51 protein-coding genes and 1 pseudogene (1 of these 52 running past the window's edge) are annotated in these 56,591 nt (G+C 63.0%); 20 read left to right on the top strand and 32 right to left on the bottom strand.

Features of this window, described 5'->3' with window-relative positions; all coding sequences use genetic code 11:
- From EDF71_RS10215 to EDF71_RS10205, 3 genes and pseudogenes are all read right to left on the bottom strand, one after another.
- Positions 1-837: the 5' portion of an SIR2 family protein gene (locus EDF71_RS10215; protein ID WP_133856481.1), read on the bottom strand. It extends 585 nt beyond the left edge of the window; the window shows 837 of its 1,422 coding nt (coding positions 1-837); its start codon is at positions 835-837; its stop codon lies beyond the left edge, outside the window.
- Positions 838-840: 3 nt separating this feature from the next.
- A complete protein-coding gene (locus EDF71_RS10210) occupies positions 841-1,344 on the bottom strand; it encodes a toll/interleukin-1 receptor domain-containing protein (protein ID WP_133856480.1) in 504 nt (167 codons plus the stop codon).
- A gap of 596 nt (positions 1,345-1,940) precedes the next feature.
- Positions 1,941-2,314 (bottom strand): annotated as a pseudogene (locus tag EDF71_RS10205) (transposase); the annotation flags it as partial.
- A 762-nt stretch (positions 2,315-3,076) separates the two neighbouring features.
- Here EDF71_RS10205 and EDF71_RS10200 point away from each other — a divergent pair.
- Positions 3,077-3,850: an enoyl-CoA hydratase/isomerase family protein gene (locus EDF71_RS10200; RefSeq protein WP_133856478.1), complete on the top strand. Its 774-nt coding sequence runs from the start codon at positions 3,077-3,079 to the stop codon at positions 3,848-3,850.
- 519 nt (positions 3,851-4,369) lie between these two features.
- Positions 4,370-5,017: a TetR/AcrR family transcriptional regulator gene (locus tag EDF71_RS10195; RefSeq protein ID WP_133856477.1), complete on the top strand. Its 648-nt coding sequence runs from the start codon at positions 4,370-4,372 to the stop codon at positions 5,015-5,017.
- 204 nt (positions 5,018-5,221) lie between these two features.
- On the opposite strand, the gene EDF71_RS10190 is transcribed toward EDF71_RS10195, so the two are convergent.
- The 12 genes from EDF71_RS10190 to EDF71_RS10135 all read right to left on the bottom strand — a co-directional run bounded on the left by EDF71_RS10190 (position 5,222) and on the right by EDF71_RS10135 (position 19,387).
- On the bottom strand, positions 5,222-6,415 hold the full coding sequence (locus tag EDF71_RS10190; protein ID WP_166656507.1) for a porin: 1,194 nt from the start codon (positions 6,413-6,415) through the stop codon (positions 5,222-5,224).
- 205 nt (positions 6,416-6,620) lie between these two features.
- Positions 6,621-7,196, bottom strand: a complete 576-nt coding sequence (locus tag EDF71_RS10185; protein WP_133856475.1) for a nuclear transport factor 2 family protein — start codon at positions 7,194-7,196, stop codon at positions 6,621-6,623.
- Positions 7,193-9,319, bottom strand: a complete 2,127-nt coding sequence (locus tag EDF71_RS10180; RefSeq protein ID WP_133856474.1) for an acetate--CoA ligase family protein — start codon at positions 9,317-9,319, stop codon at positions 7,193-7,195. The genes EDF71_RS10185 and EDF71_RS10180 overlap by 4 nt, the downstream gene beginning before the upstream one ends.
- Positions 9,320-9,330: 11 nt before the next feature.
- A complete protein-coding gene (locus EDF71_RS10175) occupies positions 9,331-10,482 on the bottom strand; it encodes an acyl-CoA dehydrogenase family protein (protein WP_133856473.1) in 1,152 nt (383 codons plus the stop codon).
- A gap of 3 nt (positions 10,483-10,485) precedes the next feature.
- Positions 10,486-11,664 carry an acyl-CoA dehydrogenase family protein gene (locus EDF71_RS10170; protein WP_133856472.1) on the bottom strand — a complete coding sequence of 393 codons (1,179 nt, stop codon included), beginning with the start codon at positions 11,662-11,664 and terminating at the stop codon, positions 10,486-10,488.
- Between the two features lie 63 nt (positions 11,665-11,727).
- A complete protein-coding gene (locus EDF71_RS10165) occupies positions 11,728-12,711 on the bottom strand; it encodes a tripartite tricarboxylate transporter substrate-binding protein (RefSeq protein ID WP_133856471.1) in 984 nt (327 codons plus the stop codon).
- A 52-nt stretch (positions 12,712-12,763) separates the two neighbouring features.
- Positions 12,764-13,594 (bottom strand): SDR family oxidoreductase, encoded by an 831-nt coding sequence (locus EDF71_RS10160; RefSeq protein ID WP_208301025.1) that lies wholly within the window; start codon positions 13,592-13,594, stop codon positions 12,764-12,766.
- Positions 13,594-14,817: an ABC transporter substrate-binding protein gene (locus EDF71_RS10155; protein WP_243854254.1), complete on the bottom strand. Its 1,224-nt coding sequence runs from the start codon at positions 14,815-14,817 to the stop codon at positions 13,594-13,596. Before EDF71_RS10155 ends, EDF71_RS10160 begins: the two co-directional genes overlap by 1 nt.
- 449 nt (positions 14,818-15,266) lie before the next feature.
- Positions 15,267-16,433 (bottom strand): mandelate racemase/muconate lactonizing enzyme family protein, encoded by a 1,167-nt coding sequence (locus EDF71_RS10150; RefSeq protein ID WP_133856469.1) that lies wholly within the window; start codon positions 16,431-16,433, stop codon positions 15,267-15,269.
- 36 nt (positions 16,434-16,469) lie between these two features.
- Positions 16,470-17,168 (bottom strand): SDR family oxidoreductase, encoded by a 699-nt coding sequence (locus tag EDF71_RS10145; RefSeq protein WP_133856468.1) that lies wholly within the window; start codon positions 17,166-17,168, stop codon positions 16,470-16,472.
- Entirely contained in the window at positions 17,158-18,132 is a 975-nt protein-coding gene (locus tag EDF71_RS10140; RefSeq protein WP_133856467.1) for a tripartite tricarboxylate transporter substrate binding protein, read from the bottom strand. Before EDF71_RS10140 ends, EDF71_RS10145 begins: the two co-directional genes overlap by 11 nt.
- A 316-nt stretch (positions 18,133-18,448) precedes the next feature.
- Complete coding sequence (locus tag EDF71_RS10135) at positions 18,449-19,387, bottom strand: dihydrodipicolinate synthase family protein (RefSeq protein ID WP_133856466.1); 939 nt, start codon at positions 19,385-19,387, stop codon at positions 18,449-18,451.
- A gap of 123 nt (positions 19,388-19,510) precedes the next feature.
- On the opposite strand from EDF71_RS10135, the gene EDF71_RS10130 reads away from it, so the two are divergent.
- Complete coding sequence (locus tag EDF71_RS10130) at positions 19,511-20,503, top strand: LysR family transcriptional regulator (RefSeq protein ID WP_133856465.1); 993 nt, start codon at positions 19,511-19,513, stop codon at positions 20,501-20,503.
- 115 nt (positions 20,504-20,618) lie between these two features.
- Positions 20,619-21,128 (top strand): GNAT family N-acetyltransferase, encoded by a 510-nt coding sequence (locus EDF71_RS10125; protein WP_166656506.1) that lies wholly within the window; start codon positions 20,619-20,621, stop codon positions 21,126-21,128.
- Positions 21,129-21,258: 130 nt separating this feature from the next.
- Here EDF71_RS10125 and EDF71_RS10120 read toward each other — a convergent pair whose 3' ends face one another.
- The 6 genes from EDF71_RS10120 to EDF71_RS10095 all read right to left on the bottom strand — a co-directional run bounded on the left by EDF71_RS10120 (position 21,259) and on the right by EDF71_RS10095 (position 27,434).
- On the bottom strand, positions 21,259-21,882 hold the full coding sequence (locus EDF71_RS10120; RefSeq protein WP_243854253.1) for an ANTAR domain-containing protein: 624 nt from the start codon (positions 21,880-21,882) through the stop codon (positions 21,259-21,261).
- 2 nt (positions 21,883-21,884) lie between these two features.
- The gene (locus EDF71_RS10115; protein ID WP_243854252.1) at positions 21,885-23,030 is read right to left on the bottom strand and encodes a transporter substrate-binding domain-containing protein; all 1,146 of its coding nucleotides are present in this window, start codon (positions 23,028-23,030) and stop codon (positions 21,885-21,887) included.
- 145 nt (positions 23,031-23,175) lie between these two features.
- A complete protein-coding gene (locus EDF71_RS10110; RefSeq protein ID WP_243854251.1) occupies positions 23,176-24,978 on the bottom strand; it encodes a VWA domain-containing protein in 1,803 nt (600 codons plus the stop codon).
- A gap of 13 nt (positions 24,979-24,991) precedes the next feature.
- On the bottom strand, positions 24,992-25,834 hold the full coding sequence (locus EDF71_RS10105; protein WP_279586286.1) for a CbbQ/NirQ/NorQ/GpvN family protein: 843 nt from the start codon (positions 25,832-25,834) through the stop codon (positions 24,992-24,994).
- 5 nt (positions 25,835-25,839) lie between these two features.
- The gene (locus tag EDF71_RS10100) at positions 25,840-26,322 is read right to left on the bottom strand and encodes an AmiS/UreI family transporter (protein ID WP_133856462.1); all 483 of its coding nucleotides are present in this window, start codon (positions 26,320-26,322) and stop codon (positions 25,840-25,842) included.
- Positions 26,323-26,396: 74 nt separating this feature from the next.
- Positions 26,397-27,434 carry an aliphatic amidase gene (locus EDF71_RS10095; RefSeq protein ID WP_133856461.1) on the bottom strand — a complete coding sequence of 346 codons (1,038 nt, stop codon included), beginning with the start codon at positions 27,432-27,434 and terminating at the stop codon, positions 26,397-26,399.
- A 529-nt stretch (positions 27,435-27,963) separates the two neighbouring features.
- Between EDF71_RS10095 and EDF71_RS10090 the strand changes: the two genes are divergently transcribed.
- The 5 genes from EDF71_RS10090 (at position 27,964) to EDF71_RS10070 (ending at position 33,725) form a co-directional block, all read left to right on the top strand.
- Positions 27,964-28,260, top strand: coding sequence for a hypothetical protein (locus EDF71_RS10090; RefSeq protein ID WP_133856460.1), 297 nt, complete (start codon positions 27,964-27,966; stop codon positions 28,258-28,260).
- Between the two features lie 199 nt (positions 28,261-28,459).
- Entirely contained in the window at positions 28,460-28,936 is a 477-nt protein-coding gene (locus EDF71_RS10085; protein ID WP_133856459.1) for a sigma-70 family RNA polymerase sigma factor, read from the top strand.
- A 21-nt stretch (positions 28,937-28,957) separates the two neighbouring features.
- Positions 28,958-29,953: a FecR domain-containing protein gene (locus EDF71_RS10080; protein ID WP_133856458.1), complete on the top strand. Its 996-nt coding sequence runs from the start codon at positions 28,958-28,960 to the stop codon at positions 29,951-29,953.
- A gap of 116 nt (positions 29,954-30,069) precedes the next feature.
- Positions 30,070-32,526: a TonB-dependent siderophore receptor gene (locus EDF71_RS10075; RefSeq protein ID WP_208301023.1), complete on the top strand. Its 2,457-nt coding sequence runs from the start codon at positions 30,070-30,072 to the stop codon at positions 32,524-32,526.
- The gene (locus EDF71_RS10070) at positions 32,526-33,725 is read left to right on the top strand and encodes a PepSY-associated TM helix domain-containing protein (RefSeq protein ID WP_133856457.1); all 1,200 of its coding nucleotides are present in this window, start codon (positions 32,526-32,528) and stop codon (positions 33,723-33,725) included. The genes EDF71_RS10075 and EDF71_RS10070 overlap by 1 nt, the downstream gene beginning before the upstream one ends.
- A gap of 31 nt (positions 33,726-33,756) precedes the next feature.
- Here EDF71_RS10070 and EDF71_RS10065 read toward each other — a convergent pair whose 3' ends face one another.
- Positions 33,757-34,674, bottom strand: a complete 918-nt coding sequence (locus EDF71_RS10065; RefSeq protein WP_133856456.1) for a LysR family transcriptional regulator — start codon at positions 34,672-34,674, stop codon at positions 33,757-33,759.
- Between the two features lie 135 nt (positions 34,675-34,809).
- On the opposite strand from EDF71_RS10065, the gene EDF71_RS10060 reads away from it, so the two are divergent.
- Positions 34,810-35,559, top strand: a complete 750-nt coding sequence (locus EDF71_RS10060; protein ID WP_133856455.1) for an SDR family oxidoreductase — start codon at positions 34,810-34,812, stop codon at positions 35,557-35,559.
- A 132-nt stretch (positions 35,560-35,691) separates the two neighbouring features.
- On the top strand, positions 35,692-36,183 hold the full coding sequence (locus tag EDF71_RS10055; protein ID WP_133856454.1) for a hypothetical protein: 492 nt from the start codon (positions 35,692-35,694) through the stop codon (positions 36,181-36,183).
- Positions 36,184-36,246: 63 nt separating this feature from the next.
- Here EDF71_RS10055 and EDF71_RS10050 read toward each other — a convergent pair whose 3' ends face one another.
- A complete protein-coding gene (locus EDF71_RS10050) occupies positions 36,247-36,732 on the bottom strand; it encodes an ASCH domain-containing protein (RefSeq protein WP_243854250.1) in 486 nt (161 codons plus the stop codon).
- Between the two features lie 401 nt (positions 36,733-37,133).
- Between EDF71_RS10050 and EDF71_RS10045 the strand changes: the two genes are divergently transcribed.
- Both EDF71_RS10045 and EDF71_RS10040 read left to right on the top strand, forming a co-directional pair.
- On the top strand, positions 37,134-37,574 hold the full coding sequence (locus tag EDF71_RS10045) for a hypothetical protein (protein ID WP_133856453.1): 441 nt from the start codon (positions 37,134-37,136) through the stop codon (positions 37,572-37,574).
- Between the two features lie 476 nt (positions 37,575-38,050).
- A complete protein-coding gene (locus EDF71_RS10040) occupies positions 38,051-38,545 on the top strand; it encodes a hypothetical protein (protein ID WP_133856452.1) in 495 nt (164 codons plus the stop codon).
- 240 nt (positions 38,546-38,785) lie between these two features.
- Here the strand turns inward: EDF71_RS10040 and EDF71_RS10035 are convergent, their stop codons facing one another.
- The 3 genes from EDF71_RS10035 to EDF71_RS10025 form a co-directional block, all read right to left on the bottom strand.
- Positions 38,786-40,378, bottom strand: coding sequence for an aldehyde dehydrogenase (NADP(+)) (locus EDF71_RS10035; protein ID WP_133856451.1), 1,593 nt, complete (start codon positions 40,376-40,378; stop codon positions 38,786-38,788).
- A gap of 132 nt (positions 40,379-40,510) precedes the next feature.
- On the bottom strand, positions 40,511-41,842 hold the full coding sequence (locus EDF71_RS10030) for an MFS transporter (protein ID WP_133856450.1): 1,332 nt from the start codon (positions 41,840-41,842) through the stop codon (positions 40,511-40,513).
- A gap of 112 nt (positions 41,843-41,954) precedes the next feature.
- Positions 41,955-43,091 carry an iron-containing alcohol dehydrogenase gene (locus EDF71_RS10025; protein WP_133856449.1) on the bottom strand — a complete coding sequence of 379 codons (1,137 nt, stop codon included), beginning with the start codon at positions 43,089-43,091 and terminating at the stop codon, positions 41,955-41,957.
- 137 nt (positions 43,092-43,228) lie between these two features.
- Between EDF71_RS10025 and EDF71_RS10020 the strand changes: the two genes are divergently transcribed.
- Positions 43,229-44,149, top strand: coding sequence for a LysR family transcriptional regulator (locus EDF71_RS10020; protein ID WP_133856631.1), 921 nt, complete (start codon positions 43,229-43,231; stop codon positions 44,147-44,149).
- 7 nt (positions 44,150-44,156) lie between these two features.
- Here EDF71_RS10020 and EDF71_RS10015 read toward each other — a convergent pair whose 3' ends face one another.
- The 5 genes from EDF71_RS10015 to EDF71_RS09995 all read right to left on the bottom strand — a co-directional run bounded on the left by EDF71_RS10015 (position 44,157) and on the right by EDF71_RS09995 (position 51,644).
- On the bottom strand, positions 44,157-44,567 hold the full coding sequence (locus EDF71_RS10015; protein WP_133856448.1) for a hypothetical protein: 411 nt from the start codon (positions 44,565-44,567) through the stop codon (positions 44,157-44,159).
- Between the two features lie 212 nt (positions 44,568-44,779).
- On the bottom strand, positions 44,780-45,703 hold the full coding sequence (locus EDF71_RS10010; RefSeq protein WP_133856447.1) for a LysR family transcriptional regulator: 924 nt from the start codon (positions 45,701-45,703) through the stop codon (positions 44,780-44,782).
- Positions 45,704-45,834: 131 nt separating this feature from the next.
- Positions 45,835-47,313 carry an efflux transporter outer membrane subunit gene (locus tag EDF71_RS10005; protein WP_279586285.1) on the bottom strand — a complete coding sequence of 493 codons (1,479 nt, stop codon included), beginning with the start codon at positions 47,311-47,313 and terminating at the stop codon, positions 45,835-45,837.
- Positions 47,310-50,456 carry an efflux RND transporter permease subunit gene (locus tag EDF71_RS10000; RefSeq protein WP_133856446.1) on the bottom strand — a complete coding sequence of 1,049 codons (3,147 nt, stop codon included), beginning with the start codon at positions 50,454-50,456 and terminating at the stop codon, positions 47,310-47,312. The genes EDF71_RS10005 and EDF71_RS10000 overlap by 4 nt, the downstream gene beginning before the upstream one ends.
- Before the next feature lie 9 nt (positions 50,457-50,465).
- Positions 50,466-51,644, bottom strand: a complete 1,179-nt coding sequence (locus tag EDF71_RS09995) for an efflux RND transporter periplasmic adaptor subunit (protein ID WP_133856445.1) — start codon at positions 51,642-51,644, stop codon at positions 50,466-50,468.
- 164 nt (positions 51,645-51,808) lie between these two features.
- Between EDF71_RS09995 and baeS the strand changes: the two genes are divergently transcribed.
- From baeS to EDF71_RS09965, 6 genes are all read left to right on the top strand, one after another.
- Positions 51,809-53,176: a sensor histidine kinase efflux regulator BaeS gene (baeS, locus tag EDF71_RS09990; protein ID WP_133856444.1), complete on the top strand. Its 1,368-nt coding sequence runs from the start codon at positions 51,809-51,811 to the stop codon at positions 53,174-53,176.
- Positions 53,173-53,874: a response regulator gene (locus EDF71_RS09985; protein WP_133856443.1), complete on the top strand. Its 702-nt coding sequence runs from the start codon at positions 53,173-53,175 to the stop codon at positions 53,872-53,874. The genes baeS and EDF71_RS09985 overlap by 4 nt, the downstream gene beginning before the upstream one ends.
- A 289-nt stretch (positions 53,875-54,163) precedes the next feature.
- Positions 54,164-54,481 carry a hypothetical protein gene (locus tag EDF71_RS25625; protein WP_133856442.1) on the top strand — a complete coding sequence of 106 codons (318 nt, stop codon included), beginning with the start codon at positions 54,164-54,166 and terminating at the stop codon, positions 54,479-54,481.
- A gap of 70 nt (positions 54,482-54,551) precedes the next feature.
- Entirely contained in the window at positions 54,552-54,917 is a 366-nt protein-coding gene (locus EDF71_RS09975; RefSeq protein WP_133856441.1) for a hypothetical protein, read from the top strand.
- Between the two features lie 192 nt (positions 54,918-55,109).
- Positions 55,110-55,592 carry a hypothetical protein gene (locus EDF71_RS09970; RefSeq protein WP_133856440.1) on the top strand — a complete coding sequence of 161 codons (483 nt, stop codon included), beginning with the start codon at positions 55,110-55,112 and terminating at the stop codon, positions 55,590-55,592.
- Positions 55,593-56,008: 416 nt separating this feature from the next.
- The gene (locus EDF71_RS09965; RefSeq protein WP_133856439.1) at positions 56,009-56,266 is read left to right on the top strand and encodes a hypothetical protein; all 258 of its coding nucleotides are present in this window, start codon (positions 56,009-56,011) and stop codon (positions 56,264-56,266) included.
- Positions 56,267-56,300: 34 nt separating this feature from the next.
- Here the strand turns inward: EDF71_RS09965 and EDF71_RS09960 are convergent.
- Positions 56,301-56,591: IS30 family transposase (locus EDF71_RS09960; protein WP_133856438.1), on the bottom strand; the 291-nt coding region annotated here is incomplete at its 5' end.

Raw genomic sequence — 56,591 nt, 5'->3', positions numbered from 1 at the left:
CTTCCGATACGAAGCTTCGATCTTCTTAAGGATGTCGTTGATATCGGAATAGTTGTCGATTAGCAGCGTCTGGATGCCAAAGCGCTTCAGATCTTCGATGCGCAGCTCCTGCTTGCGGACCTTGTATCTGAAGAGCTCGTCATCGTCGCCTGCCTCCCGCTGTGCCTCGCGCATGAAGCAGTAGTGAGTGCGTTTAGTGGCACCACCATGTAGTCGGCTTAGCACGTAATCCAGGTTGGGATCGGTAAAACTGAAGCCAATGAAGAGGAAAGTCTTGGACACCAGATCGCCGCTCAACGCCGTGATGAAGGGCGCGTGAGTGACGTAGTACTTCTCGTACTGCTCCTTGTAGATGATGGCATTCTGGGCCATCTGGACGTCACCATGCATCTTGTAAACGATAGCGTCGCGTTTAGGTCTGCTGAGCGTGAGTTGATCCACATGAGATTTCACATCCGGTACTCGATACGCCCTGCGCAGGGCGTCCTCGACTAGGGTGTCGTAGTTGGTAGTCCAGAAGCTGTAGATGGGCAACCGAGCGACGATGTCGTGTATCTCAGACGGTTCGGCCTGCTCTGAAAACTCCCTGAGGATCTTCTTTGCCAGCCCATCGGCAGTCCGCTTATTGTTCACATGGAACTGCGCTAGCGAGATGAGGTCATGCTCCTTGGTAACGTCCAGTCCAAGTTCATTGGCGATGTCTAGCAGTAGTTCGGGCCAGTCCACATAGCCGTTCCCTTTGGACATTCCAGCGCCGGCGAAGATTGCCGCACTGCCATTATGTAGATCCTGGACGAAGTCCTTGATGAAGCCATTGATGACGTGTTGTGGCGACATGACTCAGAAGCTCGACATGTAATGAGGGGACTGAGATCCCTTGGGATACCAGTACAGCGCGTTGCTTAGTGTGGTTTGGTCGATCCGGCGATAGAGTTGAAGATATTCATTGCCGTAGTATTTCCCTGAGGCGTCGCGCGTCGCGATCACAGCAATTTGTTCGTTGCGCTTGATGCCGTCCGCAAAACCAAGTTCCCAAGGACACCAACGAGACGCCATCGAGTCATTAGTGGCTAGAAAGAGGAATACATCTGCCCCCTTGATCACTGTCCGAATACGATCTGCGGTCGCACCATCGGGAGTCTCGGGCATGTATGCGTCCTGCCAGTCAATATAGAGCTCCATCCCTTGCTCTTTAAGCCACTGTTGCAGGCCGAGTGCCAAGTCGCGATCTTTGTGGCTGTGACAAAGGAACCCGGTCTTCTGCCCATGGGCTCGATTCCGCTGATTCTTTAAGGAAAAATTGCGTGCAGCAGCACTTCGCAAATCGTTTTGAGAAATCGACATTATTATGTTCCTACTGCTTTAAAATGCTTCCCTCACTGCTGCAAAACGACAGCTTTGTGACATAGCTTACAATCCATCAGATGTTGGAAATTCGTAATCAAGGTATCTAAATATTTTATTCTAGCAGGTCTTTGCTGAAAACGTCGCTCAGATCACGACGCTAATTCCTAGGGATCCTCTGCAAAACCATTGAATTCAGAATCGCAGACTGGCTCACCGATGGTTTAACCACATCTGTGCGACTTTGCAGCCAAGTTTCAAGCCGAATCTGCCGCTTTTAGACTTTTTGGGGCGGGTCCAGGCGCATCACGCCTGCGCTCTCATCAATTGCCCTCGCACCAGTCACAGGTTGGCCAGAGCAAACATCGTTTGGAGTTTTTTATCGTTCTTGGCAACGCCCCGGTAGAGCACCTTGTTAAACCAAAATTGCTGCTTGACGATACGAAACGGGAACTCCACCTTGGCCCGCATACTGGCTATGTTTTGCTCGTATTTCTCTTTGAGTGTCTCCTACCCAAGTCCAGCTTCTTGCGCAGCCATTTGCGCATAGCAATGTGCGATGTCACGGGGCTGCTTTGCGCTTGGGCGCGATTGTCCATGCCTCGGTAGCCGCTGCGCCCAGCGCATGGCTCTCTTGCCCGAGCGAGAGCATGTGCGAATGCGATACATGTGCCTTGTTGCATGATGTTGAGACGATGGTGTGGATCAAGCGAGAGTTGCTATCGACACCGATATGGCACTTCATGCCAAAGTGCCACTGGTTTCCCTTCTTGCTCTGGTGCAGCTCTGGGTCACGCTCACCGCTTGCGTTATTGGTGGAGCTGGGCGCTGCAATTAAGGTAGCATCGACTACGATGCCATGGCGCAAAAGCAAGTTCTTGTGCCAGGGAACGACTAAATTCATCTCACCCAAGAACTCAAGCTTGCGCGTGCGTTTGGACTTCTTCTCAAATTCGGTAGCCAGACTCATTTTATGTGCGGATCATCCCATGCGGTGGGGCAGGCTGGGACTATTGCAGAGCTTCCCTAGCGTCCAAAAAGAGATGCAATGATCAGGGCAAACTGATGACTCCGACGTCCCAGCATCAACTACGTGGAATGAGGGTGTTGGTCTTGGGGATGAACTTCGATTACAGAGATATAAGGTGAGTTTGAGGTCGTATTGCTGCCGACGTTGAGACAGTGTATGGCGAAGTCGGTCAGCTAAGCCAATGCTGACTAACGCTGAGGACCAAGATCGGTCTTGTCAGCAGCTGTAGTTAAGCCCCCCGAACCGCGAGCAATTCAGATCAGCCTGCACCAGCCCAAGCAACTGACCTCTGTGGGCAGCTACTGCCCTTCAGGCGCTAAACCGTGAATGACTCAGATCAGCCTGAAGCTGCCTCTAGCAGCCACGACTTACAGGACTGCGTACGGCGCTGCGACGGTACTCAGAACACCACAAACTAGCTGCCGACACTAGTGTGCCAACAAGGAATGCGAATTTCTTGAGGCCTCAAATCGAGCATGCCAAAAATTCAAGCTCTATCGCGAGGAAATTAACTCTCTCCGGGCTCTGACACCCGAGGACCCAGGCTGCGCCCCGACTCGAGCACCCCAGCTCGGCTCCCCCAATCACCTGAGCGACACCCCCACCCCTCCCCCGTAGCAACCCGCTTGAGCCCTCCGCCGTTATTCGCTAATATTTACTTGCCGACCGGTAAATTACTAGTATTCAACCAGGAGACCCTGCATGGCCTACAACACGCTCATCGTCGATATCAAGGACAAGATTGCCGTTGTCACCCTCAACCGCCCGCCCGTCAATGCGCAGAACAAGGAGTTCCGCAACGAGATCATGGAGCTGTTTGACGAGCTGTCTGACCGCGACGATGTGGCCTGCATCGTGCTCACGGGCACGGGCAAGGTGTTCTCGGCCGGTGCCGACATTCGCGAGCGCCCCAACCTGGCGGGTGAGCCCGGTGCCTATGGCCGCCACAACCGCTTGGTGCGTGAGTCGAACAACGCGATCATGGAATGCTCCAAGCCCATCATTGCTGCGATCAACGGCCCAGCGCTGGGGGCTGGCTTTGGGCTGGTGATGGCCTCAGACATCTGGGTGGCCTCGGAAGACGCCTATTTCTCGATGCCTGAAATCAATGTGGGCCTGGCTGGTGGTGTCACCTTCTTGCAGCGCTATTTCAGCCAATCGCGTGCGCGCCGCATGTTCTTTACCGGCATGAAGGTGTCGGCGCAAGAGATGTACCGCCTGGGCCTGATCGAGGCCTGCCTGCCCGCCGACCAGCTGATGCCCTATGCGATGGAACTGGCGCGGGAGATTGCCTCCAAGAGCCCTATCGCCTTGCGCCTGGCCAAGGAAGCCGCCCGCATGACCTTGCTGATGCCCACGCGTGACGCCTACCGCTACGAACAGGGCAACACCGTGGCGCTCTCCAAGACGGAAGACACACGCGAGGCGCAGCAGGCATTTCTGGAAAAGCGCGAACCGGTCTACAAGGGCCGCTGAGACTAGCTGGGTACCGCTAAGAGCCGCTTGCACAGGCTTTGATACGTTGTTGCCTCGCCGGCTGCGCCCTGTCTTGTGCGGGGCGGCGAGCCTTCATCGCAAACCTTGAGTTTGCCGGGGCCTGTTAGCGGCTCCCAGTCCCACGTGCCGAGAATCATCGATGGCTGCCGCTGGCCCAGGGCTATAAAACCCGGTCAGTGCAGCCTTAAGGATCCTCTGCAAAACTCCCTGCCGTGGTCTGAACGCGGTCTCGGGCGATCCGCTGCGTTGTCTTCCTTGTGAATAGCTACGGCTATTCACTGCAAAAGACGCCTTGCGTCTCATCCCGATCCGCGTCCATCCCGCTTGGCGAGGGTTTTGCAGAGGATCCTCAACGGCCGCCAAACAGCGTCGGGCTGGGCCCGATGGATGGATGATTTTCGTTGAACTATGATGGTGCCACCGCCCAGAAGCCACAAGCTGCCGGGTGCGGATCGACCGTCTCCCGGGCGATATCAGGGCAAATAAATTTTGGTGACTATGCAAAAAAACACGACGAAACCCTCCGACGCCCCCGAAGAAGGCAGCAGCACGCGCATGCGTGTGGAAGACCGGAAAGAGCAACTGATAGAAATAGCGATGCGGCTGTTTGCCACCAAGGGCTTTGATGGCACCTCGCTGCGCGACATTGCCGAAGAGGCCCAGATCACCAAGGCCGCGCTGTACTACCACTTCCCCAACAAGGATGCGCTCTACGAAAGCATCCTGGTCGATGGCATGCGCACCCTCGTCAACTACGTGTCTGCCGCCATGGGCAAGGTGGCCACCCCCGAGGGCAAGGTACGCGAGTTCATGCTGTCCTCGGCCGACTATATGGAGCGCAACCGCGACTCCTGGATTGCTGGCTCCAACATGTTCTGGTTTGGCGACAATGCCAAGCCCCGCCCCGAGAACCTGGCCCTGCGTGACGAGTATGAAAAACTGCTGCGCGACGCGGTCAAACAGGCCATTGACAGCCAGGTGTTCCAGAAGGTGGACCCCACGATTGCCAGCCGCATGCTGCTGGCTGTGCTGAACCAGCTGCCCCGCTGGCACTCGCCCACCGGGCGGCTCAGCACCCGCCAGGTGGTGCAGCAGTACATTGACATGATTTTCCAGGGGCTGCTGGCCAGCAACCCTGCTCGCTAAAGCTACTCCCCATCAAGAGCCGCTAACACGGCCCAGCAAACCGAAGGTTTGCGGTTGAGACTAGGCGTCAAGCCGCAGGCAGTACAGTAGTACGACAAGACTTGGCGCGGCCGGCGAGGCAACGACGTATCAAGGGTTGTGTTAGCGGCTCTAAACAAGGCCCAGGCGCTGCAAACGCCTGGGCCTTTCTGCTTTGGTCAGCCGTCAGAAGCTGTGGATGATGCCCACCCGGTAGGCATTGCTGTTGCCGTTATTGGTAAAGCCGGCTGCGGTCACCGCGCCGGTCAAGGTGTAGCCGGCGCCATTCTTGTTCTTCACATAGCCATAGTCCGTGTACAAGGTGGTGCGTTTGGACATGGGGTACAGATAGGCCACGCCGTATTGGCGCGCATCGCGGTTCAGCGGGCCGGTGTCGTTCAGGTCGATGGCATTGAGCAGCAAGGTGCCTGGGCCGAGCTTGACCGAGGCGCCGATCGAGAAGCTGCGGTCGTCCTGGCCTTCGTAGTAGCCCACGGAGGGGAAGCCGGCGAGCTGGCCGCTGTTGTCCAGGCCAGTGTTCACGGTGGGCGTGATGGCCGCGCCGGGGTTCTTGAAGGTGGCGAACGAGCCAAACAGCTTGAAGGCCTTGAAGTCATAGGCCAGCGCCGAGTTGAAATAGCGCGTCGCCGATCCATCCGTGGGGTTGGTCATGCGCGTGGCCGATACGGCGGCGCTCCAGGCGTCGTTCTTGTAGAACAGCGCCAGGGTGTACTGGTGGGCACGGTGCTCGATGTCGATGTTCTGGCGCGTGTACTCGCTGATGGTGTAGGCCGCCTTGCCGATAAAGCCGCCAAACGACGGGCTTTGGTAGAGGATGTTGTTGTTCTGCCGGCCGGGCGATGGCTGGATGCCCTGCAGGTTGCCACCGCCGCCCAGGCCAAAGGGGTCACCCACGGCCTGCACTTCGGTCGGCAGCGATGCCAGAGTACGGCCCATGCGCAGCTCGCCAAAGTTGCCGGTCAGGCTGATCAGCGAGCCCCGGCCAAAGGCCTTGGCGCCAAAGCCCTGGTTTTGCTGCTGCGCGCCGTTGGAGGTGTTGATACCCATCTCCAGTTGGAAGTTGGCGCGCAGGCCGCCGCCCAGGTCCTCGCTGCCCTTGAAGCCCAGGCGCGAGCCCATCATGTGGCCGCTCTCCAGCTTGGTGGCGCGCTGGCCTTGCATGGATACGCTGGCCACGCTGCTGTCGATCAGGCCATAGACCTGTACCGAGCTGCTGCCGCCTGAGGCCAGCCCCCCGGCTGGCGAGGTGATCTGCTTGAGTTCCTGGGTCTGCGCGGTTTGCGCCGCTACTCCCCCTGCCGCTGTCGTAGCGATGAGTGCTGCGAGCAGCGGATGAAGTCTGGGCTTGTTGGCTTTCATGGTTTGTCTCCTGTAGTACTTTTGGAAAGACGTGGTCGGGCCTGGCCCCATGCACGACCACGGTGAAAACGCTTTGCTGTTTTTTTAGACCGAGCAGATCCCCACCGCGCTAGACGGCGCAGTGAGAAAGTGAGTCCCTGCAGTCAGATGCAGGGGCAGAAGGGGCGGACGCGATCCGCCAGATGGAGCGCGGTTAGCGGCGCGGCTACGGGCTAGCAGGCATGGCCACCTCGCGCATCAACGCGTACCAGGGGTCGTCAGGCGCCCTGGCGCCAATCGGCAGGCGCCGGCCAAAGCGCGTGGCTTCGTCCTGCGTGGGCGCAGCCCAGATGTCCTGCCAGTCGTAAACCACCACGCGCTTGGCCACGCGCCATTCGCGCGCGGCCGTGGCCGTGGCGCGGCAGGTGAAGAGATCGACATAGCGGCCGCACAAGAAGGTGGCGCGCGGCGCACCGGCGGCATCGGTGTCTGTCTGGTAGGCCAAGAAATATGCCTCCACCGCAGCGGCATCGCCGTTCAGATGGATGGACAGGTTGGCGATGTTGTGGATGTAGCGCCCCTTGCTCAACTGGGGCAGCGCTGCCTGGATAAAGCCTTCCGCACTGCCCTGGTAGGCGCCATGGCGGTCGGTGGCATCGGGCCAGTAGGCGGTGCGCAGGGCCGCTTCGTCGCCCCGGTCAATGCCCCGGCAGTACGAATAGAGGGCTTCGCGGATCGCCTCGCGGTCGCTCAGGGCCTGGAGCCGCGCCTCCAGCTGGGCCAGCCTGGCTTCGCTGCTCATGGCTGTGCCTCCTGCTGCGTCTGCGCGCGCAACTCGATCACCGCATCCAGGCATATGGCGCCCTGGGTGCGCACCATCAGCGGGTTGATGTCCACGCTCTGCACCCGGTCGGCATGCTGCATCGCAAACTCCGACAGCCGGCACAGCGCCTGCACCAGCGCAGCCTCGTCATACTGCGGGCCACCGCGCCAGCCGCGCAGCAGCTGGCTGGAGCGCACGGCATCGACCAGCGCCTGGGCACGGGCTGCCGTGAGCGGTGCCGATGCCAGCGCCACATCCTGGAACAGCTCTACCGCCGTGCCGCCGCTGCCATACATCACCATCTGGCCAAAGGTCGGGTCGCGGTGCAGGCCCAGGATCACCTCCACGCCGCCACGCAGCATTGGAGCGATCAACACGCCCTCCAGGCGGGCATCGGACCGCGCTGTACGGGCGCGGTCCATCAAGGTACCAAAGGCGCGTTCGACGGCAGCGGCATCCTGCAGGTTGAGCATGACGCCGCCGACCTCGGTCTTGTGCGCAATGTCAGGCGAGACGATCTTGGCCACCACCGGGAAACCCACCTGCGCTGCGGCAGCAGCGGCCTGGGCAGCGGTGCTGCACAAGTGCTCGGGCGGTACCGGCAGGCCAGCGGCTGCCAGCGCGCGCTTGGCGCCGCTTTCGGTATGCACATCGTCCAGCGCCAAGGCGGGCGCGGCAGGTTGTGCACCATCGGGCAGCTGGTACAGCGTCTGCCAGCGCTGGCGGATCTTGGCCAGGCCCGCAACAGCGCGCACGGCGCGGGTCGGGTCTTCAAACACGGCCACGCCCTGCTTCTCCAGCGCGCTGCGCACCTGGGGCAAGGCCAGCATCACCAGGATGGTGAGGCGCTCGCGGTGCTGCGCGGCCAGTTCCGCAATCTCTTGCTGGGTGCTGGCAAAGCGCTCAGGCGACAGGCCCACATGGGCCAGGTAGCCCAGCACTGCGCCATAGCGCGTGTGCTCCAACATCACCCCCAGGGTGCGCGCGGTGCCACTGGCCACCGAGGTGACCTGGGCCGTCATGTCCAGCGGGTTGGCGGCCACCGCAAAAGGCAGCAGCGCCAAGGTAGCCTCGCGGGCGGGGGCGGGCAACGGTGGCAGCTCCATGCCCTGGGCACCCGCCTCGTCGGCCATCAGCACACCGATACCGCCCGAGCCGGTGAAGACACCCAGCTTGTCATTGGCCGGCAGCACGCCGCTGACGGTGTAGAGGTAGGCGATGTCCAGCATCTCCTCGATGGACTCGGGCCGCAGGGAGCCGCATTCGCGGAACACCGTGTCGTAGACCTTGTCATTGCCGGCCAGCGAGCCGGTATGGGTGGAGGCAGCGGCGGCACCCAGCTCGGTGCGCCCCACCTTCATGATCAGCACCGGCTTGCCGGCGCTGGCTGCCTTGAGCAAGGCGCGGCGCAGGCGGTTGCCGTCGCGGCAGGATTCGACCGCCGCGCAGATGATGCGCGTATCGGGGTCGTCGGCCAGGTAGTCAATGCTCTCGGCCACATCGACATCGGCCTCGTTGCCGGTGGCGATGATCTTGCTGAAACCCAGGCCGCGCAAGGTGGCCAGGCCATAGGCGGCTGAGCCAAAGGCGCCGCTTTGCGTGGCCAGCGAGATGGAGCCCGGCTGGGGCTGGGCGCCGTTGAGAAAGGTGGAGAAGGTCGAGAAAAAGCGCGCCGGCACATTCAGCAGGCCCAGCGAGTTGGGGCCCAGCATGCGCACACCGGCAGCGCGGCACAGGCCCACAATGCGGTCCTGCAGCGCGCGGCCCGCCGCATCAATCTCGGCAAAGCCGGCCGTCATCACCTGGATAGCCTTGACGCCCTTGGCAATGGCATCGCGCACAGCCTCTTCCACCCCAGCCACCGGCACGCAGATGATGGCTTGGTCGACCGGGAACGGGATATCCGACACCTTTTGGTAGGACTGCAGGCCCTGGATCAGCGCGCCGCTGCGGTTGACCGGGTAGATGGGTGCGGCAAAGCCGGCTTCGAGCATGAAGCGCAGCGGGCGGCCGCCAATGCGCTCGGGATCGGACGAGGCGCCCACCAGCGCCACCGAGCGGGGGTGGAACAAGGCGTCGAGGGACGAAGATGCGTGGCTCATGGCGGCTCCTCTCAGGCGCGGACGGCGGTGGGTGTCGATTCTGCAGCGACTTCAGCCGCAATCTCGGCGGCCATGTCGGCTGCCAGGCTGTCGAGCTGCTCGTAGCGGTCGCCCCACTGCAGGCTGCAACCAATCGCATGCATGGCCAGGCGGGCGGCAGGCAGCTCGCGCGACATGCCAATGCCGCCATGCAGCTGGATCGCCGACTCGCCCACCTGGCGGGCAGCGATCGACAGGTAGTGCTTGAGCAGCGCCACCGCATGCGCATCGCCATCCCCCAGGTCAAAGGCCACGACGCGCTCGCGCACCATGCCGCGTACGCTCTCATAGGCCACATACATCTCTACCGTGCGGTGGCGCAGCGCCTGGAAGGTGGACAGCTGCACGCCAAACTGCTGGCGCGTGTTCAGGTACTCGATGGTCTGCTCCACCATCGCGCCAATGGCGCCGACGATCTGCGCGCAGCAGACCAGCGCGCCCACGGTACCGGCGCGCTCGGCCGCAGCCACTGCCGCCCGGCCGCGTTGCAGCACGGCGCTGGCGGGCAGGCGCGTGGCCTTCAGCGCCAGGTCGGCCGTCAGCCGGCCGTCATGGCCCGCCCAGCTTTGCAGGTTGCCGCCTAATTGATCGCGGCTGGCCAGCAGCAGCAAGGCTTCGCCAGCAGTGCTGCGGGCCAGAAAGAGCAGATGGCTGGCGGGCTCGCTCAGGTCGATGCCGCGCAGGCTGCCCTGCAGTTGCACACCTTCGGCATCGACCATCGCCGTCAGGCTGCAGCTGCCGTCATGCGCAAACACGGGGGCGATCGAGACTTCGCCGGCGGCCAGCAGGCCCAGCATCTGGGCCACATCGTCGCGGCCGGGGATGGCGCCCAGCACCGCTGGCACCACGGCGCAGCGCGCAACCAGCGGCGTGGTCAGGCCATAGCGGCCAGCGGCCTCTGCGATCGAGGCCACATCGGCAAAGGTCGAGCCCGCGCCGCCACTGGCCTCGGGCACCAGCACGGCTTGCCAGCCGAGCTCCAGAAACTGCTGCCAGCTGTCACTGGCCTGGTCGGAGGCCTGGGCCTCGGTCAGCGTGGCATTCACCGCCGCAGCATCAGCGGCCACCCGCATCGTCGTGTCATACAGGTCGCCCGGAAACATGGGAGAGGCTTGAAAAGGCATGGGTCAGGCTCCAAAGATATCGCGTGCAATCACGTTTTTTTGTACTTCGCTGGTACCACCGGCCAGGGTGCGCGAGCGGTAGAAGAGATAGGTGTGGATCAGCTCGCGCTTGAGCTCCACATCGGCGGTGCTGTCCTCGGGCAGGCTCGGAATCAGGCGCGCCGCGTAGTCGGGGCTCATGTCAAAGGCGATGCCGATGATCTGCTGGGCCAGGTCGGAGCAGAACAGCTTGAGCGCCGAAGACTTGGACGAGGCCAGGGTGCCCTGCATCTCTTCATCAATGGCGCTGATCAGCATCTCCTTGGCGCCAGCCACGGCTGCCTGCGCCAGGAACAAGCGCTCCAGCAGCATGTGCTGGCTGGCACCTTGTTGTGTACGGCCGCGCTCGCGCAGCGGCTGCTCGATCTGCTCCAGCAGGCGCACCAGGCGCGGCACGGTGGCGGGCGACAGGCGCTCGCGGTCGAGCAGGAACTTGGCGCAGGCCCAGCCACCGCCCTCTTCGCCAATCAGGTTGGCAACGGGCACGCGCACATCGCGCAAGAACACCTCGTTGACATGGTGCCAGTGGTCAATCGTCGGGATGGGGCGCACCTCGATGCCGGGCGCGTCCATCGGCACCAGCAGCAGGGAGATGCCGGCCTGCTTCTTGCCCTCTTTGGAGGTGCGCACCAAGGTGTACATCATGTCCGCCTCCTGCGCATGGGAGGTCCAGATCTTCTGGCCGTTGATGACATAGTCATCGCCATCGCGCACCGCTGCCGTGCGCAGCGAGGCCAGGTCGGAGCCGGCGCCGGGCTCGGAGTAGCCCTGGCACCACCACTCGCTGCCGTCCACAATGCGCGGCAGGTAGCGTTCCTTTTGCGCGGGCGTGCCAAAGTGCATGATCACCGGGCCGATGTGGCCGATGCCATGGTGGTAGAGCGGCGGGCAGTCTTCCTGCGCCATCACTTCTTCAAACAGGTAGCGCTGCTGCATGTCCCAGCCGGTGCCGCCCCATTCGATCGGCCAGTTGGGGGCGCTCCAGCCCTTGCGCTGCAGGATCTTGGCCCACTCGCTCATCTCGGCGCGGCCCAGCTTCTCGTTGGCGCGGACCTTGGCTTTCAGCGCGGGCGGGCAGTGCTGCTGCGCAAAGTCGCGCAGGGTTTGTCGAAAGTCGGCATAGGGATCGGTGGTTGCTGTCATGTTTCCGGGTTCAAGGTCAAATCAAACGACAAGGGGCGGGCAGGGGCTGGGCGCCCCCTGCCCTCATTCCTGGGTAATGTGTTTTTCTCGGATCACGGCGGCCCAGCGCGGGCGCTGGGCATCCAGGTAGGCCGTGAAGTCTTCGGGGCCGAGCAGGTGCAGCTCGCCGCCGGGGCGGGTGACGCCCTCGGCCACGCTGGGCACTTCCACCACCGCACGCAGATCGCGGTAGATGCGCTGCTGCAGTGCGGCGGGCACCTTGGCGGGCATGAAGAAGCCAAAGAAGCTGCTGCAGCTGTAGGGCTTGAGCTCGGGCGCGGACGACTGGGAAAACGGTGTCAGCGGCAATGCGCTGCGCACGGGTTTGTCGCTGGCAACGCCCAGCACCTTCATGCGCCCGGCCTGCACATAGCTCACCGAGCTGGGGGCATCCAGCAAGGCCGCTACCTCGCCAGCCATCAAGGCATTCAAGGCCGGGGCATTGCCCCGGTACGGCGCGTGGATGATGTGTGCGCCGACGGCCGAGGCCAGCATCTCGGCACAGATATGCGGGCTGGAGCCCACGCCCGACGAGGCGAAGGCCACCTTGCCATCGTTGGCGCGCATATAGCTGGCGAACTCAGCCAGGTTGTTGGCGGGCACTTGCTTGCCGACATAGAGCACGCTGGGCGACTCGGACACCATCATCAGCGGCTTGAGGTCCTGTGGGTCATAGGGCAGGCGCGGCATCATCAGCGGGTTGGTCAAATAGCCCAGGCTGCTCAGCAGCAGGGTATGACCATCGGCCGGGGCCCGGGCGACCAGGGCCGTGCCAATGGTGGTGCCGCCGCCGGGGCGGTTGTCGATCACCACCGGCTTGCCCCATTTCTCGGCCAGCACCGGCGCAATGGCGCGGGCCACCTGGTCGGTAAAGCCGCCGGCCGCATACGGCACGACGATGGTGACCTGCTTGTCAGGGAACTCCGCCGCCTGCACCACGGCCCCGGCCCAGGCACCGATGAGCACGCCCCAGCTGGCGGCCCGCTTGAATTTTTGAGAGATAGACACGGCAGGTCTCCATCACAAAATACGTTGTTGCTAGGGGCTGGCCCGTTGCGGCCTAGCCTGCGGCAGCGGCCTGGGGCAAGCAGCGCTGCGCCGCCTGGTCCTGCCAGGCCTGTTGGGGCAGCGAGGCCATCAGGGTGTGGGCCAGCCCGCCATCGACCACCAGCTCGGCGCCGTTGATGTAGGCAGCCGCATCGCTCAGCAAAAAGCTGACGGCACCGGCTATATCACCCGGCTCACCAATGCGGCGCAGCGGCACGCGCTGCTCACGGTGGGCCTTGGCGGCCGGATCGGCATAGGCCAGCGCGGTACCGGGCGTGGCGATCAAACCGGGCGAGAGCGCATTGATGCGCACACCCAGCGGCCCCCACTCGGTCGCCAGCTGGCGCACCAGCATCAGCGCAGCCGCCTTGCTGGCGCTGTAGGCGCCCAGCGGTGGTGTGGCATGGCTGGCCGACACCGAGGTGATGACCACGATGCTGCCGCCACTGGCACGCAGCGGCGCCAGGGCCGCCTGGGCCAGCAACAGCGGCGCCCGTGCGTTGAGCGCAAAGGTTCGGTCCCAGTCGGCGACTGGGTAATCGCTCAAGGCACCGGGAAAGGCCGCGCCAGCATTGCTGACCAGGCCATCGAGCCCGCCCCAGTGCTGCACGGCAGCGGCCACCGCCTGGGCGGCAAAGTCCAGCCCCGACAGATCACCCGCCAGCACCTGGACCTGGGCGCCCAGCGCTTGCAGCTCGGCGGCCAGCGCATCCAGCTCGGCGGCATGCTGGTCCAGCAGGGTCAGCTGCGCCCTAGCGCCCTGGTCATGGGCGTCTTGGGCCAGGCGCAGCGCAATGGCGCGGCCAATGCCGCGTGCGGCACCGGTGACGAGTGTGCGGCCCATCACTGCCCCTTGAGCAGGTCGCAGGCGCTTTCGGAGGCGGGGCGCCAGGCCTCTTCAGGCGCGATGGTGCCGATGATCTTGTAGTAGTCGAACTTGGCCTTGGACTCTGCCGGCGTCTTGACCTGCACTGCATAGAGCGGACGCAACACCTGGCCATCGGCCCGCACCTTGATCTGCTTGGAGAAGAAATCGTTGACTGGCAGCTCGCGGATCTTGGCCGCCACGGCCTTGCCCTCGTCGGTGCCAGCGGCCTGCACCGCCTGCAGGTAGTGCATGGTGGCGCTGTAGGCACCGGCCATCAAATAAGTGGGCGCGCCATTGTTGTAGCGTGCCATGAAGCGCTTGGACCAGGCCCGGGTCTCGTCGTTCTGGTCCCAGTAAAAGGGCAGCGCCAGCTGCAGGCCCTGGGCCACATCCAGGCCCATGGCGGTGACGCTGTTGATCGTCATGCCAAACACGGCGACCTTCTGGCCGCCCCGCGCAATGCGGTACTCGGCCGCTTGCTTGAGGGCGTTGGACAGGTCCAACCCGGCGTTGATGATGACAATCGCCTCGGCACCGCTGGCCTGTGCCTGCAGCAGGTAAGACGAGAAATCGGCCGTGCCCAGCGGATGGCGCGTGACCCCGGTCACCTTGCCGCCGCCCTCTTTGATAAAGCGGGTGGCCTCGTCCAGGTAGGCCTGGCCAAAGGCATAGTCCACCGCGATGAAGTAGAAGCTCTTGACGCCCTGCTTCATCAGCGCCTTCACCCCTGCCTTGGGCATGGCGTAGGAGTCGGCGACAAAGTTGAAATTCATCGGCGAGCAAGCCTTGTTGGTCAGGTCGGCCGTCGTGGTGCCTGCGATCAGGTAGGGCTTGCTGCGCTCCTTCATCAGCTGGGCCACCGTCAGCGCGATCGACGAGGCCGAGTTGCCGACGATCGTGTCGAACTTCTCCACATCCAGCCAGCGGCGGGTGATGCTCAGGCCGATATCGGGCTTGTTCTGGTCATCCGCTACCACCACCTCGATGGGCTTGCCCAGCACCTTGCCACCAAAGTCCTCGACCGCCATCTTGACGGCCAGCGCATGGCCGGGACCGCCGTTGCCCGAATAAGGCCCCGTCTGGTCCCCCATCACACCAATGCGGACCACGTCATCACTGACCTGGGCCCAGGAAGCGGACGGTGCGGCCATGGCCGCGAGTAACGACAAAAGCAATGCATGCGGGCGAAAAGATTTCACGTTGTCTCCTTGATCAGCTCTTTTTTTGCGATGAACCGTGTCTTTGGCCGGCCGTCCAGATCTTGGTGTTGGACTACATACCTGCCGACAGGTAAATAGTACAAACAAAAGCCTGAATGGCTTTCAGTGCTAACCCTTGGTCGCTGGGCGCTGTGTGTTTTTGCCCCTGGTGGACGGGGCTTGGGAGGCCGATGCACGGGCGGTGCTGGCCGGCATCAAAGGCCTAAGAAACTGCCAAAGGCGCCCTGCTCCAGGCGACAGTTGTGCATGCCCCAGCAGGCATGGCCCAAAAAGAAAACGCCTCGGCTTTAGACAAGCAGAGGCGCAAAGGCGCATAGAAGGCGCCGCTGGGGAAGGCCGTGGCAAGCGTCGCCTGGCGCGACCACTTGCCGATTCTCAAAATAATGGCCGCAAGCGCCCTGTTCCCAAGCGCTTGTGGCCGGACACGATCAAGACGCCAGGGCCCGCATCTCCGCGATCAGATCGGACTTGCCTTCAAAGCCGATGCCCGGCAACGCTGGCAGGGTGACATAGCCGTTGTCCACCTTCACGCCATCGGGGAAGCCGCCATAGGGCTGGAACAGGTCCGGGTAGCTCTCGTTGCCACCCAGGCCCAGGCCTGCGGCAATGGCCAGCGACATCTGGTGCCCGCCGTGGGGAATGCAGCGGCTGGGCGACCAGCCGTATTCCTTGAGCATGTCCAGGGTGCGCAGGTATTCCACCAGGCCATAGCTCAGCGCGCAGTCAAACTGCAGCCAGTCGCGGTCCTTGTGCATGCCGCCGTGGCGGATCAGGTTGCGGGCATCCTGCATGGAGAACAGGTTCTCCCCGGTGGCCATGGGGCCCTTGTAGACCTCGCCCAGCTTGGCCTGCAGTTCAAAGTCCAGCGGGTCACCGGCCTCTTCGTACCAGAACAGCGGGTACTGCGACAGCGCCTTGCCGTAGTCGATGGCGGTCTGCAGGTCAAAGCGACCATTGGCATCCACCGCCAGTTGCTGGCCCGGGCCCAGGATCTTCAGCACCGATTCAATGCGCTCGCAGTCCTCGGCAAGAGTAGCGCCGCCGATCTTCATCTTGACCACCGAGTAGCCGCGCGCCAGGTAGCTTTCCATCTCCTTCTTCAAACCATCCAGGCCCTTGCCGGGGTAGTAGTAGCCGCCGGCGGCATAGACAAACACGCGCGGGTTGGGCGTGCCGTTGCCATAGCGCTCGGCCAGCAGCTGGAACAAGGGCTTGCCGGTGATCTTGGCCGTGGCATCCCACACAGCCATGTCGATGGTGCCGACAGCCACCGAGCGCTCGCCATGGCCGCCGGGCTTTTCATTGATCATCATGCGCGCCCAGACCTTGTGCGGGTCCAGGTTCTCACCGGTCTCGTCCAACAGGCTGCCGGGCTCGGCCTCCAGCACGCGGGGGATAAAGCGGTCGCGCATCAGCGCGCCCTGGCCGTAGCGGCCGTTGGAGTTGAAGCCGTAGCCGATGACAGGCTTGCCATCGCGGATCACATCGGTGACCACGGCGACCAGGCTCAAGGTCATCTTGGAGAAGTCGATGTAGGCGTTGCGGATGTCCGACTTGATGGGACGGGTGGATTCGAGGATGTTGACGATCTTCATGGTGGTCATCGGTTGTGAAAATGGGGGGATGAAATATCAGCGGGCCAGAGACGAGCCACCACAGATGGCGATGTCCTGCCCGGTAATGGCTGCCGCCGCCGGAGACAAAAGAAAGCCCACCAGGGCGGCGATCTCGGCCGGCTCGATCAGGCGGCCGATGGGTGGCAGGCGCGGCGCACTGCCGGCGCGGGCCGGGTCGTTCAACATGCCCGTTGCGGTGGCTGCGGGCGAGACCACATTCACGGTCACGCCCTGCGCAGCCACCTCGGCCGCCCAGCTGCGCGCCAGCGCGATCAAGGCCGCCTTGGTGGCCGCATACTGGCCGCGCCCGGCCATGCCCTGCGCCACCCGGCTACCAATAAACACGACCCGGCCCTGGCCGCGCTGCGCCATGGCTGGCACGATGGCATCGGCCAGGCGCGTGGCGGCATCCACATGCAGGCGCCACATCAGCGCGCCGCCGTCATGGTCAAGCTGGCCCAGCGCGCCCACTCGCAACACGCCCGCAGCATGCACCAGTGCATCGACGGCGGGCAGGTCTGCAGCGCTGCGTGCAATGGCGGCGCCGTCCGTCAGATCGACCGGCACATGCGCATAGCTGCCATGCACGATGGCGGCCGGCGCCAGGTCCAGCCCCGTGACGCGCCAGCCCGCCGCCAGCAGCCCCTGGGCAATGGCGCGGCCAATGCCACTGCTGGCACCGGTCACGACGACATGGCTGGCGTCATTCGGCACGGATGTTCCCCTCGCTCACGATCTTTTGTGCCCGCTCGATCTCGCTGCGCTGGAACTTGGCAAAGTCCTCCACGCTGCCGGGGGTGGACAGCAGGCCTTGCTCCTTGAGCTTGGGGCCCATCTCGGCCAGGGCCTTGTTGACCTCGGCGTTCAGGCGCTGCACCAGTGCGGGCGGCGTCTTGGCCGGCGCCCACAGGCCATACCAGCTGTAGAACTCATAGCCGGGAATGGTTTCGGCGACGGTGGGCACATCCGGGAGGCTGGGCACGCGCTGGGCCGAGGTGACGGCCACCACGCGCAGCATGCCGCCCTTGTGGTACTGGAGCGAGCCAAGGATGGGGTCGATAAAGCCGTCGATCTGCCCGCCGATCAAATCCTGGAACGCGGGCGCCGTGCCTTTGTAGGGAACGATCAGGTAATCCAGCCCGCCCGCGCGTTTGAGCAGCTCGGTCGACAAATGCCCGGCCGAGCCCAGCGAGCCCACGGCAAAGGTCATCTTGCCGGGGTTGGCCTTGCCGTAGGCGATGAGCGACTTGATATCGGTCACCGGCAGGTTCTTGTTGATGGCCACCGACAGCGGGGCCTTCGCCACCAGCGCGATCGGCGCAAAGTCCTGCGTCACGTTGTAGGGCACGGACTTGAGGGTCAGCGGCGCTGTGACATGCGTGGAGGCGCTGAACAGCAAGGTGTAGCCGTCAGCCGGGGCGCGGGCCACCGTCTCACCGCCGATCACGCCGCTGGCGCCGGGCTTGTTCTCGATCACAAAGGGCTGGCCCAGCTGGTCGGCCAGCTTCTGCCCCAGCATGCGGCCCACCGTATCGAGCGTGCCGCCCGGCGGGAAGGGAATGACCACGCGCACCGGCTTGGCCGGGTAGGTTTGCGCAAAGCCGCTGGCAGCCAGGGCCAGGGCGGCAGCGCCAATGGCGGTGCGTAGCGCAGTACGGATGAATGGTTGGCGTTGCATGGTGTCTTGTCTCCTGTCGATTTTTTTCTAGAACGTGTTGACGATCTCTACGCAGCCGCGTTGGCGTGCAATCGGGATGAGTTCGAAGCGGTGGTTCGCAGCTTGCACCGAGGTGCAAGCAAGAGCCAACGCGAAGAAATCGCCCGATTTCACGTCAACCCGTAGGGACAGTGACTTTGCGGACACCCCGTCTTGAGGTGCACGCATCACATCATTCCGCAAGGGCACTGTCGAGGCGCGAGGAGATCGTCAACACGTTCTTCGGGACCCCTGGGGGCAAAGGATCTGGCGTCCCCCGCCTCACTTCAACGGCGGCTTAGCGCTTGAGCAGCCCCGCTTGCTTGACTGCGGCGCGCAGTGCCTCCACTTCCTTGGCATTCGGCGCTTCGGTCGGTGGACGCACGGTGGCGTCGTCAATCACGCCGGCCAGGTACATGCCGCCCTTCATGCGGGCATGGGCCTCGCCGGTAGGTTCGCCACCGCCATACACGGCATCCTTGAGCGGGGTGATGATGGCCTGCACCTCCATCGCTTTCTTTAGGTCACCGGCCTTGACCGCATTCCACAGGTCGATGATCAGCTGCGGAATAAAGGTCGCAAAACCCACCAGCGCGCCGTCCACGCCCTGCACCATCGAGGCGAGCAGGTACTCGTCATGGCAGGTCAGGATGGCCTTGGAGGCATCGGCCTCGCGGATCGCCTGGATGTCGCGGGCATATTTGTTCATGTCGCGCTGGCCCACCTTGAAGGCCTGCAGGTACGGCAGCTTGGCCAGGTCGGCCAGCAGCTGCGACGAGTAGGAGGCACGCGTCCAGGCTGGGTACACATGGCAGACCAGGTCGGCATTCGGGGCAGCTTTGTGGATGGCTTCGAAATACTGCAGCGCGTGGCCGGAGGTGAAGCCAAAGCGCAGCCAGTGGTGCGGGGGCATCACATCCAGCGCCACGGCGCCAGCTTCCACCGCAGCGCGGGCATGTTCTGCCGCATCGGCCAGGCCTTCGCAGACGATGGACGAGATCACCGGCATGCGGCCCTTGAGCTCGTCAGCCACAATGCGCGTCACCTCAGCGCGCTCGGCCGGGGTCAGCGAGAACACCTCGCCGGTGTGGCCATTGGTCATGATTGCCACCACGCCGTCGTGGCCGGCTAGCCAGGATGCAAGCTTGCGCAGTGCGGGCTCATCAATGCGGTGGTCGGGGGTGAAAGGGCAAGAGATGGCAGGAATAATTCCACGATAATTCGCGATGGCAGGCATGTTTTTGTCTCCGTTAGGGGTGCTGGTGGTCAACGGTGTTCATCATTTCCTAGCGGGTCCCTGCTGTCCAATACCCGAAACGCATACATGTATCTATGAGCCAGGCAGGCTCCAAGGAAACCCATGGGACCCGGCAACCGCCCGCTCGATCTGGAGTGGCTCGAAGACTTCATGGCACTGGCCGATACTGGCAACTTCTCGCGCGCAGCCGAGGCCCGCGCCATCGCCCAGCCGGCCTTCAGCCGCCATATCCGTTCGCTGGAAGACTGGGTCGGCGTGGAGCTGTTTGACCGCAGCGCCCACCCTGCCGCGCTCACCCCCGCCGGCCAGCGCTTTCTGCCGCTGCTGCAAAACGTGCTGGCCAACCTGGAGGCCGCCCGCATCAAGGCCCGCGCCGCGCACGACACAGCGGCCGCCAGCCTGCGCTTTGCCGCCACCCATGTGCTGTCGCTCACCTTCTTTCCGCGCTGGCTGGTCGGCATGGAAGCGCAGCTGCGCATGGGCCCGATCCAGACGATGAGCGACAGCTCACTTGCCTGCGAAGACCTGATGCTGCAGCGGCGCGTGCAGTTTGTGCTGTGCCACGGCCACGCCGCCGTGCCCGGGCGCCTGGACGAAGGCCAGTACCCCGTCCTGCGCCTGTCCGATGACCTGCTGCGCCCGGTCAGCGCCGCTGCCCCCGATGCCCCCGGCCAGCCGCTGCACCGCATCGGCCAGCACAGCCCCGTCCCCGTCCTCGCCTACAGCGAAGCCTCCGGCCTGGGCCGCATCATGCGATCGCGCATGCGCGGCATGTTTGCCGATGGCACCGACGCCGTGCACGCCGCCCAGCCCGGCATGGAGCATGGCGTCGCCGTCGTGTTTACCGCCCACCACGCTGCCTTACTCAAAACTATGGCCCTGGAAGGCCGAGGCGTCGCCTGGCTGCCCCACAGCCTCATCACCGAAGAGCTGCGCAGCGGCAGCCTGGTGCCCGCTGGCGACGACAGCTGGAACGTACCGGTGGAGATCCGCCTGTACCGCCAACGGTCGGAAATGGCGCCGGCGGCGGAGGCTTTGTGGGCGCTGGTGCAGGGGCAGCAGGTGGGAAGTGCCGGCAATGTGCCAGATCAGTGAGCTAGGCTACGCGCGCGGACCATCGCAACCGCCTGGCCAAACTTTGAGCAATTCATAGCGAGCGCATATGTTTCCTGAGATTGTCGACAACCCCATCCAAACACCCCGCCTGAGCTTGCGCCTTGCCGGCCCCGGCGATGGCGAGGCCGTTTACGCTGCCGTCGTAGAAAGCCTGGACAGCCTGCGCGCCTGGCCCACTTCGCTCCCCTGGGCACTGTATGAGCCATCGGCATCCGCCTCCGAAGACTTTTGCCTGGCCAGCATGCGCGATCGCGAAAACGGCACTGGCCTGGCCTTTCTGGTCTGGGACCACGAGCAACGACTAATCGGCAGCGTGGGCCTGCACACGATCCGCTGGGATATTCCCAGCATGGAGATTGGTTTTTGGATGCGCAGTGGCGTGCACAAAAACGGATTTGCGAAAGAAACGGTCACGGCCGTCCTGCACTTGGCATTCACACAATTGAAAGCGCGACGGGTGTTTGCGCGCACCGACGAAGACAACGCTGGCAGCCGCGCGACCTGCGCCAGCGCGGGGATGCTGTTGGAGGGGGTGATGAAAAATGAGCGCATCACTCCGTCGGGGCAGTTGAAGAACGGCTGTGTCTATGCCTCAACACAGTAACCTGCGATGGCCGTGATGGGAGAGGCGTAGTTCCAGAGCGGACTTGCGGCTGCGGGCTCTCAACCTCGCCTTGATGCCATGCGCTCCAAAGCCATCTCTGCAGCAGCCCGGTGGTTCTCCGCGCCTGTCGTTAATCGGGCTTGCCCTTCATCCCCAACAACTCGCTCGCACCGATGATGGCCTGGGCGATGTCTTCGACGGATACGCGCTTTTTCATGGCCTGCTCACGCAGCATTTCGTAGGCGCGGTCTTCACTGACCTGGTGGGTGGCGATGAGGATGGCTTTGGCGTCGGTCACACGGCGTTGGCCCAGCAGCTTGTTTTGCAGTTTGTGGACATGTTGCTGCATCTGCCGGCATTCTTTGTGGATCTGGCGAGCGACAACCAAGGTCGAGAGCAGGCCAAAAGAGCGTATGGGGGAAGGCAGGACGGCCTGGACCTTGAGCTCCAGCACAGCAGACACAATGGTGGGGTTTTCATAGTTCACCACCGCGACCAGCGCAGGCGCCTGTTCGCCGCTCGCCCATGGCAGGAGCAGGTGTAAAAAATCTGGGCGTACCGCCAACAGGACGATATCCGCGTCGTCCGGCAATTGCTGCACCGGTGGCCAGACGCTGCGCACCTGGCAGCCGATACGCTGGAGCTGCTGGGCCAGCAGCAAGCCATCGGCATCCTCGGGGTGCATCAGGATGATTTTGAGTTGGCGCAGCTCTTTGAGGTGCTGCGAGGTGGCGCGGGGCTGCTGCTGGTTCACGCTCAGACCTCGATCTTCGCCGTCCAGTCGCCCAAGGAATGGGTGACCAGATAAGGATCAGGCGACACGGCGCGTTTGGCCTCGCGCAGTATGGTGAACGCTCCTTGCGCATTGGCCCGCCCAATGCGGGGGTAGACCCAGGTGTGGTGGTTGCCTGGATCGATGCGCACACGCCCCTGCGGGGCATCAAACTCGCTGCCCAGCAGATAAGGCAGCAACTCGCTGATGGTGTCGCTGCCCGAACGGCGAAAGGCATTGGCAAACATATGCATCTGAAAATAAGAGGCTTCCCAGCACAGATTGGGGCGGCAGTCGTCGCCGAACAGCCGTTTGAGGTGGGCCAGGCAGCGCTGGTTGGCGGCTGATTGGATCGACTGGAAATAAGGCGCTGAGGTGATGTGGCCTGCGGCGATGTCAAAGCCCATTTGCCCGATCTCGGCCTCCGACGTGGTGAGGCTGCAAATCGGCATTTCTTTCGTGTCGAAGCCCGCATCCGCATAGGCGCGGTAGAGCTTGGCGGTCGAGTCTCCGACCACCGTGGAGAAGATGAAGTCAGGGCGCTTCTGGCGTACATCCTCCATGACGATCTGGTAGTCCTGCTCGGTGGCCGCCAGGGGCAGGTAGCGCTCGCCGAGGATTTCGCCCTCGGGGTGCTGCAGCACCAACTCGCGCAGTATGCGGTTGGATTCATAGGGGTAGATGTAGTCCGAGCCGATGAGATAGACACGCGCACCAAAGCTGCTGGTCATGAAATCGGCCAACTGCACGCTGTTCTGGTTGGGGGCAGCGCCGGTGTAGATGATGTTCGCCGAGAACTCGAAGCCTTCGTAGAGCGTGGGATAGAACAAAAGCTTGTTCCATTTCTCGACCACGGGCAGCACGGCCTTGCGGCTGCTGGACATATAGCAGCCAAAGATGGTGTTGACGCGGTCGTGCATGATCAACTGCCCGGCCAAACGCGCGTACTCGGCAGGATTGGAAGCAGGGTCATAGCGCACGGCCACCAGCTCACGCCCGAGCACACCACCGGCGTTGTTGATTTCGTCGATGGCCAGCAAGCTGCCTTGCAGCTGCGATTGGCCAATGATGGACGTGGTGCCAGTTTCCGAAAAGAGAATGCCGACGCGCAAAGGATCGTTGTTTGCCAAAACCTGTCTCCTGGTCTGTCCCCCTGCCATGCTTTGGGCCATGGAGCGGGCACGGTGAAATGGCTGCAAGCCTGGCAGCCAGCTTAGCGCAACTGAGGTCGCTGGCATGCCGCATCGGCGCAAGACTGAATCACGCCCTGCGCATCTAACGCCCAGCGGCCAGCCGCGCACCCATCCTGGTCAAGCGCGGCACCAGTTGCACGGATTCATCCGCGATGTCGTAACCCCGCCAGCCAAAGATGTGGCGCACATAGGCATCGGCCTGCGCATCGACGGCCAGACAGCAAACGCGCACACCTGCACGCTTGGCCTCCTGAACGGCATGCCGCGCATCTTCGATCAGGTATCGCTTGTCGTGCACATCGATATCGTGCGGAGCGCCGTCGGTGACCACTAGCAAGCTGCGCTGCCCATCGGGTTCGTTGCGCAGCAGGCTGCAGGCATGGCGCAGGGCCGCGCCCATCCGCGTGGAATAGCGCCCGCGCACCGCCTGGATCATGGCTGCCGTGGCGCTGCTATGCACCTGGCCAAAATCCAGCAGGCGGTAGTAGTTGACTTCGGCACGGGTGTTGGACGAGAACGCATGGATGGCCAGGCGTTGCGCGCTGCGCAAGCACGCCTCGGCCAGCAACAACGCGGCCTGCTTCTCCAAAGCCAGCAGGCTCTGGCCCTGCGGGCCGATGTCGTTGACCGATTCGGAGATATCCAGCAGCACCAACATGCTGCCTGGGCGTGGGCCTTTGCCGCTGCGCATGAAAAGACGTGGGTCGGGACGTAGCCGCATACGCATGTCCACCTGCACCTCGATGGCCGCATTGAGGTCCAGCGCATCGCCCTCCCACTGGCGGCGAAGCCGATGGCGCCGGTCGAGCACGCGGGGATGGGGCAAAGCCAGACTGTCGACTCGGGTGGTGCTGCAGAGGCGCAAACTGCTGATCTCGCTCAGCCCCTGCCAGGCGGGGAGTTTTTCGATCACCTGGCACCAATCGGGCTTCATGTGCTCGCTCTTGCAGTCCCATTCCGGGTAATGAAAGCGGGCGAGCTCAAATTCCTCGGCCGCCAGAGGCGTTTGCGCCGGCTCGGGAGGCTCTTGCGCATTTCTTGTGTCCGCCGCTTGCCGTTGCGCGGCAGTCTGGGGCAGATGCCAGGCCTCGTCCTGGTTGTCTTCCGACTCAGGGTGTTCCCAGAGGTAGCTGTTGTCATCCCGGTAGAGCGTGGGCCCGGCGTAGTGCTGTGGATCCATCCGCACCCGCATCTGGCCAAGGTCATTGGCGAGGATGGAGGAAATGGCACGGAATGCCGCATAGTCTTCAAGCCCATGCCTTTGCACCGTGTCTTCAAAAAGCTGCTGCGCCTTGTTGACCCAGTGGTTAGCGCTGTGGCTGCCCGCCAGCAGCAAGATCCGGTCAAGCCGCGCCATGAACGCGACGAAACCCAGGTTCTCAGCCTCGGGTTCAGGCGCGATCTGCGCCTGGAACCAAGGGCGTATGCCGGGGTAGTCGCGCAGCAAAAGGCGCTCGACGCGGGCGTCCTCTATGGCCGAGACCAGCACTATGCCCACGGGCTTCAAGGCCTGGCTAGGCTGGCGCGCTGGCGAATGCAGCAGATGCGCTGCAGCATGCGCAACCATGGCGGTGTGCCGGCGGGCACGCTCGGCCTCGGGCAGATCGTGCAGCGGCGGCAGCATCAAGCGCATGGCGCTTGAAGAAGTTCCCTCGTCTGCAGCCAGCACAATGGCACGCTGCGCGGAGGCGGGTTGAGCCGCTGCGCCGCCCAGCAGTCCGCCCGCCTCCTGACGCTGGCTGGCAGCCAGCAAGGGATGGACTTGCACCCGCGTCAACGCCAGACAGGATGCCAGCCTGGCCAGGCGCTCAAAAGCCGGTGTGTCGTCGTCGATCCAGGTGGTGGTGGAGTGCTCGCTGCGCAGAGGCGCGGATGATGGTGCCATGGTTATGTGCTTCCTAGCTACCAAATTTGGCTTGCACGAGTTTCTTCAGCGCCTCGGTGGTGTCGGGGTCATCCGTCAAGGCCTGGGTGATCGTCATGTCGCAGCTGTCGGCGGGCGATACGCCATCGCGTATCAGCAAGCCCGCGTAGATGAGCATGCGGGTGGAGGCACCTTCATCCAGCCCATGGTGTTTGAGCGCGCGTGTGCTGTGGGCCAGCGCTACCAGACGCTCGGCCAGCGCAGGCTCGACCCCCGCTTCGTGCGCGACGATGTCGGACTCGGTGGCGGCGTCGGGGTAGTCAAACTCCAAAGCCGCAAATCGCTGCCGCGTCGAGGGCTTCATGTCCTTGGCGCTGCTCTGGTAGCCGGGGTTGTAGGAGACCACCAGTTGAAAATCCGGATGTGCATGCACCACTTCCCCTTTCTTGTCGAGTGGAAGCACGCGGCGCGCGTCGGTCAGCGGATGGATGACGACCGTCGTGTCCTGCCTGGCTTCCACGACCTCATCGAGGTAGCAGATGGCACCGTAGCGCACGGCCATGGTGAGCGGCCCGTCATGCCAGGCCGTGCCATCGGCATCGAGCAGGTAGCGGCCGACCAGGTCCGAGGCGGTCATGTCTTCATTGCAAGCCAGGGTAATGAGCGGGCGCTGCAGCGCCCAGGCCATGCGCTCGACAAAGCGCGTCTTTCCGCAGCCCGTGGGGCCTTTCAGAATCAGCGGCATACGGTGCCGGTAGGCTTGCTCGTAAAGCGCGATCTCATTGCGGGCGGCCCGGTAAAAAGGCTCTTTGGCCATGCGGTACTCGGCCAGCGGGTCATCGCCGCGAACGGCATGCAGAGGGTCTTTTGCATTCATCATGTTCACCATTTCCCCATCAACAACATCAAGCCTGGAATCCAGCAGGTCACAACGCCCACCAGCACCGTGTAGGCCGCCAGAAAGCGCAGCTGCTTGCCGAGCCCCAGCGCAAGAAAGAAGAAAAACCACAGGCTCGACCAGACCAGCCACATGGCGATGACGCGGATATCCGCTGCGGTGGCGGCAAAGGCCAGCGCACTGAGCGCTACAAACAGGCAGTACCAGCCCAGGCCCACGCCCTTGAGCGCCCACCACTGCACCACCGCCAAATACAGGTAGGTGAAAGCAAAAAGCAGGCCGCCTGCGGCAGCGAAATAACCAGCGTCCGTATCTGCACGAAGCATGCCTATGGCATTGAGGAACAAAGCCAGCAAACCCACGAGCAGATTGAAAGGCGCAGAGTCCCGCGCGTCGATGCGGCCGCTCAGGCCCACACCGTTGACGATCAGCACGGCGCCAATGAAAAAAAGTGCAATACCCAGCATGTTTGTCTCCTTGTTTTTTATCTAAATGCATGGCTGCTCGTTACCGAGCCGCCATGCCCACTGGGGTTGCAGCTTTAGCGGTGCTGGGGCGCTTCGTGCGGAATCCCTTCTATGGGGCATTCAGGCGTGCCCACCGTTGTGCGCGTGAAGGATTCGACCATCTCCCGCGTCCCTTCGGGATCGTTGATCCACTGGCTGTAGAAGCTGAAGGGGCAGGCAGCAACGCCCTTGTCGCCATCGCCCGAATTGATCGTGCCGGTGTAGCCGCGGTGCACCAATTTGAAGAGGTGGTTCTGCGACTGGCCGTTCTTGCGTGCATCGCGGATCAGCGATTTGGACAGCTCCGCGTACTGGATGCCCATTTCCTCTTCGCCGGTCTCGCCCAAGGTGCGGCCGTCAAAACCGATGATGGCCGAGTGACCGAAATAGGAGTAGACACCGTCAAAGCCCGCCGCATTGGCCACGGCCACGTAGGTGTTGTTCATGAACGCCATGGCCTTGGACACCAAGATTTGCTGCTCTTTGGCCGGATACATATAGCCCTGGCAGCGGACAATCAGCTCGGCGCCACGCATCGCACAGTCGCGCCAGATCTCCGGGTAGTTGCCGTCGTCGCAGATGATCAGGCTGATCTTCATCCCCTTGGGGCCTTCGCTGACGTAGGTGCAGTCGCCGGGATACCAGCCTTCGATAGGCACCCAGGGCATGATCTTGCGGTACTTCTGCACGATCTCGCCCTGGTTGTTCATGAGGATCAGGGTGTTGTAGGGCGCTTTGTTGGGATGCTCTTCATGGCGCTCGCCAGTGAGCGAGAAAATCCCCCAGACATTGGCCTTGCGGCAGGCATCGGCAAAGATGGCCGTCTCTTCACCGGGAATGGCAGAGGCGGTGTCGTACATCTCCTTGGAGTCGTACATGATGCCGTGCGTGGAGTATTCGGGGAACACCACCAGGTCCATGCCTGGCAGTCCCCGCTTCATGCCCACCACCATGTCTGCGATCTTGCGACAGTTGTCCAGAACCTCGGCCTTGGTGTGCAGGCGTGGCATCTTGTAGTTGACCACTGCTACCCCTACGCAATCATTGCTGCTCGAAATATCTCCGTGTCTCATGGCTGTGCTCCAAGTTAAGTAGAAAAAAGTGCGACCTGTCCGGCTGGCAGCCGCCGCGCAGGGGTTTCAGAGCAGCGTAGGCAAAGCTCCGCCAGCGAACCAAAGGCCTGGTCCGAAAAACGGGAATGCGAAAGCGGACAAAAAAAAGCCCGAACCGACTCTGGAATGAGTCGATTCGGGCTTTATTGCCGGACATCTGCGCTGGCAACCTTGGCAGCTGATGTCAATATCTGCAACGAAATCTGCGTGGCGTTTGTCCGCCGCCAGACCATGTTAGAGCGATTGTGGCGATGGCCGCCTAGAACATCTACCGGTTGCAGCCGTTGAGCGATGGTGGTAATTGGCGAGGCGCGCAGCGAGAAAATGGGCAAGCACCATGCGAACCGGGAAAAAAACCTTGGCGCATCTGCTTGCAACGTCCCGCCTCGAATCAATCAGCCTTCTTGTTGATCGGCTACATTCGCGATCGTGATCAGCAGCCGTTGGCCAGCCATCTGCGGATGGCACCATCCCCAGAATCTCTTCCACCATGAGCCTTGTCACCGATCTTCTCGCCGGCGTTGCGGAGTTCTTCGCCGATGTATGGTTGTTCAGGCGCCAGCGCCAAAAGCGAGGCCATGCCGAGCGCGACATCGCTGATGACGCCATGGCGGTCGCGCATTTTGATTTTTTCACCTTGCTGTGGATTGCACTGGTCTGTCTTGGCTTGATGCTTCTGCTGATCTTTGGCTTGGGTGTACCTGTAGGTTGGGGCATGGGCATTGGCGTGGTGGTTGCAGCGGTATGGGGCTACAGAAAATACGCCCAGATGCTGCGCGAACCCTGAAGGCTTGGATCCTCAGAATCCAGCGTTTTGCCAGCCAACGCAGGGCAAGCCCGGCATTCCACCCAAGCGCGCAGGGCTAAATAGCAAGCGTTTACAAAGCCGTTACAATCGCGGCTCTCTCCTCCCCAGCAACAGATCCGCCCCGGCGGTCTCAGCCAAGCCAGGAGTTCTCTTCTTGTCTTCCGGCTGAGGTGTATCCGTGCCCGAGCGCTACTACAGAGAACTGCTGCGGTATTTCACACGCAGCGCAGGTGACGGTGATGTCGCCGCCGACTTGGTGCAAAGCGCCTACACCCGTATCTATGCGATGCAGCGTTCTGGTGGAACGGTGCTGGATGCGCGCGCCCTGCTCTACAAGACGGCGCGCAACCTGGCAGCCAGCGGTGCAACGCGCAGGCTGGCCGAGCAGCGCGTGCTGGATGCACTGAGCCTGGTCGCACCGACCAGCGCGCCCTCGGCAGAAAGCACGGCCATGGCCCGTGAGCAGCTGAACCTGTTTTTGCAGCGGCTTGAAGCCATGCCGCGCAAACGCCGCGATGTGTTCATCCTCGTACGCATCTACGGCTACAGCTACCGGGAAGCCGGCGAGCACCTGGGCATGACCGAAACCAATATTGAAAGGCATGTCATGCGCGGCATCCTGGATTGCGCAGCGTATGCGCCCTCTCGCGCCTGAACACGCAAGCACTGCAAGACCATGGCATCTTCTGAACCCCCTCGCAAACTGGTGGAAGCAGCCTTGCTGCTGGTGGGCCGCATCCACAAGGGCAACAGCGAAGCAGCGCTGGCGGCCGAGCAGGAGCTGGCGGCGCACTGGCGTACCGGCTCACCCGAGTGCCAGGCTGCACTGGAGACTGCCGAGCGCCTCTGGGCCAGCACCGATGGCAGCCATCTGCAAGCCAATGTGCCGCCTCCTTCGCGTCAAGACCCACGGCGCGCGCGGCGCAATGCTTTGGGGCTGTTGGGCCTGGGCGGATTGACGGCCGTGCTCTGGGGTGGTGGCCGCTGGGCCTGGCAGCAGCCCGTTTTTGAACAAGAGTTGCAGACCGCCCATGCGCAGCAGCGCGACCTCAGCCTGCCCGATGGCTCGGAACTCAGCCTTGCGCCGAACACGCAGACGCGCATCGCCATCTACCGCGATCGCCGCGAGGTGCAGCTGCTGCGCGGTGAAATGCGCTTCCGCGTGGCCCCGGATGCCGACCGCCCCTTCAGCGTCACCACCGATTGGGGTGGCGTGCGCGTTTTGGGAACGGTTTTCAGCGTCAGCGTACGAGAGCAGCAAATGCGGGTGGCAGTGGCAGAAGGCCGGGTTGCGGTATGGCCTGCCGAGCTCCCCGGTGCAGCCGTGGACATGCAGGCCGCGCCGCCGGTCACGCTGACGGCCGGTGACGCGATTGCGGCCGACCAGCGCGGCCTGGGACCGCGCCTGCAGGTGCCTGCCGACAGCGTAGGCGCCTGGCGCAGCGGCTGGCTGGTGTTCCACAACACGCCGCTGGATCAGGTGCTGGACCAATGGAACGACTACCTGGCGCGCCCGCTGCGGCTGGGCAGCCATCCGCAGCTGCGGCAATTGCGGCTGTCGGGGAGCTTCCCTTTGCGCCAGCCCCAGGCCTTTTTGACGGGCCTGCCGGACATGCTGCCGGTGCGCGTGCTGCGCAATGGCGCGGGTGATGTGAGCGTGGAGCTGCGCTGACTGCGCCCTTGCGCAGCGCCCTTTGGTGCAGTTACAAATATTTTTTGGAAATTTTGTCAGGGTTGAAGCCCTTCGTTGGTCTTCTGCTGGAAACCCTCCACTGGAAGCACCCTCTCATGACCCGACCCTCTCTGGCAGCGCGCAGCGCGCGTTCCTTTGCTCTATCCCCGTTGGCCTTCGCCGCACTGACGGCTGCCGTAAGCTTGACCGTGTTTGGCATGGCGCCCGCCGCCTGGGCCCAGGCGCAGAGTAGCGAGCAACGCCTGCAGACCGCCGTGCCGGCGCAGTCCCTGGCGCTGACGCTCAACGCCATCTCTCGGCAAACGGGCATCGCCATTGGGGCCGATGCCGCGCTGCTGCAGGGCAAAACCGCACCCGCCGTGCCCAGCGGCCTCAGTCTGCAGCAGGCCATTGATCGCGCACTGGCGGGCAGTGGCCTGGTGTCCGTGCGCAGCGGGCCAGGCACCATCTCCGTCCGCCCGCAGCCGCCGGTGGCGCAGGACGCGCACACCCTGCCGGCAGTGACCGTGACCGCTGCGATGGACACGGAACGTGCAAACGGCCCCGTGGCTGGTTATGTGGCGCGGCGCGCCACGGCAGGCAGCAAGACGGACACGGCCATCATCGATACGCCGCAGTCGGTGTCGGTCATCACGAATGACGAACTGCGCAGCCGCCAGGCCGAGACCTTGTCGCAGGCACTGAACTACACCCCGGGCGTAACCACCCAGCCCACCAGCTTCAGCCGCACGGCCGACCGTTTCCGCATCCGTGGCATGGATGTGGAGTCCGCCAACAGCGGCTCGATGCGCGATGGCCTGCGTTTGCAAAGCAACTCCTACGACGGCATCCAGGAGCCCTATGGCCTGGAACGGGTGGAGGTGTTGCGCGGAGCAGCATCGGTGCTTTACGGGCAGTTGTCGCCCGGTGGCGTGGTCAATGCCGTCAGCAAGCGCCCCACGTCCGAGCCCATCCGGGAGCTGGGCTTGCAGCTGGGCAACCACAACCGCCGCCAGCTGACGGCGGATTTCAGCGGCCCCGTGGCCGGCAGTGACACGCTGGACTACCGGCTGACCATGCTGGGACGCGACAGCGGCACCGCCAACCGCTACATCCCGGACGACAAGCTCTACATTGCGCCCGCCCTCACCTGGCGGCCCAGTGCGGACACCACGCTCACCTTGCTGTCCTTCTACCAAAAGACCAATACGCGCTTCTCAGCCCCCTTGCCCTACCAACTGGTGGAAGGCGTGGGCCAGGGCCCCCATTTCATTGGCCGGGGCGACTTCATTGGCGAGCCCGACTACGACAAGATGAAGGGCGAGATGTTTACCTTGGGCTATGAGCTGAGCCATGCGCTGAACACAGACACCCGCCTGCACCACAGCCTGCGCTTCTTTGAATCCAAGGTGACCTGGAACTACCTGCAGGCCCAGACCAGCGCGGCGGCCATTGCCGAGGCTGCCTCCACCGGCGTGCTGCGCCGCCAGTACAGCGACCGGCGCGAGCATGCCAAGGGCCTGGTCTCGGACACCCGCATGGAGTTCAACCGCCCGCTGCTGGGTGCCGACCACAAGCTGCTGGTCGGCCTGGACCTCTACCGCATGGACTATGACTCGGAGAACTTCCGCGCCAATACCTCGTCCATCAACCTCAGCAGCTACGACTATGGCCAGCCCGTCAACGTGAACCGCGATCCGGCGCTTGACCGTGGCTCGCGCCGCAAGACTACGCAAGCCGGCGTCTACCTGCAAGACCAGATCAGCCTGAACGACCGCTGGACCGTGCTGGCCGGCCTGCGCCGGGACTGGGCACAGCAGGACCAGACCGCGCACCGCGACGGCAGCAATGCCAAGCAAAAAGATGGCGCCAACACCTGGCGGATGGGAGTCGTCTACAAGGCGCCCAACGGGCTGGCACCGTACCTGAGCTACAGCGAATCCTTCTTCCCGGTGTCAGTGTCTGAAGTCTCGGGCATGAGCTTCCGGCCCACCACGGGCAAGCAGTACGAAGCAGGCCTGCGCTACCAGCCCGAGGGCAGCCGTACCCTGCTGAGCGCCGCCATCTACGAGCTGGTGCAAGACAACGTGCTGAAGTTCGATGCCGGTGAGAACAGCTACCGCCAGACGGGACAGGTCCGCTCACGCGGCTTTGAGGTTGAAGCCAAGACCGAGGTATCTCGGGCGCTCAGCCTGATCGCCTCCTATGCCTATACCGATGCCAAGATCACGCGCAGCACCATCGCCAGCGAGATCGGCCAGCGCAGCGAAGACACGCCCTACCACCAGGCCGCTCTTTGGGCCGACTACAACTTTGTATCCTGGGGCTTGCCACAGCTGCGCATGGCTGCAGGCGCACGCTACAAGGGCAGCACCCGCGCATCAGGCATTGCCACCGGCATGCCCGCCTACACCGTGGTTGATGCGCTGCTGGGCTACCGCTTTGACGCGCATTGGGATCTCAGCGTCAACGTGAGCAACCTGATGGACAAGAAGTTCACCCAATGCGAGTTCGCCATTTGCCACTACGGTGACGAGCGCCAGGCCAGCGCCAACCTGACCTACCGCTGGTGATGCCACAGCGCAAAGCCTCGCTGCGGGGTTGGCTGGTAGTGGCCCACCGGATTGCCGGCCTGAGCCTGGCGGCCTTCCTGGTCATGGCCGGGCTGACCGGCAGCCTGCTGGTGTGGAACAAAGAGCTGGATGCGGCGATCAACCCGCACTGGCTGCGGACCACGACCCCAGACCCCAGCGCCCGGCCCATCGATCCCATGGCGCTGCGTGACATGGTGCAGGCACAGCACCCCCATGCCCTGGCCCTGCGCGTGCCGCTGGCACAGGAGCCCGGCCATGCGCTGGTGTTCTTGCTGCGCCCGCGGCCGGGTAAAGGGCCGTTGGAGAACGACGAGGTCTTCGTCGACCCCAGCAGCGGCCAGATCCTGGGCGAACGGCGCTGGGGCGATATCACGCAGACCTGGCGCAACCTGATGCCTTTTCTGTACCGGCTGCACTATTCGCTGGCCCTCGGTGCGGTGGGCACCTGGGTGCTGGGCCTGGTGTCGCTGCTCTGGATGGTCGATAGCGTCATCGGCTTTTGCTTGACCTTGCCCACCAGCGCCAAGAATGCAAAACGCCCTTGGCTGGGACGCTGGGCACGCGCCTGGAAGCTGGACATGCAAAGCCGCTGGCGTGCCACCTTCGACCTGCACCGCGCGGGCGGCCTGTGGCTGTGGCCGCTGCTCTTCGTGCTGGCCTGGAGCAGCTTTGCGCTCAACCTCCCGCAGTGGCATGACCCGATCCTGCGGGCCTTCTGCTCACAGCAAATCAGCACCGCCGAACTGCCCCGGCGCAAAACGCCGCTGTGGCTACCCGCACTGGGCTGGCAGGCCGCGCACGCGCAGGCCCACAGCCTCATGCAGCAACTGGCCCAGCAACAGCAGTTTCAAGTGCTGGCAGAAAGCTCCTTCGCCTATGACCCCCGACTAGGTCTGTACCGCTACGACGTGCGCAGCAGCCTGGACATCAAGGAAGAAGGCGGCAGCACCCGTTTGTTTATGGACGGCGACAGCGGCGCCCTGGTCGCCACCTGGTTTCCAACTGGGACTGCTGGCGCGGACACCTTGATCACCTGGATCAGCAACCTGCATATGGCTAGCATGGGCGGCCTGGCCTACAAGCTGCTGATTACCGTGACGGGCGTGGGCGTAGCGATGCTCAGCGTGACGGGGGTGTTGATCTGGTTGCGCAAACGTGCCGCGCGTAAGAAGAGCTGAGCTTGGCTTGGGGCGCTGCGGACGAATGCACTTAGAAGCTCATATGCAGCAGCGGCGGCACCAGGCGCGGATCGCGCAGCTTCTCGACCCACCACTGCAGTGCAGGCCCTGCGCGGTGCGAATGCCATCCGACAAACAGCAGATTGGGTTCGCGCGGGTCTTGCGTGGCCAGGGCCACCAGGCTGCCATCGGCCAGGTGATCGCGGACCTTCTCCAGCGGTAGCCAGCCAACGCCCAGGCCAGCCGCCTGGGCAGCGATCTTGGCGCGCATGCTGGGCATGGCCAGGCGCTCTTGGTGTGTCTGCACGCCATAGCTGCGGGCAACAGCCAGGCGCGATGTATCGGCCACGACGACAGAGCGGTGCGCGGCGATGGCCTCCACTGACAGGGGTTGCCCGTCTTGTGCATCGCGCGCCAGCGGGTGGCGCGGCGACACGGCAAACACCCACTCCAGCTGCGCCAGCTCAAACCATTGCAAATGCGCCATGGCCGGCGGCTCGTTCGTGGCGGCCACCACCAGATCGGCGCGCTGGTCCAGCAGGGCTTCCCAGGTGCCGCCCAGCACCTCATGGGCAACGCGCAGGCGCACGCCGCTGTTCAGCGCATCAAAGTCGGCGATCAGCGGTAGCAGTGCCTCGATATTGGCCAGCTCGTCGGTGACGATGCGCAGCTCGGACTCCCAACCCCGCGCCACCTGCTTGACCCGCTCCGTCAACCGCCGCGCCTGGGCGTGCAGCTGCGCGCCCTGCTCCACCAGCAGCAGCCCGGCAGGCGTGAGCGCGATGCGGTAGCCCGCACGGTCAAACAGCAGGGCATCCAGCCGCTCTTCCAGCTGGCGTGCGGCATAGGACACGGTGGACGCAGCCTTGCCCAAACGCTCGGCCGCGCGCGACAGGCTGCCGGTGGCGCGCACCGCTTCGAGTAGCTGTAAATCTTCGAGACTCAACATGTTCGATATTTTTGCACAAGTTCATCGAAATCCTGGTGTCTGTCGCGCCATCCATCGTCAGATACTTCATTCATCGGCTCTACAACTGGGCTGATAACCCAGCAAGACATCAACGAAACAACTGAAGGAAACATCATGAACCGCTTTGAAGGAAAGAATATTTTGGTCACCGGTGGTAGCAGTGGCATTGGCGCTGCAGCCGCCATCGCCTTTGCCCGTGAAGGCGCCCGGGTAGCGATCACCGGCCGCGATGCCGACAGCCTGGCCCGCGTCAAGGCCGAGCTGGGCCCCAACGCGCTGGCCCTGGTCAGTGAAGCGGGTGACGTCTCCGCCCAAGCCGCACTGGTGGCCGAGTTGCAAACGCAGATGGGCGTGATCGATGGCGTGTTCATCAACGCCGGCGTGGCCAAGTTCGGCCCGCTGCCGCAGATCGACGAAGCACTATGGGACAGCAGCTTTGACACCAATGTCAAAGGCCCCTACTTCCTCATCCAACGGCTGGCGGCGCTGATGACGCGCGGCGGATCGATTGTGCTGAACGGCTCGATCAACGCCCACATCGGCATGCCCAACTCCAGCGTCTACGCCGCCAGCAAGGCCGCGCTGATCTCCCTGGCCAAGACCTTGTCGGCCGAGCTGCTGCCCCAAGGCGTGCGCGTGAATGTCGTGAGCCCCGGCCCCGTCAGCACCCCGCTCTACGGCAAGCTGGGCCTGGCCCCCGACCAAGCCAAGGCCATGGCCGCCGGCATCCAGACGCAGATTCCGCTGGGCCGCTTTGGCACGCCAGAAGAAATCGCCGCGACGGTGCTGCACCTGGTGTCGAAGGAATCAGGGTTTATTGTGGGGACGGAGATTATTGCGGATGGGGGCATGAGCCAGATGTGAGATGGGGGCAGCAGGTGCCGGCGCGATGGTCTCTTCTGAAGCCGACACCATTCAGAAAAGACCCAAACACGCAAAACTGTATGCATAGACAGTAAAATTTTGCCCTTGATAGTTTTCACAAAGGCCCAAAAAATGTCCGAAGAGCTCCAACAAGAAGCTGCCTCCGTCTTCGAAGACCGCCTTTGGCACCATAACGGCTGGGAGGCCCGCGTCATCAAGAATGAAGACGACGATGGCTGGGCCGTTGCCATGACCCAGGACGGCCAGGCCGAGCCAAGCCTGGTGGGGCCATGGACGATGGGCCGCGACAAGAAAAATCCCAAGCCGCTTGACGTTTCTGCCTTCAACACCCTCGTCAAGACTGCCCACGAAGTCATGCGGCGGCATGAGCAGCACCTGGCGGCCCAACTGCACAAGGACATCCAGATCTTGGTGAATGGATCGCGCGTGACCGTCTCTCTCGATATTGAGCCCGACGAGGACAATCCCTCCGCGACCCTCACCGCCACCGCAGAGGATGGCAACGAGTTGGCCAAGGTTCGCGTCAGGCCGGACCATGGCCTCAGCCGAGCGTCTGCGCAACGTTGGGCAGAAGCAGGCTACCCGCGTCCCGGCGAGGACTGAGCTTCAGGCCGCGCCAGGACGCGCGGATGTTTGGGTCGGCAGCGCTTATTTTTGAGGGAAGGGTCAGCCCTTGCTGCATCCCACTTCAGGATAGACCACGCGGAATCGCTCGCAGGCCAGCAGCATGTCTTCATCGAACGAGCGACCTGTGCTTTCGCATTCTCTGCTGAAGTACTCGACATGCACTTTACGCCAGTAGGCCAGAGAGCCATCCCCCTCGCCCTCCGTTGCTGCAAATTCCTCAGTGACAGCGCTAAACGGCACGATATCGACTTGAACCGTCTCGATGATGCACAGCGGGATGTCATTGGAGTCGGTTACGACGCTCAAGTGACCGGGCTTGGGCACACCTTTGCCAGATGACTCGTAGGACCAGACGGATCCGGCAGTGGCGCGCTTGATGCCGGACAGCACGAGCTGCCCTAGTTCATCGGCCAATGCCGGAGAGTCACCAAAGCCGAAGGCTTCGTAGAATCTCTCATCTTGAATGCCGCCTTGCTCCAAAGAGAATGCGGACCACATAGTCATAACGTGAGATGGGATAGCCATGGTGCTGGTTGTAGAGTGCTGCTGCGTCATGTAGACCGCAATGCCTACGGCGTATTCTGGTCGCTGATGACGCCCGAAAGTCGCCAGATTTGGAACGGGGCGACGGAGTGAACGTCGAAGTATAAGTATTCAGGCTGAGCTCGGTAGTCCTCAACGCTGAGCCCTATGGCCTGCGAGCAGAGAAATACCAGGCTCTCCAGCAGCAGGCCTCCGACTGCGATTCGGCATCCTCTGCAAACCCACGCCAGATGGGGTGACCGCAGATTCCGCTGGGCCGCTTTGGCACCCCGCCCCTGCCCCTTCGCGGCGATTCACCCTGCATTCAGGCAAAATCCAGCCGATCGAGGCAGCCTGGGGTCAGGTCTGCCGGTAAGCCCACTTTGAAGAATGGAACAACACCAATGGCACTGACGAAAAAGGGCGATTTCATGTACGGGACGACGTCCGGCGACACCCAAGCCGAGCTGCGCAGCTACAGCGTTGCGAATGGCCATGAGGCCACCCGGTTTGCCTCGTCCAAATGCGATTGCGGGAGCCGGACTTTTGCGCTGCAAAGCGATGAAGAAGCCGGCGTGGCCATCCGCACCTGCTCCGACTGCGGGCAGGAACACCTGATGGGCGACAGCGCTGAGTACATCGAAGAGGCCACCCCCGAGGGGCACGCCTGCGTGTGCGAGAACGAGGTGTTCGAGCTGGTGTCCGGCGTCTCCGTGTACAAGGGCACACATGACGTGCGCTGGTACTACATCGCTTGCCAATGCGTGGAATGCAATCTGGTGGGGGTCTTCGCAGACTGGAAGTGTGAAGCGGGTGATGCTGCGGCCTTCCTCGCCAAGGTATAAGCGCTCCAGGTAGTTGCGGCAGCATGCGCGCTACCGAATACAGACTCTCTAGCACAGCAAAAAAGCCAGGCCTCCCATGCACATGGACCGCCTGGCTTGCTACTAAACAGAGCCCTCACAGCTCGCTACAAAACCCAGCCCTCAGCCAACTGCCTCCTGGCTAGGCGCCCCATCCACCAACCGCCACAGCCCCAGCGCATTGCCATTCTGCAAAGCCTCGGGCCGCAGCGCATCGGGCAGGTCCTAGCATTGCTCACTTTATCGCTGGTTGTAAACACGGTCGGCACGGCAGACACGCACCCATCCAGCGGAGATAGTAACTACCCAGCCACCGAACGCGCAGCTTTCACCCCAACCATTGCAGCAGTTGCAGTCACGCCTCCTGCCCCACTGTTTGACGAACTGCGGGTTAAGGATGTACTGCCTGCCATGCTGGCCGACACTTCAGCGCTCTTAATGCGAATGCCTAAGGACTGATGAATGAACCGCCCAGCGGCTGGATATTGTATATTTCAAGAATTCTCTTCTTTTGCGTCTTTAAGGATGGTTGGTACAACATGGCATTTTCACTGTATTGCCTCATCAGCAACCAAGAATCAAACCTGAATATATCTTTACTAGAGGACGAGCTGCGCGAGTATTTCTCCAGAACAAGCGAATTTGATCTCTCGTATGAAGAACACCCGTTCGACCCCACCAAGCAGAATATTTTACTGGCTTGGGACACATGGTGGATACGGGTTTTTTTCGAAACCGGAAGCATGGTGGAAGATGATTCCCGAGAAATTTCCAAATTTGCAAAGACCGAGGATGCACTGGCAATTTCATCCATCAATAGGCGCGTCAGAGTTCTGTTTGGCAATGATGACAAGCAAGCGTATACCAATCACATCATTTGGATGCATGAGTATTTGGAATCCAGGCCTGATTTGATAGTTTTTGACCCTCAGCAAAATATTTTTCTTGAGTAGTTCATCGGTATAACTATCAAATGCAAATGTGATTGTCAAAAAAGACCCTCAAGGGCAATTATTCAACTGCCTTATCGTTCTAGTACCACGTACTGTTTAGCTCCAGACCCCGCCAGTCCACAGGACTGTATCGCTGCCAGTGCGGCTTCCCCAATCAGAAAAAGCCAGGCGCACCATGTACATGGACCGCCTGGCTTGCTCCTAAAGAGAGCCCTCACAGCTCCCTACAAAACCCAACCCTCAGCCAACTGCCCCCTGGCTAGGCGCCCCATCCACCAACCGCCACAGCCCCAGCGCATTGCCATTCTGCAAAGCCTCGGGCCGCAGCGCATCGGGCAGGTCCTGGTAGCAGACCGGGCGCAGGAAGCGGTCGATTGCACTCGCGCCAACGGAGGTGTACATGGCGTTGGAGGTGGCGGGGAAGGGGCCGCCGTGGACCATGGCGTGGCTCACTTCCACGCCGGTGGGGAAGCCATTGACGAGGATGCGGCCGCACTTGCGCTCCAGCACCGGCAACAGGGCGCGGGCGCTGTCGTGGTCGCCCTGCTCCAGGTGCAAGGTGGAGGTGAGCTGGCCTTCCAGGTGCTGGGCGACCTGCAGCAACTCCTCCACACTGCTGGCCTTGACGACGATGGAGGCGGGGCCAAACATTTCCGACTGCAAGGCCTCGTTCGCCAACAAGGTCTGGGCGCTGGTCACATACAGCGCGGCCTGGGCGGCGTTGGCATGGTCTGCGGCCACGCCAGCGGCCAGCTGCTCCACGCCGGCAGCGGCTTGCACCTGCGCACGGCCGGCCTCATAGGCCTGGTGGATGCCGGCGGTCAGCATGGTTTGCGCGCCCTTGGCGCGGATAGCGGTGGCTGCCGCGCTGATGAAGGTCGTGAGCGCGGGGCTGTCGATGGCCAGTACCAGGCCGGGGTTGGTACAGAACTGCCCGGCCCCCATCGCCAGCGAATCGGCAAAGCCCTGGGCCAGGGCCTCGGGCCGCGCGGCCAGCGCCTGGGGCAGCAAGAAGACGGGGTTGATGCTGCTCATCTCGGCATAGACGGGGATGGGCTCTGCGCGGCCGTTGGCGATGCGCAAGAGCGCCAGGCCGCCTTGGCGCGAGCCGGTAAAGCCAACGGCCTTGATCTCGGGGTGGGCCACCAGGGCCTCGCCCAGCTCACGGCCGGCGCCCACCAGCAGCGAGAAAACGCCCTCGGGCATGCCCTGGCGCTGCGCGGCCTTTTGCACCGCCCGCGCCACCATTTCAGAAGTGCCCAGATGCGCGCTGTGCGCCTTCACGATCACCGGTGCGCCAGCAGCCAGCGCCGAAGCGGTGTCGCCACCGGCTACCGAGAACGCCAGCGGAAAATTGCTGGCGCCAAACACCGCCACCGGGCCCAGCGGGATCTTGGCCAGGCGCAGATCGGCACGGGGCAGCGGCTGGCGATCGGGCTGGGCGGTGTCGATGGTGGCGCTCAAAAAATGCCCGTCACGCACGACCTGGGCAAACAGGCGCAACTGGCCCACAGTGCGGCCGCGCTCACCCGTCAGCCGCGCGATGGGCAAGCCGCTTTCCGCATGGGCGCGCTCGATCAGCGCATCGCCCAGCTGCAGGATTTCTTCGGCAATCGCCTCCAAAAAGGCAGCACGCTGCGCCAAGGGCAAATTGCGGTAGGGGTCGAAAGCGGCAGCGGCCAGGCTGGCCGCCAGCTCGACCTCGTTTTTGCCACCCAGGCCAAACTCGGGCTCGGCGATGGTGGCGTTCAGTGTGGGGTTGAAGGCGCGTTGGCTGCCGTTGGTGCCGCGCAGGCTGCGGTAGCCAATGACCATGTCTCCAGTGATCTGCATGGAGGGTTTCCTCAAGAAGTTGTTTTGGGGGAAAGATGAAGGGGATGCGCGAAGCGTGCCCAGAGTGACAAGACCCACCGCAGGCCAGCAGCGCTGCGGCAGGTCCGGCCTTTCAGGCAAGTATTTGGGCCATCACTCGTCCAGCGGCAGGCCGCTGCGGTCGCGGGCAACGCCCACGGCGACGATGGACACCAGCGCACAGAGCACCAGGAAGATGACCACCGGCACATAGCTGCCGCTGTAGTAGGCGATCAGCGCGGTGGCAATCAGCGGCATCGGGCCGCCCACCAGGGCCGCACCAATCTGGTAGCCCAGCGACATGCCGGTGTAGCGGATGTCCGGCGGGAAGGCCTCGGCCAGCAGGGTGCCGATCATCGCGCCATAGCTGGACCAGATGATGCCCAGACCCACACCGACGGCCAGCGCCGCGGCCCAGACGGATTTCTGATCGAGCAGCCAGAAGTACGGGAAGATCCAGAGCATGAAGGCGATGCTGCCGCCGATGAAGACCTTCTTGCGGCCGATCTTGTCCGACAGGTGGCCGAAGAACAGCATGCAGGGGAAGGCGATCAGCGCGCAGATCAGCACGATATTGAGAATCGTCGAGCGGGCAAAGCCGTGGTCCATCATGTACGAGATGGTGAAGGTGGCGTAGAGGAAGAAGGTCGAGGTCTCCACCACCTTGGCGCCGATGGCGATCAGCACTTCACGCCAGTGGAACTGCAGGGTCTGCTTGATCGGAATGGGCGCGCTGCTGCGGCTGGCCTGGATTTTCTTGAACGATGGCGTCTCGCCCACCGCATTGCGGATCCACATGCCCACCATCACCAGCACAATGGAGCCCACAAACGGAATGCGCCAACCCCAGGACAAGAAGGCCTCTTCGCTCATGCTCGCGCTCAGCAGCGAGGTGATGATATTGCCCAGCGCCAGGCCCAGCACCGCGCCGGTCTGCGGCACGGCGCCGTAGAAGCCGCGCTTCTTGCGCGGCGAGTACTCGACCGCCAGCAGCACGCCACCGCCCCACTCGCCGCCCAGCGCCAGGCCCTGCAGCAGGCGCAATACCGTCAGCAGGATGGGTGCCAAGATCCCAATCTGCGCATAGTTGGGCAGCAGGCCCATCAGCACGGTCGACAGGCCCATCATCGACAAGGTCATCGCCAAGGTCTTCTTGCGGCCAATGCGGTCACCGATGTGGGAGAAGATCACGCCGCCAATCGGGCGGATCAGGAAGGCCAGCGCAAACGTGGCCAGCGACAGCATCTGGCTGACCAGCGCGTTGTCGCTGGGGAAAAACTGCTTGGCAAAAATGATGGACGACATGGTTCCGTAGAGGAAGTAGTCGTACCACTCGATGGTGCTGCCCACGGCGCTGCCAATCAGCGCGCGCTTGCGTTCCGCATCCGGAACCATGGTTTCCTTGTCGGCCATCGTGGCCGTGTGATTCAGAGAGCTGCTGCTCATGTCTCCACCTCGGGTTGTTGATTTATGAATGTCTGCCTGTGCGCAAGCCTGCGGCCTGCCGGCCGTTGCGGCGGCGGGCCTGGCTCGCGTCTGTTTTGTAGAAAGTGCCGGATTACATCGACTGGCGCAGCATCTCGACGTAGTCGTCTGCGCTGGCCTCACGCGGGTTGGTGCGGTGGCTGTGGTCGGCCAGCGCGCCCTTCACGATGCGCTCAAACAGGTCTTCGGTCACCCCCAGCTCGGCCAGGCCCGTGGGCAGCTGCAGGGCGCGGGATTTGGTGACCAGGGCCTCTTCCACCGACACGCCATCGGGCAGGCCCATGGCCTGCGCCAGGCGGGCGATCTTGTCTTCGCGCACCACCGACTCCGCGCCCCGGTTGAAGCGGATCACTGCGGGCAGCAGGATGGCGTTGAGGGTGCCGTGGTGCAGCTTGGGGTTGATGCCGCCCAGCGAATGGCTGAGGCTGTGCACGCAGCCCAGGCCCTTCTGGAAGGCCAGCGCGCCTTGCAGCGAGGCACTCATCATGTTGGTGCGCGCCTCCACATCAGCGGGATCGCGGAAGGCCACTTCGATATGGCGCCAGGCACGCCAGAGGCCATCGAGCGCAATGCCTTCAGCCGGCGGGTTGAAGGACGGCGCCAGAAAGGTTTCGATGCAATGCGCAATTGCATCCATGCCTGTGGCGGCCGTCAGGCCTGCGGGCAGGCCCAGGGTCAGGTTGGGGTCGCAGATGGCGACCTTGGGAATCACATGGGGCGAGAGGATGCCGACCTTGCGGCCATCGTCCAGGATGATGATGGCGCCACGCCCTACTTCACTGCCGGTGCCCGCCGTGGTGGGCACGGCGATGATGGGCAAGGTGGCGGCGGTGATCTTGAGCGCGCCGCCCTCGATCAGCGCAAACTGGCGCAGTGGCCCTTCATGGCGGGCCGATACTGCCACCGCCTTGGCCAGGTCAATCGACGAGCCGCCGCCCACGGCGATGATGCCGTCGCAGGCGCTGCTATTGAGCGCCTCGACGCCGGCGCGCACGGCCGTCTCCGACGGGTTGGGCGGCGTGCCGTTGAACACGCCGAACCGGGCCGTGCCCAGCGCCTGCTTGACCTGGTCGATGATGCCGGCCGCCTCCACACCCTTGTCGGTCACGATCAAAGGATTGGTAATACCCAGCTTCTCGCATACTTCCTTCAGTTCCGCCAGCACACCGGCGCCAAAGCGCACTTCGGTCACATAGTTGATCAGAGCCATAACGTTTTACCAGTTATATCCATTGCTATCAGAAGGCCCGAAGTCTAGGCAGCACCGCCTATTCGGTACACTGACGGCTTCCCATAACGATATAACTTTTATTCATGGCCAGCGGCATCCCCAGCCTCAATTCCGTCATGTCGCGCCTGCATGCCAAGCAGCTGCGCCTGCTCATCGCCATCGAGGAAAGTGGCTCCCTGCTTGGCGCTGCGGACAAAGTCGGCCTCACGCAGCCGGGCGCCAGCAAGGCGCTGCGCGAGCTGGAGTCGACCTTGCAGGTGGACCTGTTCGAGCGCACAAACCGAGGGTTAATCCCGACGGAGGCCGGGCACTGCGCGCTGCGTTTTGCCCGCCTGATCCAGTCGGACATCAACCAGCTGCGCTTTGAGCTCGATGCCATCGCCAGCGGCGTGGGCGGCCAGCTGGCTATCGGCACCATCATGGGCGCGGTGCCGCTGCTGTCCGATGCGCTGTCGAACGTGCTGGCGCGCCAGCCACATATGTCGGTGGAGATCATCGAAGACACCAGCGAGACCTTGCTGGGCATGATCGAGCGCGGCCAGATCCATGCGGCCATCTGCCGTTCCTCGGTCAGCCGCACGCCCGAGGTCTATGAGTCGCTGTTCATCAAGCAGGAGTCGCTGTCGGTGATTGCCAGCGTGCGCCACCCTGCGATGGGCGCCAAGGCCGTGCAGCTGCAAGACCTGCAGGACAGCCGCTGGCTGGTGTACCGCGCGCGCATGCCCATGCGCCGCCTGCTGGAGCGCGAGTTCCACGAAGCGGGACTGCACTTCCCCTCGCACCTGATCGAAACCACCTCGGCGCTGGCCACCGTCACCATGCTGGGCCGCAACAACGACCTGGTGGCCCTGGTCTCCGACGACATCGCCAACTACTTCTCGCGCAATGGCCTGGTCGGCATCATCGATTTGACCCTGCAATCGCGCAGCGAACCCTATGAGCTGGTGCTGCGCAAGGGCGCGCCGCGCAGCGCTGCGCTGGGGCTGTTGGTGGATGCGCTGTGCGGCAAAAGCAGCGGCTGTCTAGCTGCTGTTTAACGGCTATCTATTTGCCGGGTACGCCAACGGCTAGACGCTGCATCACATCCATGGCCTCCTGCCGCGTTGCCACCACGGCATGCGGAATGCCAAAGGCCTTGACCGCCATGCCAGACATGGCCTCGACCTCGGCCCGCCTTTGGGGGTCGGACTCGATGCTGATCAGCGACTTGCAGACCCGCGCCAGCGGCTCCTTGTGGTGCTTGAGCCAAAGGCCGCGCTGCTTGCGGTCCTCATGGGTCTCGTCGCTGCGCAGCTCGTCGTACACCACCACAAAGGCCTCGCCGTGCCGCAGCAGCGCCTGCATCTCGGCCTCCCACTGCTTGGCATAGCCCGGCTGGGCGGCGGCCTGGTTGAAGACGACAAAGGGAAACGCGCGGATGTCGTGGACGGCAAAAGTCTGGGGATCGAGCTGCATGCGGAGGGGCTCCTGGAAACTGGGGGACAGGCTTCAGCGGGGCGGCCCTGCCTGCGCTGGCGCATGACCAGGTTTTTCCCATCACACAGGCCATCCAGCGGCTGACAGCGCTACCCTTTTATGAAGTGCTTGGCTCCACTGTAGGCCGCGCTCACCCTTCAGAAAAGTGACATTCGTGGAATCCAGGCGTGCGGCAAACGCACGAATGGTGATTAGCCCGGCCCTGGTTCCACCGCATGCTCGGCACACAGCTCCCGAATCGTGCGACGCAACCACTGGTGTGCCGGATCGCCCTGGAAACGCGGGTGCCAGGCCTGGGTCAGCTGCACGGCCTCCAGCGGCAGCGGCAGCGCAAACCGGCAGATGCGCATGCCGGCGGCCTGGGCGGTGCGCGCCAGCTGCTCGGGCAGCGGCAGCAACAAGTCAGAATCTTGCAAGGCAAAGAAGGCTGCGAATGGCGTGGGCACCACCAGGGCCACATGGCGGCGCAGGCCAAGCGACGCGAGCGCGGTGTCGATCGGCCCTTCAGACTTGCCGCGCCGCGACACCCCAATATGGCTCCACTGCGTCAAGCGCTCGGCACTGATGTCTCCCTCGAACAGCGGGTGCGCCTCGCGGGCCACGCCTACAAAGCGGGTACCAAAGAGCGGCTGCACCCTGATCTCCGGGCCCAGCTTACGCGATGCGCTGATGAACAGATCGATCTGCCCACTGCGCAAGGCCTCGCTGTCCACATCGTCCTCCTCGGCGGAAAAGCGCAGCATGGCGCGCGGCATGTGCTGGGCCATCCGCTCCAGCAGCTTGCCGGCATGGATGCCCAGAAACAAATCATTGGCACGTACCGTGAAGCGCCGCTCCAGCCGCTGCAGATCAATATCGGCCGTGGGTTGGAGCGCCTGGGTTGCCAGCTCCAGCGCCGCCCGCACCTGCTCGCGCATCGCCAGAGCCTTGGGCGTGGGCACCAGCTTGCGCCCGGCCTGCACCAACACCGGGTCGCCCAGGGTCTCGCGGATGCGGCCCAAGGTACGGCTCATCGCCGGTGGGCTCAGGTGCATGCGGCGGGCCGCGCCCACCACGCTGCCCTCTTCCAGCAGGATGTCCAGCGCAAGCAGCAGGTTCAGATCGGGGTGCTCCATGGCGCGTCTTCTATCGATATCAGGAGCGGGCATGCTAACGCCCCAGCGTAGCTACAAGCCCAGTGGGGCCAACATCGGCCCTCCCGCAAGCGGGTAGCCTCCTGATGCCGACAACCAAGCTCGCCCAGAACTCAGCCCTGACCCTCCACCTCGCCGTTGGCATCCGCCCCGCCACCCAGCACCTTGTAGAGCGTGACCCGGTTGACGGCCTCCTGCAGCCGCAGGCTGATCAGGTTCTGCTGGGCGCTGTAGAGCGAGCGCTGAGAGTCCAGCGCCTCCAGGTAGCTGCTGACGCCCTTGCGGTAGCGGGCCTCGGCCAGCTGGTAGCTCTGTTGGGTGGCGTTCACCAGGGCGGCCTGGGCATCGAGCTGTTCGCCGATGTGGTCGCGGGCCACCAGGGCATCGGCCGTTTCCTTGAAGGCGGTCTGGATCGCCAGTTCGTACTGCGCGATGGTGACGTCCTTCTGGATCTGGGCCACATCCAGCGATGCCTGCAGCGAGCCGGCATTGAACAGCGGCACGGTGATGCTGGGTATGAAGGACCAGGTACGGGAGCCGGCGCCAAACAGGCCGGACAGCGCATCACTGCTGCTGCCCGCCGACGCGGTCAGCGAGATGCTGGGAAACAAGGCCGCACGGGCGGCGCCGATATTGGCATTGGCGGCCTGCAGCGTTTGCTCTGCATACAGCACATCAGGGCGCTGCAGCAAGACGCTGGATGGCAATTCGGCGGCAATCGGCGACAAGGCCAGCGCATCCGTATTGCTGGCCCCTGGTGCAGCCGGCAGCAAGGGATCGGCAACGGCGGCGCCCACCACCAGGTCGAGCGCATTCCTGGCCTGGGCCAGGGCTGCGGTGTAGCTGGCCACATCGGCGCGGGCGGTCTCCACACTGGCCTGTACCTGGCGCACATCGATGCCGGAGGCCACGCCATGCTGGTGCTTGCGCTCGGTCAGCCGCAAGGTCTCGCGCTGGCTTTGCAAGGTTTGCTGGGCCAGTGCCAGCCGCTCCTGGTAGGCGGCCACCGTGAGCCAGTCCGTTGCCACTTCAGCGACCAGGCTCATGCGTGTGCTGCGCTGGGTCTGCGCGGTGGCCAGGTAGCTGGCCAGTGCGGCATCGCTGAGGCTGCGGATGCGGCCAAACAGGTCCAGCTCCCAGCTGCTGAAGCCCAGCTGCGCGCTGGCGCTGCGGCTTAGCTGGGATTGCCCGCTGCCGCTGGCAGACGTGCCTGTGCGCGCGGTGGTCTGGCTGGCACTGGCCTGCACCGTGGGCAACAGGTCGGCCTGCTGAATGCGGTACTGGGCCCTGGCTTTTTCAATATTGAGCAAGGCCACGCGCAGATCGCGGTTGTTGTCCAGCGCCATCGCGATGACCTGCTGCAGCCGTGCATCCAGGTAAACGCTGCGCCAGGCCAGCGGCGGCGTGGCGTTGCTGGCATCGGCCTGGTCTGCCGCCACGGCGGCATTGCCAAAATGTGCCGCAACGGGCGACGCGGGGCGCACATAGTCTGGCGCCATGCTGGCGCAGCCACCCAGCGCTAGCGCGATGGCGGCCACCAACGGGCTGACCCAGGTGGGTGAGAGAAAGCGGCGCTGCATTGCGGCGGTCATGGCGTTACCTCGGTGGTGGTTGGCGCAGCCGCTTGGCGGCGCGGTGGGTTGCGGAAGATGCTGCGCACCAGGATGTAGAACAGCGGCACAAAGAAGATGCCCAGCACGGTGGAGGCCAAGGTGCCGCCCAGCACACCGGTGCCCAGCGAATGCCGCCCGCCCGAGCCGGCACCGCTGCTGACCACCAGGGGCAGCACGCCCAGCATGAAGGCCAGCGAGGTCATCAAGATGGGGCGCAGGCGCTGCCGGGCCGCTTCGAGCGTGGCGTCGAGCAGGGATCGGCCTTGTTCCTCCAGCTCCTTGGCGAACTCGACGATCAGGATGCCGTTCTTGGCAGCCAGACCAATCGTGGCCAGCAAGCCGACCTGGAAGTACACGTCGTTGCTGAGGCTGCGCAAGGAGGTGAACATCAGCGCGCCGACGACGCCAATGGGCACGGCCAGCATCACCGAGAACGGGATGGACCAGCTCTCATACAGCGCGGCCAGGCACAGGAACACAAAGAGCAGCGATACCGCATAGAGCAACGGCGCCTGTGCACCCGATTGCTGCTCCTGGTAGGACAGGCCGGACCAGGCATAGCCAATGCCGGTGGGCAGTTGCTGCACCAGGCGGGCCATTTCATGCATGGCTGCGCCCGAGCTCACGCCCTCAGCCGCCTGGCCGCTGATCTGCATCGATGCCGAGCCATTGAAGCGTGCCAGCGATGCAGGCGCATAGCTCCAGCCGGTGGTGGAGAAGGCCGAGAACGGCACCATCTCCTTGTCGGCATTGCGCACGGTCCAGCGGCCAATATCCTGCGGCAGCATGCGTGCGTCGGCCTCGCCCTGCACATAGACCTTCTTGATCCGCCCCCGGCTGACAAAGTCATTCACATAGGTGCTGCCCAGCGCCGTGGACAGCGTGCTGTTGATGTCGCTCTGGCTCAGGCCTAGCGCGCCGGCCTTGGCATCGTCGATCTTGAGATCGAAGCTGGGCGCATCTTCCAGGCTGGCATAGCGCACTGCTGTCAGCTTGTCGCTTTGGGCGGCCAGTGCCAACAGCTGCTGGCGTGCGGCCACCAGGGCCTCATGGCCGGCACCGCCCAGGTCCTGCAGCTCCAGGCTGAAGCCGGCGCTCTGCCCCAGGCCGGGAATGCCGGATGGTGCCATCGCAAAGATCTGCGCGTCATGGAATTTCTGCGACATCTCGCGGGTGATGCGCATGCCAATGGCGGCAGCGTTCGCCTTGCGCTCGCCCCAGTCCTTGAGCCGCACAAAGCCCATGCCCGAGTTCTGCCCGCTGCCGCCGGTGCTGAAGCCGGCCACGGCCATCAGCGAATCCACCTCGGGCTGCTGGCGCACATAGTCCGACAGCTGGTCCATGACGCTGAGCGTTTGCTCCTGCGTCGCGCCAGAGGGCAGCTTGACCTGCACCATCAGCATGCCCTGGTCTTCCTCGGGCAAGAAGGAGGTGGGCAGCTTCCAGAACAGCAAGCCCATCGCGCAAAGAATCACCGCATAGCCCAGCAGGCCCAGCTTGCGGTGGCGCGCCACTTGGTGGACGCCGCCATGGTAGCGCTGCGTCAGCCGGTCGAATCGGCGGTTGAACCAGGCAAAGAAGCGTCCCAGGGGGCCCCGCCCACTGGCATGGCCGCCCTGCGCTATCGGCTGCAACATCGATGCGCACAGCGCTGGCGTCAAGGTCATCGCGACCACGACCGACAGCAGCATGGCCGAGGCGATGGTGACCGAGAACTGGCGGTAGATGGCGCCGGTGGAGCCGCCAAAGAAGGCCATCGGCAGGAACACCGCCGTCAGCACCAGCGCAATACCTACCAGGGCGCCGGTGATCTGGCCCATGGATTTGCGCGTGGCGTCATAGGGCGACAGGCCCTCTTCGCTCATCAGGCGCTCGACGTTTTCCACCACGACGATCGCGTCGTCCACCAGGAGGCCAATGGCCAGCACCATCGCAAACATTGACAAGGTATTGATCGAATAGCCCAGCAGCGCCAGCACGCCAAAGGTGCCCATCAGCACCACCGGTACGGCAATGGCCGGGATCAGGGTCACGCGCCAGTTCTGCAGGAACAGGTACATGATGCCCACCACCAGCACCACGGCCTCCAGCAGCGTCTTGACCACCTCCTCGATGGAGATCTTCACAAAGGGCGTGGTGCTGTAGGCCACGTGGTAGCTCAGCCCGCTGGGGAAGAACGGCGACAGCTCCTGAAGCTTGGTCTCCAGCGCTTTCGACACATCCAGCGCATTGGCCCCGGATGCCAGCTCGATACCCATGCCGGCGGCGGCCTTGCCGTTGAATTTGCTGACGGCGGAATAGGACTTGCTGCCCAGCTCGACCCGGGCCACATCCGAGAGGCGGATGACGGCACCCGAGGTTTCGGATTTGACGACGATGGCCTTGAACTCATCCACCGTCTTGAGGCGGCTGCGCGAATTGACCGTGGCGCTGAGGCGCTGGCCCTGCACCGAGGGCAACGCACCCAGCGAGCCCGACGAGACGTCGGAGTTCTGCGCGCTGATCGCCGCCGTGATGTCAGAGGGCATCAGCGAATAGGTGCGCAGCTTGTCCGGATCCAGCCAGATGCGCATCGAATACTCCGAGCCCATGACCTGCACATTGCCCACGCCCGAGACCCGGCTGATCGGGTCCTGCAGGGTTGAGACCATGTAGTCGGCGATATCGGTGGCATCCAGGCTGCCATCGTTGGACGTGAAAGCCAGCACTAGAAAGATATTGCCCGAGGCCTTGGTCACCGTCACGCCGGTGCTCTGCACCGCCTCAGGCAGCATCGATTGCGCCTGCTGCAGCTTGTTCTGCACCTGCACCTGGGCGGTATCGGGATCGGTGCCGGAGGCAAAGGTCAAGGTGACCTGGGCACTGCCCGAAGAGGTACTGCTGGACGACATGTACAGCAGGTTGTCCAGGCCGGTCATGTTCTGCTCGATCACCTGAGTAACCGAGTTTTCGGTGGTCTCTGCCGAAGCCCCGGTGTAGGTGGCGCGGATGGACACGCTGGGTGGCGCGATATCCGGATACTGCTCCACCGGCAGCGTGAAGACGGCCAACGCGCCCGCGAGCGTGATGACGATGGCGATGACCCAGGCGAAGATGGGCCGGTCAATGAAAAAACGTGCCATGCTTGGACCTCAGCGTTGCGACGTAGAAGCCGAATGGCCAGCAGCCTGCGCTTGCACCGCCCGCACCTGCACCACGTCACCCGCAGCCACCTTGCTGCCGCCTTCGACCACCAGGCGCTCACCCGCCTGCAGCCCATCGGTGATGACCCACTGGTCCTTGATTGCATCGCCCGCCTGCACCACGCGCTCGCTCACCTTGTCGTCGCTGCCCACCAGCTTGACGACGGCCTCGCCCCGGGTGTTGCGGCTCACGACCGACTGCGATACCAGGATGGCATGCTCATTCACCGCCATGGGCAGCACGGCCCGCACATAGGCACCGGGCAGCAGCAGGCCGCTGGGGTTGGGCACCACCGCGCGCAAGGTGATATTGCCGGTACCGGTGCCCACCGATGTGCCAACAAACTCCAGAGTGCCCGGATGCGCATAGGTGCTGCCATCCTCCAGCACGATCTGCACCTGCGTCTTGCCATTCACGGCCTTGAGCGCGCCGCTGTCCATCTGCTTGCGCAGTGCCAGCAGCTGGGCGCTGGTTTGCGCCACGTCCACATAGATGGGGTCGAGCTGCTGGATGGTGGTGAGCGCGGTCTCCTGGTTGGCAGTGACCAAGGCCCCCGGGGTGTAGCTGGAGGTCGCAATGCGCCCGGCAATCGGGGCCGTGATGCGGGTGTAATCCAGGTTGATGCGCGCCGTCTGCAGCGATGCCTTGGCGGCCAGCACAGCGGCTTCCGCCTGGCGCAAGGTGGCCAGCGCATCGTCGCTGTCCTGCTCGCTGATGGCATCGATCTGCTGCAGCTCCTTGTAGCGCTGCGCCTTGGGCTTGGCCGAGAGCACGCTGGCCTCCGCCTGGGCCAGGGTGGCGGCCGCGTTGTCATAGGCGGCCTGGTAGAAGCGCGGGTCGATCTCGTACAGCGCCTGGCCGGCCTTCACATTCTGGCCTTCGGTAAACAGGCGCTTGCGGATGATGCCGCCCACCTGGGGCCGCACATCGGAGACCATGTAGGCAACGGTGCGGCCCGGCAGCGACTGCTGCATATCCAGCCGCTGCGTGGTCACCGCCTGCACACCGACCGTGGGTGTGGATGGGGGCAGCGGTGCATCGCTGCGGCAGGCGCTCAGCGCCAGGGCCCCCAGCAGCAGGCAGCAGCGGCTGGGCAAAGTGAGAGAAGAGAAGGATCGGTTCAGCATGCGGCTCCAGATAGGTGCGATGGAAGGGCATGCTAAAAATCAAATGTGCAGGAAATCCGAAGATCTCCAGCCCCATGGGGATACCGCTTGTGCTTGGGGCAGGACTGCGGCCCAATACGGCCATCGCCTGCATTTTTCCGTCCCTCTTTTACCCAACGGTCTTCATGAAGCTCGGCATCTCCGCCAAACTGTTCATCGCCATCCTTGCCGCCTGTGCGGCGGTGCTCACCGTCAACGGCATCGCCAGCCGCATCAGCTTTGAGCGCGACTTTATGGGCTACCTCAACGACCAGGGCGTGGAGCGCATGCGCGAGGTGCTGCCCACCATCGAGGACGCCTACAAGGCCCATGGCTCCTGGGATTTTGTGCGCGGCCGGCCCGAGGTCTGGTTCTCCTTCATGCGCCCCCTCAGCCCCCAGAGCGCGCCTCCCATTTCCGACCAAACCGGCGCCGTGCTGCGCTTTGCGCTGCTGGACCTGCACAACCAGCTGGTGATGGGCAATCCCAATGCCGGCAGCGATGCGATACGCATGCCCGTCGCCGTGGATGGGCAGACGGTGGGATCGCTGGTGATGGTGCCTTTTCAGCGGGTGATCGACGCGGGCGACGTGCGTTTTTATGAGGCCCAGCTGCGCGCACGCTGGGTCAATGGCCTGGCCAGCGTGACCGTGGCCGCCGCGCTGGCCTGGCTGGTCTCGGGGGCCATGCTGCGGCGCATGCGCGATGTCACCCGCAGCATCCACCGGCTGGCGGCGGGCGATTACCGCGAGCGGCTCAAGACTGCGGGCAATGACGAGCTGGGCCGCCTGGCGCTGGATGTGAACCGCCTGGCCGCTGCGCTGGAGAGCACCGAGGAGAACCGCCGCAGCTTTATGGCCGATATCTCCCACGAGCTGCGCACCCCTCTGGCCGTGCTGCGCGCCGAGATTGAGGCCATGCAGGACGGCATCCGCCCGATGACCAAGGCTACCCTGGAGCCGCTGCAAGACGAGGTGCGCCGCCTGGGCAAGCTCATCGACGACCTGCACGACCTGGCCATGACCCAATCGGGCGCCCTCACTTACCGGCTGACGGCGCTGTCCTTGAACCCGCTGCTGGAGCAGGCCGCGGCCCATCTGCGCACGCGCTTTGACCATGCCGGGCTGACGCTGGCCTTTGAGCCCGCACAGGCGGACCTGGTGATCCAGGGCGACGAGCGGCGCCTGCAGCAGCTGTTTTCCAATCTGCTGGAGAACTCCTTGCGCTACACCCAGGCCGGAGGCTCGGTCGTGCTGCGCTCGCAACTGCTGGGCGATCGGGTGCAGGTATGCGTCGAGGATTCGGCTCCTGGCGTGCCCGATGCGCAGCTGTCGCGGCTGTTCGAGCGCTTTTACCGCGTCGAAGGCTCACGCAACCGCGCCAGCGGCGGCAGCGGCCTGGGCCTGGCGATCTGCGGCAACATTGTGGACGCACATGGCGGCAGCATCCATGCCGAGCCCTCCCCGCTTGGCGGACTGCGCATCGCCATCGAACTGCCCCGAGGTGCCGCATGAACCCATCGCCCCCCATCAGCGAGCATGTGCTGGTCGTCGAGGACGAACCACGCCTGGCCAGCGTCGTCTGCGACTACCTGCATGCCGCCGGCTACAGCAGCCAGTGGATTGCCGACGGCGCGATGGTGATGGACAGCTTCCAGCAGCGCCATACCGATCTGGTGCTGCTGGACCTGATGCTGCCCAACCGCGACGGCATTGCGCTGTGCCGCGATATCCGCGCCATCAGCGCCGTGCCCGTCATCATGGTCACCGCCCGCGTCGAAGAAGTGGACCGGCTGTTGGGCCTGGAAGTGGGCGCCGACGACTACATCTGCAAGCCCTTCAGTCCGCGCGAGGTGGTCGCTCGCATCAAGGCCGTTCTGCGCCGCCACAAGTACGTGCCCCAGCAGCACACAAGCGCCATTCAGATCGATGAACAGGCCCACCGTGCTGCCCTGCATGGCCAGTGGCTGGACCTGACGCCCATCGAGTTCCGGCTGCTGCGCATTCTGGCCATGACCCCCGGCAGGGTCTGGTCCCGCGACCACCTGATGAACCACCTCTACGACGACCACCGCATCATCACCGACCGCACCGTGGACAGCCATGTCCGCAATCTGCGCCGCAAGCTCAGTGAGGCCGGTGGCGGCGACGACCCCGTGCCGTCGATCTATGGTGTGGGTTATCGGCTGGAGATTGGGGATGCCGCCACTTGAGGCATCGCGATCGCTCCTGAGATCGGTGTTGGCTGTATCAGCATCCGAGCTGCTCATCGGTCAGTTCTGATGGATCCTGCGGCATGGCGGACTGCATGCCCATGGAGTGCCTGCGACTACAAGGCTTCACCGACCTGAGCGCTTGCGGCTGCGCCAGTCGGGTGGCTGGCGGCCCTCACCGTTGGTAAACGGTGTCCATTCGAGGGTAGGATGGGCGGCTCACAGCCACCAACGGTGGTTCGTTGTTGAGCCAACATTGCATCACCCATCCCCAGTGGAAGTCCTCGCTATGCCCACAGAAGCTGAGCTGAACATCGCCGAAATTCCCTATGCCTCAGGAAGGCCCAAGTTCCGATACAGCCGTTTCCTGGCACCAGACGGAAGCCGATGGGTGCGACACGGCTTGTTTGTGGCGTACCACGAGAACGGCGTAGTGAGTTCCGAAGGCAGCTATGACCAGGGTGTGGAACACGGCCTGTGGCGCGAATTCCATGAGAACGGCCAGCCAGCATCCGAGGGCAGCTACCACTATGGCGAGGAAGTGGGGACATGGCGCTTCTGGCGTGCTGACGGCGTAGAAGAGCCATCAGTCAAGCATGAGCGCTGACGGCCAAATGCGGTCGTTCGTTAGCGGACGTCCATGCAGCCATCCGTAAACACTCGCCGGGTGAATCGACATGGAAATTCCAGAACTCAATAACGTGTATGGGCTCATTGACTGCAGCGGCCGGATGAAGGAGTTTGCGGCCACCCTGCAGCGCTTTCGTGATGCGGAAGTTTGGCTCACGGTATCTAATTTCGACGGCGCTGAAAGCATTCGAATGGAGATTGCAGACGCGTCATTTCATGCGTACGGTGACCACCATAGTCAATTTCTTTTCAATGGGGCGATTGCAGGCGATGAAGAGATGGTTTGCGAGTTCGCGCGTGAGCTTCACAGTCTTTTAAGGCTGGCGGGCTTCAACGTTTGGTTCGAGATCTATGACCGAAACCGTGCGCCGTTGGCGACGTTGGGGACATACTTTGGAAATCGACACCAGTGACCGAGCCGATTGCGGCCATGCGCCGACTTTCTATTTATCGCTTCATCCCAAATGATGCCAGTTTCGTTTTACGTTGAATCGGATGTCTTGGCTTTGCTAGAGCCTATTCCTTGTGTGCTCATCGCGCGTGAGGACAATGCGCTCAGGCTGCTCCAAAGGATGCATCGCGATATACAAGAATTGAGGAGTGTCTTGAGCCAGTTCCCAGATGTTCTGTATGAACCACTGGAGATGCACTATGCGGTTTCCAAGGGCATCGCAGCCCTGAATGAAAAATTGATATCTGACCTAACCTCTAATTTTGGTTGGGGAGGAGTAGTCTATGCGGCCTTTCTTGCTGCATTCCGCCCCATGACGCCATTCGCCGACTACCTAAGAATAGCCAGGAATAGAGTTCCTCAAAATCAATGGTTGGTTGATTTGGCGCTTCGTGAAATTGAAGGTTGTGCAGATCCCGAAGTGGACGGACATCAATCGCTGATTAGGGCAATTAGAGCAACGCTTCCAACTTACCCCGGCGAACATATCCACCTCCGTGAGTGGCCTATTGGCGAAGAATTGGCCCAATTAAATCTAGAGAAAGACGCCATCGCTGCGGTTTACCGGAAGAATGGGGCAAGCGAAGCAATTTCGGAGATAAAAAGCTCTCCTTGGTCGAAACTGCTGATGATTTGACCGTCAGCTTCCGAGGGCAGCGAACTTAGGCTACGGATCGCAAGCTGCTATCGGGACGAGCTCGGCCTCCTGGGCTGGTAGCTAGGATCTTTGCAAATGCTGTCGCTGTTCAATCGCAAACGTCAAAACTCCGTGGATCTGAAAATTCAAAACTAAGTGAAACAAGAATTCAAAACTAGAGAAGATCCCAGATCGTGAATTCAATTCATTCATTATTTTGGCGACTAATGGTGTTGCTACCGGCATCGCATGGCTAACATCCCACTCCAGCCTGTCGCCGGCCCGTGAGGCTGCAGTGAGGCTGCTGTTGCGCCTGGTCAATTCGAAGCTAGGATGGCGGCTTACGGCAAAAACTGATTGGTCGCCGATGCCGCTCAGTTAGGCCAATTGTGGTTATTCAACGAACGGACGAATTTATGAAAGTCTGGGAGATCTATGGTGAGGGTGAGGGCTTTGTCGTCGACGGCACTGAGATGGCGTTCGAAGTGAGTGGGTTCATCGAGGCGGATGACTCAAATGCTGCGTTTGCGCAAGCTTGCGAACTCGCAAAGAGGGAACATCCAGAGCTTGCGCAGGCTGCCGGTCCGTTTCCCCGCCCCGAAATCAATGCTATGGAAATTCAAGAGATAGGGGCAGATCTGGCGGTTGAGGTGGGGACAGTGCAAGTAGATTGATTTCAGCCCTAAACTGCTGGCCTTGGCTGCGGATTCAACTGATCGACGCAACACACGCATCGAACATTTCAGCAGGGGTTCGATATCCCAGAGTTTTGCGTGGTCGTTGATTGAGATCTCTGGCAATAGCGTCCAAGCTGTCCTGTGAGTATGCAGACAGATCAATGCCTTTGGGCAGGTACTGGCGAAGCAATCCATTGGTGTTTTCGTTAGAGCCTCTCTGCCAGGGTTTTTGCGGGTCACAGAAGTAGACCTGGATATCGGTTGCCAGGGTGAACCGTTTGTGCCCGGCCATTTCTCTTCCTCTGTCCCAAGTTAAGGAGAG

This window comes from Comamonas sp. JUb58, assembly GCF_004364775.1.
In the GTDB taxonomy this organism is placed as follows: domain Bacteria; phylum Pseudomonadota; class Gammaproteobacteria; order Burkholderiales; family Burkholderiaceae_C; genus Comamonas.
Note: the sequence above shows the minus strand (reverse complement) of the source record. Positions and strands in the feature narration are given on the sequence as shown.

What these genes read in the sequence shown, in the direction of transcription:
- EDF71_RS10170 (WP_133856472.1), bottom strand. Translation starts at nt 11,664, where the DNA reads ATGACAGCAACCACCGATCCCTATGCCGACTTTCGACAAACCCTGCGC.
- EDF71_RS09965 (WP_133856439.1), top strand. Translation starts at nt 56,009, where the DNA reads ATGAAAGTCTGGGAGATCTATGGTGAGGGTGAGGGCTTTGTCGTCGAC.
- EDF71_RS10105 (WP_279586286.1), bottom strand. Translation starts at nt 25,834, where the DNA reads ATGAATGCAAAAGACCCTCTGCATGCCGTTCGCGGCGATGACCCGCTG.
- EDF71_RS10190 (WP_166656507.1), bottom strand. Translation starts at nt 6,415, where the DNA reads ATGAAAGCCAACAAGCCCAGACTTCATCCGCTGCTCGCAGCACTCATC.
- EDF71_RS10080 (WP_133856458.1), top strand. Translation starts at nt 28,958, where the DNA reads ATGGCATCTTCTGAACCCCCTCGCAAACTGGTGGAAGCAGCCTTGCTG.
- EDF71_RS10020 (WP_133856631.1), top strand. Translation starts at nt 43,229, where the DNA reads ATGTCGCGCCTGCATGCCAAGCAGCTGCGCCTGCTCATCGCCATCGAG.
- EDF71_RS09995 (WP_133856445.1), bottom strand. Translation starts at nt 51,644, where the DNA reads ATGCTGAACCGATCCTTCTCTTCTCTCACTTTGCCCAGCCGCTGCTGC.
- EDF71_RS10110 (WP_243854251.1), bottom strand. Translation starts at nt 24,978, where the DNA reads ATGGCACCATCATCCGCGCCTCTGCGCAGCGAGCACTCCACCACCACC.
- EDF71_RS10065 (WP_133856456.1), bottom strand. Translation starts at nt 34,674, where the DNA reads ATGTTGAGTCTCGAAGATTTACAGCTACTCGAAGCGGTGCGCGCCACC.
- baeS (WP_133856444.1), top strand. Translation starts at nt 51,809, where the DNA reads ATGAAGCTCGGCATCTCCGCCAAACTGTTCATCGCCATCCTTGCCGCC.
- EDF71_RS10185 (WP_133856475.1), bottom strand. Translation starts at nt 7,196, where the DNA reads ATGAGCAGCGAAGCCAGGCTGGCCCAGCTGGAGGCGCGGCTCCAGGCC.
- EDF71_RS10150 (WP_133856469.1), bottom strand. Translation starts at nt 16,433, where the DNA reads ATGAAGATCGTCAACATCCTCGAATCCACCCGTCCCATCAAGTCGGAC.
- EDF71_RS10075 (WP_208301023.1), top strand. Translation starts at nt 30,070, where the DNA reads ATGACCCGACCCTCTCTGGCAGCGCGCAGCGCGCGTTCCTTTGCTCTA.
- EDF71_RS10100 (WP_133856462.1), bottom strand. Translation starts at nt 26,322, where the DNA reads ATGCTGGGTATTGCACTTTTTTTCATTGGCGCCGTGCTGATCGTCAAC.
- EDF71_RS10200 (WP_133856478.1), top strand. Translation starts at nt 3,077, where the DNA reads ATGGCCTACAACACGCTCATCGTCGATATCAAGGACAAGATTGCCGTT.
- EDF71_RS10095 (WP_133856461.1), bottom strand. Translation starts at nt 27,434, where the DNA reads ATGAGACACGGAGATATTTCGAGCAGCAATGATTGCGTAGGGGTAGCA.
- EDF71_RS25625 (WP_133856442.1), top strand. Translation starts at nt 54,164, where the DNA reads ATGCCCACAGAAGCTGAGCTGAACATCGCCGAAATTCCCTATGCCTCA.
- EDF71_RS10050 (WP_243854250.1), bottom strand. Translation starts at nt 36,732, where the DNA reads ATGGCTATCCCATCTCACGTTATGACTATGTGGTCCGCATTCTCTTTG.
- EDF71_RS09985 (WP_133856443.1), top strand. Translation starts at nt 53,173, where the DNA reads ATGAACCCATCGCCCCCCATCAGCGAGCATGTGCTGGTCGTCGAGGAC.
- EDF71_RS10045 (WP_133856453.1), top strand. Translation starts at nt 37,134, where the DNA reads ATGGCACTGACGAAAAAGGGCGATTTCATGTACGGGACGACGTCCGGC.
- EDF71_RS10195 (WP_133856477.1), top strand. Translation starts at nt 4,370, where the DNA reads ATGCAAAAAAACACGACGAAACCCTCCGACGCCCCCGAAGAAGGCAGC.
- EDF71_RS10180 (WP_133856474.1), bottom strand. Translation starts at nt 9,319, where the DNA reads ATGAGCCACGCATCTTCGTCCCTCGACGCCTTGTTCCACCCCCGCTCG.
- EDF71_RS10070 (WP_133856457.1), top strand. Translation starts at nt 32,526, where the DNA reads ATGCCACAGCGCAAAGCCTCGCTGCGGGGTTGGCTGGTAGTGGCCCAC.
- EDF71_RS09975 (WP_133856441.1), top strand. Translation starts at nt 54,552, where the DNA reads ATGGAAATTCCAGAACTCAATAACGTGTATGGGCTCATTGACTGCAGC.
- EDF71_RS10090 (WP_133856460.1), top strand. Translation starts at nt 27,964, where the DNA reads ATGAGCCTTGTCACCGATCTTCTCGCCGGCGTTGCGGAGTTCTTCGCC.
- EDF71_RS10040 (WP_133856452.1), top strand. Translation starts at nt 38,051, where the DNA reads ATGAATGAACCGCCCAGCGGCTGGATATTGTATATTTCAAGAATTCTC.
- EDF71_RS10030 (WP_133856450.1), bottom strand. Translation starts at nt 41,842, where the DNA reads ATGAGCAGCAGCTCTCTGAATCACACGGCCACGATGGCCGACAAGGAA.
- EDF71_RS10140 (WP_133856467.1), bottom strand. Translation starts at nt 18,132, where the DNA reads ATGCAACGCCAACCATTCATCCGTACTGCGCTACGCACCGCCATTGGC.
- EDF71_RS10175 (WP_133856473.1), bottom strand. Translation starts at nt 10,482, where the DNA reads ATGCCTTTTCAAGCCTCTCCCATGTTTCCGGGCGACCTGTATGACACG.
- EDF71_RS10035 (WP_133856451.1), bottom strand. Translation starts at nt 40,378, where the DNA reads ATGCAGATCACTGGAGACATGGTCATTGGCTACCGCAGCCTGCGCGGC.
- EDF71_RS10055 (WP_133856454.1), top strand. Translation starts at nt 35,692, where the DNA reads ATGTCCGAAGAGCTCCAACAAGAAGCTGCCTCCGTCTTCGAAGACCGC.
- EDF71_RS10160 (WP_208301025.1), bottom strand. Translation starts at nt 13,594, where the DNA reads ATGGGCCGCACACTCGTCACCGGTGCCGCACGCGGCATTGGCCGCGCC.
- EDF71_RS10210 (WP_133856480.1), bottom strand. Translation starts at nt 1,344, where the DNA reads ATGTCGATTTCTCAAAACGATTTGCGAAGTGCTGCTGCACGCAATTTT.
- EDF71_RS10000 (WP_133856446.1), bottom strand. Translation starts at nt 50,456, where the DNA reads ATGGCACGTTTTTTCATTGACCGGCCCATCTTCGCCTGGGTCATCGCC.
- EDF71_RS10005 (WP_279586285.1), bottom strand. Translation starts at nt 47,313, where the DNA reads ATGACCGCCGCAATGCAGCGCCGCTTTCTCTCACCCACCTGGGTCAGC.
- EDF71_RS10135 (WP_133856466.1), bottom strand. Translation starts at nt 19,387, where the DNA reads ATGCCTGCCATCGCGAATTATCGTGGAATTATTCCTGCCATCTCTTGC.
- EDF71_RS10130 (WP_133856465.1), top strand. Translation starts at nt 19,511, where the DNA reads ATGGGACCCGGCAACCGCCCGCTCGATCTGGAGTGGCTCGAAGACTTC.
- EDF71_RS10010 (WP_133856447.1), bottom strand. Translation starts at nt 45,703, where the DNA reads ATGGAGCACCCCGATCTGAACCTGCTGCTTGCGCTGGACATCCTGCTG.
- EDF71_RS10025 (WP_133856449.1), bottom strand. Translation starts at nt 43,091, where the DNA reads ATGGCTCTGATCAACTATGTGACCGAAGTGCGCTTTGGCGCCGGTGTG.
- EDF71_RS10015 (WP_133856448.1), bottom strand. Translation starts at nt 44,567, where the DNA reads ATGCAGCTCGATCCCCAGACTTTTGCCGTCCACGACATCCGCGCGTTT.
- EDF71_RS10060 (WP_133856455.1), top strand. Translation starts at nt 34,810, where the DNA reads ATGAACCGCTTTGAAGGAAAGAATATTTTGGTCACCGGTGGTAGCAGT.